A 53,961-nucleotide genomic window follows, 5' to 3' on the forward strand; every position below is an offset into this window, starting at 1 on the left:
TGTGCTGGCGACAATAGCAAGAGTGAACCACCTGATCCCTTCCCGAACTCAGAAGTGAAACCTCTTAGCGCTGATGGTAGTGTGGAGTTATCCATGTGAGAGTAAGTCATCGCCAGCTCATTAATTCAAATCCCCCTAACTTAACGGTTAGGGGGATTTTTTTATGCTGGAAGGTTAAATAATAAAGGAATCAATCGTCTAATTGAGGTTTATCGTACTTAAATAAAATGCCCTAAATAGTCATAATTATTATTTAAATTAAACTTTATATTTTTTATTCCTATTTTGAATTAATTTTTACTATCAGCTAAATACTATATTTATATCTAATTTAAGTTAGGCTTTTATTATTGATTTTTATTTTATTTTTTATAAGAAAATCGAGTATTAATAGTTGGTTTATTTATTTTTAATGCGAATTAAATCATTTATTTAGACTAATGTTGAATTTTTATATCACTATAAGTTGTGTGAATATAACACCAAATTACTTTGGTGAATGACTTCTGTTTGGGCTAAATTAGCACATTATAAAAACTGAAGGGCGCTAGTTAAAGTGCAATGAAATAATAGCTCATAGGAGGTGAATAATGTCAGCTAAAGCAGTTAATGTGAATGATATTATTGATCGTGCAAAATTTTCGGGTTTCCATTTTTAAGTTGTTGCTTGGTGTTTACTAATTATTTTATTTGATGGTTATGACTTGGCAATTAATGGTGTGGTATTGCCATTATTAATGGAAGACTGGGGCTTAAGTGCTGTACAGGCGGGTATGCTTGCAAGTACCGCTTTAGCAGGCATGATGTTTGGTGCAATGATATTCGGCTCTTTGGCGGATAAAATTGGCCTTAAAAAAGTCATTATGATCTGTATTGTGCTTTTTAGCGGGCTTACCTGTGCAGGTGGTTTTGCATCAAATCCAACGGAATTTGCGGTTTTACGTTTCCTTGCGGGACTTGGAATTGGTGGGGTAATGCCAAACCTTGTTGCGCTGACATCTGAATATGCACCACAAAAAATGCGTAGTACCTTAGTAACCACAATGTTTAGTGGTTATGCTGTGGGTGGTGTAATGGCTGCATTGTTAGGTGCGTGGTTTACTCCAAGTTTTGGTTGGCAAATTATGTTCTTTATTGCCGGTATTCCATTGTTGTTACTAGCCATTATTTGGAAGTTTTTGCCCGAGTCTTTGACTTTTATTGTGCAACAAAACCGTCAGGCGGAAGCACGTAAAATTGTTCGTCGTTTAGCACCAGCAGTAACGGTAAAAGAAGATACAACTTTTGAGTTGCATCAGGTTGATGTACCAGAGTCTGCAAATGTTATGAGCTTATTTAAGCGTGGCCGTGCGGTAAATACCTTGTTGTTTTGGCTGGCATTCTTCACCTGCCTACTGACTATGTATGCTTTAAGCAGTTGGTTGCCGAAGTTAATGATGGCAGCAGGTTACTCAATGGACAATAGCTTGATGTTTATGATGGTGATGAACATTGGTGCTGTGATTGGTATTCTGGGTGGAGGGATCTTGGCAGATCGTTTCCATTTGAAACCTGTACTCATGTGCTTGGGTATGATGGGTGCAGTTGTAATGAGCTTGATGGGCTTTCAATTGAATCAATTCCTTTTATATATTTTAGTATTCTTGGCGGGTGCTGCATCCATTGGTTCGCAAATGCTTCTTTATAGCTATGTCGCTCAGTACTATCCACTTGCTGTTCGTTCAACTGGGATTGGGTGGTCGTCTGCGATTGGTCGTATGGGTGCAATCATTGGACCAATTTTAATTGGTAGTTTGTTGGGAATGAATTTGCCTGCACACTTTAACTTTATTGCAGTGGTTTTACCTGTGTTGATTACTGCTATTGCGGTTGGACTGATTATGCATGAGGATGAATCTGAAAAGCTTAAGTCTGGTTCGCCAGCGGCGGCCAAGGCTTAAGGCAGAAATTGATAAAAGAAGCCTCCAGTTATTGGGGGCTTTTTTGCATTATTGCTGATCGCATGCGGGCAAAAGGCAATGCCAGGAATTCAGTTCTGTTAAAATTTGATCGAGAATGCATTACCATTGTATTAATGGAAAAATTTAATTTTTCTGGATTTTCGAGGTGAAAAATCTTAGCTGTGCTGGCACTGGCGGGGTGGCTCATCTGCAAGTAAATCATCATCAGCCTATTATTCCTAAATACCCTGATCTAAATGGTCAGGATGCTTTTTATATGCGGATTAAATTTTAAAAAGTATTGAAACTCAATCAAAAACTAATGAATTCAGGATCTGGATTAAATGAAGAATATAAGCATCTTAGTATTTTTAAATTTTCTTTGTTTCTCAAGTTCGGCATTTTGTTCCGTAGAGGACGGTTTAACAGCGTATTCTAAGAAAAATTATACATTGGCTGTTAAAGAGTTTGAAAAATCCTCAGATAGAGGAGATGTTCAAGCAATCCATTATTTAGCAAGCATGTACTATCAAGGATATGGCGTTAAAAAGAATTTAGCCAAATCTGCCGCGTTATTTACACAGTCTGCAAATCAAAATTATGCGCCTTCTCTTTCGAATTTAGCTGTTATGTATTCAAAAGGGGAAGGTGTTAAAAAGGATATGGAAAAATCTTGGGAATATCAGATTAAAGCTGCTCAAGTAGGCGATGCGCAGTCTCAATTTAATTTAGGGCAAATGTATAGAAAAGGGGAATATGTTCAACAAAGTTTTCCTAAAGCGCTCTTATGGTATTTGAAATCAGCTGAACAATTTCATACTCCTGCTTATAATGAGATTGGACTTCTATATGCGCAAGGCCTAGGTATAAAAAAAGATTTTATTATTGGGTATGCATGGATTTATTTAGCTGCAGAAAGTGGCAATTCTGAGGCAAAGCTGAATCTGAAAAATTTTGATCAGATATTAGATTCAGCGCAAAAGCAGCAAGGCCAAACAATTGCTAAGTCTATTCTTCTGCAATATAAGGAAAGCGAAAAGTAGATGGCTTTAATTCAATATGCGTGCCAGAAAGTCATCATTGTGTATTTTTGATTTTTCATCTTAATTTATTATGAGATATTTGCTATGAAACTCAACTCATTCTCCCCAATTCCTGAAAACGATGATGAACTGCATTTACCTGAACTGGTGTATTGGGCATCTTTAGGTGAACTTACTGAAGTGGAAAAAAGTCTCGCCAATGGTGTAGATGTGAACTCTACTGATGATGAGGGTTATAGTGCTCTCCAAGCGGCGGCTGAAAATGGCTATCTAGATGTGGTAAAACTACTGGTTGAAAAAGGTGCGAATGTCCATTACAGAGGTGAATATACTGCGCTTCAACTGGCTGAAATGGCAGAACAAGTAGAAATTATTGAATACTTAAAAAGTCTGTAACTTTTAAAAATGAATAAAAGAGCCTGCTCAATATCAGGCTCTTTTTTGGCATCTTAAATGGACGAATTGGATTCAAGTTCTTTCAATATCGCTTGAGTAAAAGCGGGAAGATCTTCTGGATTACGTGAACTGATGAGTGTCCAACCACCTACATTACATGTGTGAACGGCTTCATCGACCCATATAGCACCTGCATTTTCCAGATCGAGTCGTATACTTTGATGCGAAGTCAGATGTTTAGCTTGAATCTGTTCAGCATTAATCAAAACCCAAGGCGCATGACAAATCACAGCTATTGGTTTGGCTTGGTTGCTAAAACTTTGGATAATTTCGAGCGCTTTGGGGTGTTGGTGTAATAGATCGGCATTAACTGCACCGCCGGGGATAATCAGCAAACCGTAGTCGTCATAATGAACATGATCCAAATCGACGTCTGGAGGATAGCTTGCTGCCGATTCTGAGTCCATTTTGACAGTTCGAACATCGTGAGCTTCAATCGCGGCATGAATGCATTCTATGCCTTTGGACTGTAGAAAATGGAGAGGCTGAATTAGCTCATAATGCTCTACGCCTACATTTGAGGTTATAAACAATACTTTTTGAGTCATATAAACCCCCCTAAAAAATGTCTATGCTTTAGCCTAACAAAGCAGCATGATTCAGATGTTTTTATTTAACGGACTCTTGTAGGTAAGTGAAAGTAGCCGATGCAGTGTTTCGTGTAATTCTGGACTGTGTGAAGGTATTAATAATCCTTTTCAATAATTGATATGCATTAAGACATTCATAAAGTTCGAAATTGGATAGGAAATGAAAAACAATCTGCTCAAAAAATGTAGGTTTTTTGAATTTTCTATGCTATAAAAAATAAAACGGCACAAAAATTGCTTATAAAGCGTGCTTTAAAAATAGTTGTATTGACGAGTAGGGTTTTATGAAGTTATCGGTTGGATTGAAAGTTTCGAACTCTTTGTCGCTAACCCCCCAATTACAACAAGCTATTCGATTGCTTCAATTGTCGAGCCTTGAACTTGAACAGGAAATTCAGATTCAACTCGACAGCAACCCGCTCCTAGAAAAAGTAGAAGAACAGTCATCTATCGAAAGCTTATCCAGTGTGCAAGAGCAAGAACAGGATAAGAAAGATTTGACCAACGAACTCAACGCCGACCATTTACCCGATGATTTACCCGTCGATACCGACTGGGATGATGTCTATATGCATCAACCAACCAGTTTGGGCGCGGCAGAATTTGAAGAGCGAGAAGATAATCGCCAAGGTCATTTGGGCTTAAAAGAACATATGCTGGAGCAAATCAATCTGTTGCATTTTTCACAAGTAGATATGTTGATTGCTTATTGCATTATTGACTCGTTGGACGATAAAGGTTTTTTAGACAGTGATATTTCAGAAATAACGACTTCAGTTCAACATCTTTTAACAAGCATGGACTATGACGATGAAGTTGAAGATGACGAAGTGGTTGTGGTGCTCAAGCATATTCAGCGTTTAGACCCACTTGGCGTTGGGGCGCGGAATCTTGCAGAGTGCTTAATGGTACAGTTGGAAGCCTTGCCGATGCAGACCGCATGTCGAAATGATGCCATGAATCTGCTGAAAAACTATGAACTATTGATCAGCAATGAACTAGCGAAACTGATTAAACAAACGGGTTTAAATCAAGAGCAGCTCAAGTGCGCGGTTGATTTATTGAAAACGCTAAAAGCACATCCAGGACTTGAGTTTGAAGATAAAGACTCGGATTATCAAATTCCTGATGTCGTGGTAATGAAGAAAAACGAACAATGGCAAGTGGCTTTAAATCCTGATGTGATGCCAAAACTTCGTGTGAACTCGTTTTATGCCAATATGATTAAGCGCGCAGATCAAAGTGAAGATAATCAATACTTACGTAATCAAATGTTGGATGCGAAGAACTTTATTAAAAGTGTCGATGAACGCCATAAAACTTTACTGAAAGTGGCGACGTGTATCATTGAACATCAGCGTGCATTTTTAGAAATTGGTGCTGAAGGGATGAAGCCTTTGGTACTTCGAGATATTGCAGAAGAAGTTGAATTGCATGAGTCGACCGTCTCTCGGGTGACCACGAACAAATATATGCTGACGCCGCGCGGCTTGTTCGAGTTGAAATATTTCTTTTCAAGCCATGTGGGGACTACGTCAGGCGGTGAGGCATCTTCAACTGCAATTCGCGCCAAGATTAAAAAATTGATTGCTGAAGAGAATGCACGTAAGCCTTTGTCTGATAACGCAATTGCCAATCTGTTAAAGGACGATGGAATTGATGTAGCGCGTCGGACAGTGGCAAAGTATCGCGAATCGTTACATATTCCGTCATCTTCTGAACGAAAAGTCTTGATCTAAAATTTAAAATCTGACTATTCTAGAGGTTCATTATGACAACATAATGAACCTCTTTTTTCTTTAAGGAATGGCTAAAATGATTTGATGTTTCTATGCGCGCTGGTTGTTTTGCAGTCATTAAATCGTCTTGGCTTTTCCTCATTAATCCTAATGAAGGTGAGGGATAGATATATGCAAATAACAATTCGTGGACATCATTTGAGCATTACCCCAGCTATTGAAGATACCATTCGCTGCAAATTTACAGAAATGACCAAGCATATTGATCAGGTGAACAGTATGCAGGTGAAATTAACCAAGGATCATCAGGTCGATAAACATACTAAAAAAGGCAGTAGCAATCATATTGCAGAAGCAATTATCCGTTTACCAGGCATTGAATTTTTTGCTCAGGCTTCAGCAGATGATATGTATACGTCGATTAAAAAATTATCAGAAAAACTAAAAAGACAGCTCGATAAGCACCGTAAAATGCAGCAGGTTTACCAACCTATTGCCATTTAGTTTGTTTTTTATGCAAAAAGAGGTTTTTTAAAACCTCTTTTTTTATATATAAAGTGTGCGGGTTTATGATTTATTTTTCAGATTTATAGTAAAATGGCAGGTTTTTACACCGTTGGTCCTATAAGAGGTCTTTGTGATGAATAGTGAACAGCTCACTGAAATTTTAAAAGCTGCTTTTCCTGAAGCTGAAGTTGCAGTTAGTGGGCAAGGCGGAAAGTTTGACTTACGTATTGTCGACGACCAATTCGAAGGCAAACGTCCTGTTGCACGTCAGCAAGCTGTTTATGCACCATTAAATTCTTATATCGCAAGTGGCGAAGTGCATGCGGTGACTATTCGTGCAATGACTAAAGAAGAATGGCGTAAAGCAAGCTTATTCGGAGCTTAAAATTAGATGGATAAATTTTTAATTCAAGGTGGCACTAAGCTCGAAGGCGAAGTTCGTATTTCGGGTGCTAAAAATGCTGCCTTGCCGTTGCTTGCAGCAATGATTTTGCCTGAAACCCCAACCAAGCTCACCAACGTGCCGCATTTAAAAGATGTTAATACTTTGGTGCAGTTGATTGGTGGTCTAGGCATTACCATGACCTACGAAGGTGACACGGTTACTGCGGATACCTCAACGCTGGATAATCAGTTTGCACCGTATGAGCTGGTGAAAACCATGCGTGCATCTATTTTAGTGCTGGGCCCATTGGTGGCGCGCTATGGTAGTGCAAAAGTGTCTTTGCCGGGTGGATGTGCGATTGGCTCGCGCCCAGTCGATCAACATTTAAAAGCTTTAGAAGCTTTAGGTGCAGAGATTGAAGTTGAAGCGGGTTATGTACACGCTAAAGTTGATGGCCGTCTGAAAGGTGGTGAAGTCATTTTTGATATGGTGACCGTGGGTGGTACCGAAAATATCTTAATGGCTGCGGCATTGGCAGAAGGCGTGACTACGATTCGTAATGCGGCACGTGAACCTGAAATTACGGACCTTGCGAAAATGTTGATCGCGATGGGTGCAAAAATTGAAGGTTTAGATACTGATACCTTAGTGGTAACAGGTGTTGAAAAACTACATGGCTGTGAATACGCTGTGGTTGCTGACCGTATTGAAACAGGTTCGTATTTGGCTGCTGCGGCCATTACCGGTGGTCGTGTAAAAACTACACATACTGATCCAACGTTGATGGAATCGGTCTTAGAAAAGTTTGAAGAAATGGGCGCGGAAGTGACCCGTGGTGATGATTGGATCGAGCTTGATATGATGGGTAAACGCCCGAAAGCAGTGAGTTTCCAAACGCTTCCACATCCAGACTTCCCAACCGATATGCAAGCACAGATTATGGCGGTCAATGCCATTGGTCGTGGTTTTGCCACCATTTCTGAAACGATTTTTGAAAACCGTTTTATGCACGTACCTGAATTGTCACGTATGGGTGCCAATATTCAGGTCGAAGGTAATGATGCTGTCGTGACGGGTGTAGAGAAACTTTCTGCTGCACCTGTGATGGCAACAGATTTACGCGCTTCTTTCTCTCTGGTATTAGCTGCGCTTGCTGCGGATGGTGAGACGCTGATTGATCGTATCTATCATATTGATCGCGGTTATGAAGATGTCGAAGCGAAATTACAAGGTATAGGCGCCCAAATTAAGCGAGTAAGTTCATGAGCGATATGAGAAACGATGATCCAAATTTTGACGTAATGGGCAATTTTGATCATGGTTTAACATTGGCATTGAGTAAAGGTCGTATTTTAAAAGAAACCCTGCCTTTACTTGAAACGGCTGGAATTAACTTACTGGAAGATCCCGATAAATCACGTAAGTTAATTTTCCCAACCACCCATAAACAAGTCCGTATTTTAATTTTACGTGCTTCTGACGTACCCACCTATGTGGAAAATGGTGCGGCTGATATTGGTGTTGCGGGCAAAGACGTGCTTATGGAACATGGCGCGCAAAACGTTTATGAACCGCTCGATCTAAAAATCGCAGTATGTAAACTGATGACCGCGGGCAAAGTTGGCATGGAGCGTCCCAAAGGGCGTTTAAAAATTGCCACTAAATACGTAAACTTAACCCGTCAGTACTATGCAAGCTTAGGTGAGCAAGTCGATGTGATTAAGTTGTATGGTTCAATGGAACTTGCACCGTTGGTGGGTTTGGGTGATTACATTGTTGACGTGGTCGATACTGGGAATACTTTACGTGCCAATGGTTTAGAACCTTTGGAAGAAATTTGTAAAGTGTCTTCACGTTTGATCGTGAACAAGGCAAGTTTCAAACGTAAGCAAGCATTGTTAAACCCAATTCTTGCACAGTTAGAAACAGCAGTTGCTGAACGTGAAGCGTTAAAAAACAAATAAGTTGATCTTTTTTGTTTAAAGAAACCGCTATCGATGATGGCGGTTTTTTTGTGCCTGCTCATTTTTATATATTTTTATGGAATTGAAATACAATAGGATTGAATTTGAATCAACTGATTAAAATTGTTAAAAGTATAGACATCACAAGCAGAAATTCGGGATGTCTGCTGGGTGTCATGAAATTGCGCTTCACCTTGAACAATCACATGATGACCCGTTTGATGAATTGCTTGAATATGGAACTCATGCGCGACCGTCGTAAAATAATGCTCGATAGACTGGCAATGCTTGAGCACTTGATCAAAACCTGAACGCTGTTGTTCACCCACAATTTCCCATGTAATGGTTTCTGAAAAATGCTGTTGGATTCGACTAAATTGCCCCGTTGAAAAGTATGTGGCTATGTCCGTGAGGGTCATCTTGTTTTGCCTGTTTTTTAGTCATGTTTAATAATTCTAGTTTAAAAATCATGATCACATTCATTTACCGATGAAGTTAAAAGTAATTTTTCATTACACTCCGTGTTTAGCTGGAGGATTGTTGCCCACAAAATACAGGAAACAAGGTAAACTAAAGCTTCCCTTTATTTTCATTGTGGATAAATTGATGCGACGTTTATCGACTCAAGATCAGAACTTTAAACAAGTCTTTGCTGATTTGTTGGCTTTTGAAACCGTGAGTGACCCAGAACTTTTAAAAACCGTAGATCAAATCATCGCTGATGTTCGTCAGCATGGTAATGCTCATGTTCTTAAACTCACTCAACAGTTCGATCGACATCCCGCGCATCAATTCTCAGATTTAGAACTGACCCAAGAACAATTAAGAACCGCTTTTGAGGGTTTGAGTACCGAAGTCCGCGAGGCGTTAGAGCTTGCTGCAAACCGTATTCGTGAGTTTCACCAAGCGCAAAAACAGGAAGGTTGGACCTATGTGGATGCCTTGGGGAACACACTTGGGCAAAAAGTAACGCCTTTAGATCGCGTTGGTATTTATGTACCTGGTGGTTTGGCATCTTATCCGTCTTCTGTACTGATGAATGCTGTACCTGCGCATGTGGCGGGTGTACCTGAAATTATTATGGTGGTGCCTGCACCGAATGGTGAGTTGAATCCGTTGGTATTAGCATCAGCTTATTTGGCTGGTGTCAGCCGTGTCTTTACCATTGGTGGGGCACAAGCAGTTGCGGCTTTAGCCTATGGTACAGAAACGATTCCAGCGGTAGATAAGATTACGGGACCGGGCAACCGTTTTGTGGCTGCAGCGAAACGTGCAGTATTCGGACAAGTCGGTATCGACATGATTGCAGGGCCATCTGAAATTTTAGTTTATGCCGAAGGCGTGAATAACGCAGAATGGCTGGCAATGGATTTATTGTCTCAAGCTGAACATGATACTGTGGCGCAAGCGGTGTTTATTACACCGGATGAACAGTTGTTAAATGAAGTGGAACTGGCTATTGAAGCGCATTTGCAAGCTTTACCTAAGGCGGAGATTGCGCGTACATCGATTGCCAATCGTGGCGCATTAGTGCTTGTGAAAGACCGCGCTGAAGCAGTTGAGCTGATTAATCAAGTTGCCCCTGAGCATTTAGAGCTTTGCTTAGATGAAGCACAGGAAATGGCTGAAGATATTCGTCATGCAGGCGCAATCTTCATGGGGCGTTATACCCCAGAAGCGATTGGTGACTATTGTGCAGGGCCCAACCACGTTTTGCCAACTTCAGGTACCGCACGCTTTTCCTCGCCGCTGGGTGTATATGATTTCCAAAAACGTTCAAGTTTGATTATGTGCTCTGAGCAAGGTGTGAAAACTTTGGCGAAAACCGCGGATATCTTAGCGCAACAAGAAAACTTAGATGCGCATGCGCGTTCGGCACGTTATCGTTATCAATAATATAAATTTAGATCCCTCATGTGTTCAGTAATGAATGTTCCTCTCCCTATGGGGGAGGTTAGGAGAGAGGAAAATATTTAATTCAGTTTGGGACATCATAAACCTCTCCCAAACCCTCTCCTAGAAGGAGAGGGCTTACATACAAGTAAGTTGAGTGCATAAATGAGATAGTCAATGTCAAATATCACTACAGAACAAATGCGTTTTTGGAGTCCTGAAGTACGTGAATTAGAACCGTATGTGCCAGGTGAACAACCGAAAATTCAAAATTTATTGAAGCTCAATACCAACGAAAATCCATATCCACCCTCACCAAAAGTGGTGGAGGCTGTTCAAGCAGTCTTGGTAAACTCAGCAGATGTACTGCGTTTATATCCAGATCCAGATGCTTCTGCGTTAAAGCAGGCGATTGCGAAACAACAAAATGTTGCAGTTGATAATATCTTTGTCGGCAATGGTTCAGATGAAGTCTTAGCACATATTTTTAAAGCTTTTTTTGTGCAAGAACTGCCTTTACTTTACCCTGATATTACCTATAGCTTCTATCCTGTTTATAGCCAATTCTTTGGAGTCGAAACCAAAATTTTGCCACTCAATGATGACTTTGAAATTGTGGTGGATGACTATAAACAAGCCAATGGCGGCATAATTATCACCAATCCAAATGCGCCAACTAGTATAGATATTGGTTTGGCAGCAATTGAGGAAGTACTTCAAGCCAATCCAAATTCAGTGGTGGTGATTGATGAAGCTTATGTCGACTTTGGTGCTGAATCGGCAGTCAGTTTGGTGGAAAAATATGAGAACTTGGTGGTGTGCCAAACCACGTCTAAGTCTCGCTCACTGGCGGGTTTACGTGTTGGTTTTGCGATTGCTCAACCGCATTTGATTGCGGCACTTGAAGCGGTGAAGAATAGTTTTAACTCTTATCCGATGGACCGTTTTGCGATAGCTGCTGCGGTCGCTTCATTTGAAGATCAAGCTTATTTCGAAGCACAAAATCAAAAAGTAATTCAAAGCCGTGAACATTTGGTTGAACAATTGACCGCGCTGGGCTTTAACGTTTTACCATCGAGTGCCAACTTTATCTTTGCATCATTACCTAGCAAAGATGCAGGTGAATTAGCGGCTGAATTACGTGAACAAGGCATTATTGTGCGTTATTTCAATAAACCGCGTATTAACCAGTTTTTACGTATCACGGTTGGAACTGATGAACAAAATCAACGCTTAGTCGATACATTGAAAAATGATATTTTAAAATAAACTTTCAACAGTTGTGATCTTTGAAAAGTGAACCTTCACTGATGTGAAGGTTCACTTTTTTATTTTGGTGGTTATTCAGCGTCCGTTTGCACAAAAGTATTGAGTAAATTAAGCAGTGCTGAGACCTTGTCAAAGCATTCTTGGTATTCAGCTTCACACTCTGATGCAATGGTAATTCCACCGCCAGCCCAAAGTGAAACCTCATCTTGGAATTTTTGAATGGAACGAATCAGAATGTTCCAAGAACCAGTACCATCGAAATTAAAATAACCCATTGAGCCACAGTACGCTCCACGTGGTGCACCTTCGAGTTCTTCAATAATCTGCATTGCTCGAATTTTAGGTGCACCTGTAATAGACCCGCCAGGTAGAGCAGAGAGCAGCACATGAAAGGGATGAACTTCTGCTTTAAGTGTTGCTTCGACTTCGCTGACCATATGATGGACTTGCTTAAAGCTTTCAATATTAAACAGTTTAGGTGTTTTGACTGAGCCCGTTTCTGCGTAAACGCTCAAGTCATTACGCAGTAGATCGACAATCATCACATTTTCAGCTTGGTCTTTTTCCGAAGCCATTAAGCGTTGTTTAGATTGTTCATCTAAGACTGGATCTGCAAAGCGCGGCATGGTGCCTTTAATCGGCTTGGTAATGATTTTTCGATGAGCTTGAAAATCAATAAACAACTCGGGTGAACAACTTAAGAGTTCAAAATCATCGATACGGAGATACCCCGAGTAAGGTGCATCGGTCAATTGCCAAAATGCTTCGACTGCACTTAGGAGTCGACCATGTGCCTTGGCTGTGAACTCTTGTGTCAGATTGATTTGATAGCAATCCCCAGCTTTGATGTATTCCTGTACTTGCTGAAAGGCTTGTTTGTATTCGGTTTTAGTCCAGCGTGCTTGGCAGATCGATGCGAGTTGGAGTGGATGGCTTAAGGCCGATGGCTGGAATAAATACGATTCAATTTTGCGATAAATGTGTTCAGCTTGTGAATCACTACTGCAAAATAGCCAGCCTGCATCAGTCCATTGTAGATAACTGCTGTATAAACCTAAAAATAGGCTTGGCTGTGGCTTAATTTGAACAGGAACGTGTTGCTGGGCGGCATAATCATAACTGACGAATCCAATGAGTCCGCCACTAAAAGATGCTTCTTTTTGTTCTGAGTTTGGCTGAATATTACTGGAAATGTCTATTTCTTTGTCATCGTGGATGTAACAAAAATCCTGAGTGCGTTGAAAGAAAAAGTGCTGGTTTTTTTGAAAAACTTGATAACGCTCGGGTAAAAAAGCAATGACAGGTGCATCGACATTTTGTAAATAGACTAACTGTGTGAGCTCATTCAATGCCTGTAGTATATGAGATACAGAGAGGCTTGAATCACAAATTATCTTTTTAAATGATTGGCTTAGAGTCATGCTGACGCAAATAGGATTAAAAAATTCAGGCTATTTTACCTCATTGTACGTGTACGCATAGAGGAAATACCGTTTATCGGTAAGCTATGGATTGCGACCAACAGCAGTTGATCAAAAAATCACTCGCATATAACTTAGTTCAGGCAATGAAGTCACTCAAGGATAGATGTTAATACTGGGTCAAAATAAAAAAAGCAGTAGTTAACATCGAGTGATTGGTATCACAAAAATAAAGCTCTTAGGAGAGGAACAAGATGAAAATTATTACTAAACTTGCTTTAGTTTCTTCAATGGCAATCAGTGCAAATGCGATGGCAATGCAAGCAATGGATGACGCTTCGCTCAGTGCCGCTACAGGTCAAGATGGTCTAAATATCGGTATCGGTATTTCTAAAATCGAAATTGGTAAGGTTTTTGTTCATGATAATGATGGTTTAGCTGTTGCAAATGGCGGTACTGCCACGGCTGGTGCTATCGTTATTCAAGGTAATGGGAAAGATAATGCTGATGGTACAGCGCATGTAAATAAAGTTAACGGTATTGTCATTGGTGCAAACTATGATAATGCTGGGGCATATTTACTTCCTTCTCGTAACTTAGCTGACTTGAAAATTGACACAGATGCAAACGGTGGTAATGCATTTATTAACATTGCAGCTCAAGTTTCAGGTCTAGATATTAATATTGGTCAAATTGGTGTCGTGGCTTCAGCTGATATGCCTGCAACTGGTGCAACATCTATCCGTCGTGGTGGTACAGGTACGGTGAATCCGATTTTAAGTGGTTTATCACTGAAAACAGGTCCAATGTCTGCAAACATCCAACTAGGTGCTGCACCGCAAGGCGCAATGATCCAATTAAGCGCGACTATGGTTGGTGGTTTAGAAATTAAAGATCTCGGTATCTTAGATAACTCAACTAAAACAGCAACGCGTGCTGCAGGCGAAATCTTTGTTGAAAGCATTAAAGTTGCAGATGCAAATTCTCTAGATTTAACACTGAATCAAAAAATTAGTGTGATTGGTGAAGAGGGTGCGAATAAGGGCTATATTCGTATGATTAGCACAAGTGGCGCGCACGACACTTATGTTAAAGGTGTACATTTGGGTAGCCGTAATGCTGCATCCATTGGTGATGTAGAGGTTCAAGGTATGCAAACTTACTTTAGCCCAGCTGCTGGTGTATACATGCCAGGTGCTGTGATTACCATTTCTGGTCACTAAAATTAGACTTTAAGAAAGCGCGTGAATTCACGCGCTTTTTTTCTAAAATATATTCATAAAAAATGCAAAAAAGACTATTTTTTTTAGATAAAACACAGTATCTTCTTGAATGTATGGATATAGAGTATTAACTCTAAAAACAAAAAATGGGCGGGATGCCTATATTATTAAAAAAAGTAAAAAGCTATGTTAGAGATCGCATTGGGCTCAGCAATGATGTATTACTTTGCCACCGAAGCCTTTGATATTAAGAAAAAACCAGCGGAAGCGGTTTACTATACTGAAGTTTTAGACTCTCGAAATGCATCTTTTACCAGAATGCATCATGAACCTGTCCTAATTAACCCCGCTGTAGAAGACCAATTTCGAGGCATTGTGCGTCAAGCTTATGACTATAGTTGTGGTTCAGCAGCACTGACCACCTTAATCAATGGCTATGTCGGTGCTCAACTTACAGAACAACAAACCATGGATGGCTTGCTTCGCTATGGCGAATATGAGCGAATTATTGAGCGTCGTAGTTTTTCTTTATTGGACATGAAACGCTTTGTGACTGCACTTGGTTTAGAAAGTGGAGGCTACAAGGGGGAATTTGAAGATTTGGTTAAGCAAGGTCAACCTGCCATTGTTCCAATCTCCTATGCTGGTTTTAAACATTTTGTGGTGTATAAGGGCTATAAAGATGGACGGGTCTATGTTGCTGATCCTGCCTTAGGAAATATTAGTTTTGATGAACAACGTTTCAAGGATGTTTGGGAAAATAACACGTTGTTTTTAATTAATGTTCCGACTGAAATGCGTAAAAATATGTTGGCTTTACAGGAAGCCGATCTGCGACATGTAGATGATGCTACGGTCAATCGTTATGCACTCGTCGATATTCAATATCCGCAACACTATATGGAAAAAATAGCCGATCGTGCATCTACAATTCGCCTAGAGCGTAATAAAAATAAAGAGTCGGAATACTATGGACAGCCGACGTACAATTTTCTCAGGCTTTATTATAAAAACAAATAAAGTGTGAAAAAAATAAAACAAGAACAATGGTGTAGGTAAGGACAATGATGAAGACATGGATGAATAAAACACTGCTCGCAGTGAGTGTGCAGATGATTCTTGGGGTGGCCTATGCTGCGGAAGAACCGAGCTTAGGAGGATACGAAACAGTCGGTGAAACCATTGAGATAGAACAAGCTACTGAGCAAGCACAAGATCAAGTTGGGTCGGATCAACCTACAGTGCCTGCACCACAAGAAAAGTCAGTATCTGTAAACACTGGAAGTGTTGAGCAAGCAGCGTCTTCTGCGTTGCAACAGCAAGAGGGTGATGCAACTAAAGAGACCAACTTAGAAGAAGTTTTTACCTCAAATGAACGTCAGTATTCATTAATTAAACAAGGTGAGATTTCATCTTACTACGACATCGATTATACCTACTACCGAGATACTCAACTTGATTTAGAGATGGCACAAGGCCAGCTTTATCAACTACGAGTACAAGAAAATGCAACGCACAGTCTAACCAATACCTTTACGGCACAGTATGGTTTAAGAGATAACTTAACCTTAACAGCATCATTGCCTTTAGTTGCCAAAACAGACTTATTAAAAGACACATCTACAGCGGGTCTTGGGGACATTTCCTTTGGTGCACGTTGGGAACCGTTTCCACTCAAAGCTGGCCGTTTGCCTTTAATTTTATTTGGTAACGTATCTACTAAAACTGGGGATAGTCCTTATGAAATTAATGCCACTTCAGACTTAGCAACAGGCAAGGGGTATTATTCAGCAGGTGTTGGGGCAAGTACGCGTAAATATATTGATCCCGTGGTGCTGTTTGCATCGGTCTCTGCGAACTATGGTTTCAAAGAATCGGGCTTAGATCAGCGCCGTGGTAGCCGTGTGATTGAAGCGTTTGAACCAGGGATTAGTGGTGGTTTTGCCTTTGGCTTTGCTTACTCCTTTAATTATGATGTTTCAATGACAATGTCATATCAACAAAGTTTCAATACTGGGGCTGAATTTACTTATAGCTCGGGTGAAAGCTACTCTCCAGCAGATCAAACCAGTTCAACTTTTGCGATTTCTTTAGGTGTACGCGTCTCACCGGAAACGATTGTGAATGGGACGGTTGGCCTTGGTTTAACAGAAGATGCACCTGATGTGTCATTAGGGTTGTCTTTCCCGTTAGATATTCTTGGTTTTGGAAAAAAGCTTAAATAATAGGGGAGTCGTATGAAAAATATCCGACTTAGCCCTTTGGTGTCTGCCATATTATTAACGGGCTATTCTAGTGTTACCTTTGCTGCATTAGGGCAAAACTTATCAGTTGATATTCGCTCTTTGGCTATGGGCAATGCAGTCACTGCTGATCCACCTGGAATCAGTGCTATTCACTTTAACCCAGCAGCACTGACCAAAATTGAAGGCTTACAAACGGATGTGCAGGGTATTCTCGCTGATTTTAATATCGAGCGTGAGTTCTCTGTTCCCGCAGGTTATAACGTATTTGGCTATTCAGATGACCCAATTGTTTGTAATGATGGGCCTGAAGTGGATGCCGATATCTGTACCGACTTTAAAGGGCCCGTCCGCGGTGATGTTGAATACCCGAGCTTATATGTCCCTGGTTTAAAGAAAATGGTGGACTTGGGTAAAGGTATGCCCGTGGCTGCGCCGACTGCAGGTATAGCATATAATCCGCCTGGCTCTAAAATGACATTTGCAACTGCCATGTATGCGCCATTAATTGCAGGATTCGGTGCGGAAGATGGCAATCCCGGTAACTTTATGGGACAACAAGTTGCGCTAGAACGGATCACCTATTTATCACCGTCCATGGCCTACCAAATCAATGATCAGCTTTCCATTGGTGGTTCAATTGGGATGTCTTATCAAGCTTTGGCATTAAAAAATGATTTACGTTTCCCCAATGAGTTGATTGGGATGCTGCGTATGATTGATGATGTCGTTTGTACCCCGTTCAAAGAAAACTCTGATGTGATTACCGACATTCTCTTGCTGGGAATGTGTAATGCTGAAGAGGGAATGAATCCCTTTGGGCGTTTTGGCCAACTCGAACTTTCAGCAGAACAGTCTCTGAGTCCAAGCTATAACTTAGGTGTACTATGGGAGCCGACAGAAGATTTTAGTTTTGGTGTGGTCTACCAAAGTGCCGCAAAAATGCGGATGAAAGGTAAATATCACATAGACAATGCTAAAGCACCACAAGAACTCATTAAGGGGTTGATGTCCTCCCCAACAGGGCAGATTCTGGCTGCTGTTTTAGGTTTTCCAAGTTCTGTGCCAGCCAGTGAGTCGGGTCTGGTATCAATGGATTTAGAATATCCAGCACATTTCCAAGCAGGGATTAAATATAAACTTTTACCCGATTTACAAGTCAATGTTGATGTGGGATGGACCGACTATAAAGCATGGGACAAATTTAAATTTGAATTTGACCGTCAAGTTTCGGCGCTCAAAATTGCAAAATTGCTTTCAGCCAATATCTCCGATAGTAGTTTGGCTTTGCCTTTGGCATTTGAGTCACCATGGAACTACGGTATTGGGATTGAATATTCAGCAACAGATCGTTTAAAACTCCGTGCAGGCTATGAGCCACGGACCAGTGCGATACCTGATGATAAACGGAACACGATGGTGCCGATTAACAATGCACGCTTGTTTGGTTTGGGTGTTGGTTATCGTTTTGATGCAGATACTGATTTAGATCTATCGATTGGTTTTTTGCAAAGCCGAGATAAAATTCCTGCAAATTCTAGTAGCTTAGCGAACCAAACTGGGGTAAATAATATTTTATTAAACCCGTATGCCGGTTTAAATGTAAAAACAGATACAACCATTACGATTTTAGGGTTGAACTATAGAACACGGTGGTAAGCACATTGAATACAATAAAAAGGATTTTATTGCCCTCATCACTATGCTTATTGGGTTGGATTTCGAGTGCAAGTTTTGCGGGAGAGTTTTTTACGATTATTGGTCCAGATGGTAGACCGATGGTGGTACAAGGCAAAGCCAGTGAGTCCCCAGAAAAGCAAGTGAAACAGGGTCGTAAGCAGGAAGAAAAGGGAACGCGTGAAGTCTCTGAGGTCAGAGTAGCAGTACTAATGCCCGCTCAGGAATTTGCACCACAGCCGATACAGCCTGTAACCGAAATGAAGGCACATTTACCAGATACAAAGCCTGCGCCAAAAAAGAAACTTTCTGCTGAGAAGCAAGTCACTTCTTCTACAGTGATTCAGGCTGAGCGTCCATTAAGCAAAACTGAAAACAAGGTGCTGGTTCAACAAAAAGTGATTGAAACCACTCAGCAGATCCCGCAAGCCCCAGTGCGTCGTGCTCAAACCATTAAGCCTGCATCAACGCCTCAAAGCATAACGCATACGGATTCGGTAAGTGCAGAAAAACCAGATGCATCCTCAAACATGTTTAGTCAAATGGATGGAACTGATTACGTTCGCAACGAATATTTAGAAGACCGTGAATTTAACTTAGAAGGCAAACGCCGTTTTTATACCATGCCTGAAGGGGTGATTGATCATAAAACTGGAGCGACTCGCTTTCAGGTCATTGAGCGAGAAAAAGGAGTGAGTAAATCTGTCCTTAACGCTATGTTTAAACCAAAGCAAAAAGACAATTTAGCACCGATTGCCTTAGCATCGACTTATTACAGAATGTCACAACAAGACACGATCGCTAGCTTAGGACAAACTTGTTTTAAGGATAAAAAGCTGAAAAAAGCAAAAAGCTTACAAGCCAATCACGATATTAATGTTTGGCCGAAAAAGCCGATAAAAGAAAATTTTGAATTTGAAATCATCAAAGTGGACAGCAATATTCAAAATATTCAATTAAATTCGTATGCATCTACAAAAAATGATCCCACATTTTATTGGCCTTTTGCTGTGTTCTTAGACCAGAATGCTTGTGTGCTTGAAGGGGTAGGAGGGTTTAAAAATGATGAAAACTCACCCTCCATGCTATCGCATGAAATGATCGCAGGTATTTTACATGTACCTGAGCAAAGTCATTATTTATTGTTAACACCACTTTCTTCCGCTGTAGATGTCGAACATAAAGTTCTAACCAATCACGGTCAGTTAAAATTAATCGCAATTCGCTAAAAATAAATAGAGTATGAAAATGAAAAAACAAATTTTATGGCCATTTACCTTGTCGACATTGGTTGTTGCCTTAGCTGGTTGTGGTGGAGAAAGTGCCAATGTGAATCCAGAGCCGAATCAAGTGAATTCTGTCAACGGAAGCTGTTTGCTGAAAGATAAAAACTGTGTTGAGTTTGCCTTGGATTATCCAGTGGATGGGATTAACTTTGTCTGTAGTAGCGACCCCGATAATACGTATATGACTCTGATGGAGCCGAAAACCAATGCGGCAACAGGTCGGTGCTCTGAAGGGGACAAAATTCACTTCTTGTTGACTGGAAGTTCGGATAAACAAGTCGAACTCGGTACAGTTCCTTTGTCTGAAATTGGCAATGTGAGTACGGTTTCAGCCTCACTACCACGCCTTAGTATTTTAGATATGGCAAAAGGGTTAAATGGTGGAACGGCTGCAACCAGTTTGAGTCCAAACGATAAGACCGTAAAAATTGCGATGGCTTTGGCGAAAATTTTTCAAGCTTTAGGTCTAGAGCGTGGTGCTGGGGTGGTTGGGGATGTACAACCCTTTGGTATTTTAGCCTCTAAAAAAGCAGACTTATCACTCCTCTTGGCATCAATTAGTGCTGAAGATTATGCCTCAGGAGCGTATGTCGATAAAATCCGACCATGGATTGATGTCAGCCAAGTCAGCAATGAGGATGCTTTTAAAGTGGTCCAAACATTGGTGCTCATGAATAACTCTGCCACCTACCAAGCTGACTTCCCGATTTTTGCAAATGCCCTATCGGACAAGACAGGGATTGGTTTACCACAAGGCTTATATGGTTGTAATGCTACAGACTGTAAGACCAGTCCTGCTAATCTTCGTCATTTAATTGGAAGCTTTATTATTTTAACGGATCGACAAGGTTATACCTTTGGTTCAGGTGTACAGTGGCGTGGGCCATTAAAAGAACAATTAGGCAGTGATTTGGCAACCAGTGTGACGGTCGATTTACTGAAAAATATTGAACCTGCCAAAATGAATGCTTTAGCGCAAACGTCTTGGATTAATCCCTTGACCAAAAGTATTCAGCAACCGTTTAAGTTTAATCTGACAGATCCAAATTCGGATGATTTCACCATTACCCAAGGCAAACTGTTTAATGATTATTTGATTGCAGGGACGGAAAAATTTTATAAACAATTAACCAAGGATCCGAATGCTAGCCCATCATCCTATGGTTTATGGCAGCAAAACTATGGCACAGATACCTTCAAAGGTTCATTTGATGCCTTTAAAATTTTTCCAATTGGCTATTTAGATAATGATGTATTTAAGTCGAAGAGCAATGTAGCGGCTGGGCAGAAGTATATTTTTCCACTGTATGCCAACTTAATTTTTAAGGCAAAAAACTCTAGTGATAGCGTAGCCTTAGGTATTGCAATTGATGAGTCGGGAGATATTCGTACTGATATGCAGTCCGCTAGTAATAAAACGACGGCGTGTACACCGCTACTAACAACGGGTGCAACCTTAACGACAGATAACAATCAAGTACAGTACCGAATTGGAACACTGGGTGCGACAGATACTTCAAATAAAGCTGTAACCTTCCGTATCCTCTTGGCAAATCCTATCTTTGATAAAATTGATGGCGCAGTTATTGGTGCAAATACCAATATTGTGAGTGATGTGAATAGTGAAGGAAAACAGACCTCTACAGTAATTGGTGGGGCGCGCGTTAATCTTGGTAATTTATTGTCTGCCAATGTAAATGAAAGTGCTTATATTTCCCTCAGTGATTTTTCTGGTGCAGGGGTAAAGTGGACCAATATCTATAAAGCGTATTTGAATAACTACTATGAAAAAAATAGCATCGCCAATCGAGCAGCCGCGGACTTCCGTGAAGGCGAAGTTTCAATTGAAATTGCTGATTGCTATAAAGTGTTAGCAAAATAATATCGTTGTAAACACAAAAAAGCCCATCATCGATGGGCTTTTTTTGATATTAGGCAACATTAACCTGTATGATCTAAGCGTGTACCTAGGGTTTCGAGATGAAGATTAAATTGATTACTTTTACGGTCGGCAAAATAGTGACGTAAGGTATGTTCGACACTAGGGAAAGCCAGTTCTGACCAAGGAATTTCATCTTCTTCAAATAAACGACATTCGATGCTTTCTTCGCCAGCACCGAATTTCCCATCCACTAAGTTCGCTTTAAAGAGCGCATAAATTTGACCAATACGCGGAATATTGTACATGCAATATAGCTGTTCAATTTCAACTTCCGCTTCAGCTTCTTCACGGGTTTCTCGTGCAGCACCTTGTTCCATGGTTTCAAACAATTCCATGTAACCTGCTGGTAAAGTCCATAGCCCATAACGCGGTTCAATAGCGCGGCGGCATAACAATACTTTATTTTCCCAAAGTGCGAGTGCACCACAAATCACTTTAGGGTTCACATAATGAATAGAACTACAAGAGGTGCAAACACGACGCAGTTGATGGTCGCCAAGAGGGATTTGTTCTGTTGTTTTTTGTCCGCAATTGCTGCAAAAGTCCATATTCATCATCAATGATAAAGTTCAGACTCAGCATAACTTAAAAATTAAATTTTGGCATCATTTCTCTTTTTTCAGCATCAAATTCAGCTATGATGAAAAAAAGAATGATGGGGACGACGTTCAATGGATGAACATTCATTAACACGCATACTGCAGCAACAGTTACGGTTTTCAAGCAAAATTAAATCGGCAGATGCAGCTGTGTTAATCGCGATCACCAATGAAGCCGATCCCAAAGTTTTACTGACCCGCCGCTCTGTTTATTTATCTAATCATGCTGGCGAAGTGTCTTTTCCTGGCGGAAAAAGAGATCCGCAAGATACCAGTAATATCGTGGTTGCCTTGCGTGAAGCCTATGAAGAAACTGCATTGAATCCTTTTGACGTACAGCTGCTCGGTGATTTGCCAATGCAAAAGGCGCGTAATGGCATGTTGGTCAAACCTGTGGTCGGGCTGATTCCGCCTGAAGTTGAACTGGTTGCCCAGCCGACAGAAATTGATCGTATTTTCTTTGCGTCACTTAAACAGCTGATGGAAGTACCTGCGGTGCCTTATGAAGTTCGTTTTGCCCATCAATCTCTCTATTTTCCCAGTATGCGGGTGGAAAATGAAATTGTTTGGGGGCTGACAGCACGGATGTTGGTTGCATTATTTCAATATGGTTTGGGCTACCATAAAGAGTGGCCATTTTTAGTCAATTCACCGACTTTTCGGTTCCCAAAGTAAGTTGAGTATTTTAAGGAAAAAATATGTTGTACAAATTTAAAGGTCATTCCCCACAAGCAATGCATCAACCATGGAATGGTTGGATTGCGGAAAATGCCACAGTGATCGGTCAAGTCGAATTGGGGCAACAGGTTAGTATTTGGTTTGGGGTGGTCGTACGTGCAGACAATTGCAAAATTCGTTTAGGTGACTTTACCAATATTCAGGAAAATGCGGTTTTACATACCGATGCTGGGATTGAAATGAATATTGGCAATTATGTCACGATTGGGCATCAAGCCATGTTGCATGGTTGCACTGTGGGAGATAATAGTCTGATTGGGATTAATGCCGTAGTTTTAAACAATGCCGTGATTGGTAAAAATTGTATTATTGGCGCGAATGCGCTGATTCCTGAAGGGAAAGTCATTCCAGATAATTCTCTAGTTATGGGCTCACCGGGTAAAGTGGTCAAAACTTTGGATGAAACGGCTGAGGCTCGTTTGAAAATGAGTGCACTGCATTATGCAGAACACTTTAAACAATTTATCGATTTAGAGCCGGCACAGTTATAAGCTTATTTTTCCCATTCAGCCTAGATTTCTCTAGGCTTTTTTAGTTCTGTTCTGAGAACATCTCGCCTAGTGCTTTTGAGTGGAGTATCATAGCCACGTTTTTATAGATTAAATCATTAAGGTTGTGCATGAAAGTGCTGGCATTGGAATCTGCAAATGAGCAGTGTTCCGTCTCTATTGTAGATGAAAATCAAGAACTTTTTTTCCAATTGGATACGCGCGCAAAAGCACAAACGCAAACGATTCTCCCAATGATTGAACAAGGGTTTTTACAGTTGGATATTAAGACAGAAGATTTGTCTTGTATCGCTTTTAGCCGTGGTCCTGGTTCTTTTAGCGGCGTTCGTATTAATGCTGCTGTGACTCAAGCTTTGGCATGGTCGAATGATTTGCCTGTGGTTCCTGTTTCAACCTTACAAGCGCTCGCACAAGCCGCACATCGCGTGCATGGTCTAACCATAGTCACCGCAGTTTTAGACGCTCGTATGAGTGAAGTCTATATTGCAAGTTTTCAATTAGATGCAGATGGCATCATGCAAGCAGTTGATGAAGAGCAGCTTTTAAGCTATGCCGCGGCTACTGAATGTACACCGTTTATTTTAGTTGGTTCAGGCGCAACCTTAATTGACCCATCACAAATACAATACAAAGATTTAAGTGCAACCGCGCAAGATATTGCCACAATTGCGCGCAAGAATGCACAGCAACAACACTGGGTGAGTGCTGAACTTGCACTTCCAGTTTATTTACGTGATAACGCTTGGAAAAAAATCCCGGAACAGGGCAAAGCATAATTAGGGTTTTTTATGGATCTTTTACTGCTGCTCAAAGCGGCAATTATGGGTATTGTTGAAGGTATTACTGAATTCTTACCCATTTCGAGTACTGGACATTTAATTTTAGCTTCAGAACTCATGAATTTCTGGACCAAAGAAAAAAGTGATGTCTTTGTGATCGCTATTCAAATGGGGGCAATTGCAGCCGTCATTTATGAATATTGGGCACGTTTGTGGGGAGCAGCAACAGGGATTTTTAGTGGTGAACCCCAAGGTCGCCGTCTCGGGATTGGGCTAATTTTAGCGTCGATTCCTATTGTGCTGATTGGTCTGACATTTGGTCAAACGGTGAAAGAGCTTTTATTTAATGATATTGCCATTGCCATTGGTTTGATTGTGGGTGGTTTGATTATTATTTGGATTGAAAAGCATCCGCCACAAGAGCGCGTCCATGAAGTTGAAGACCTGAGTGTGAAAGATGCGATTTGGATTGGTCTGATTCAAGTATTGTCTTTAATTCCAGGGACATCACGTTCGGGGGCAACCATTATTGGCGCGATGTTCTTAGGTGTATCGCGTAAAGCGGCGACTGAGTTTTCATTCTTCTTGGGTATTCCTGTAATTATTGGTGCGGGTCTGTTAGATTTGTACCAAAGTGCGCATGTGTTTGACGGACAACAAGATTGGATCGTATTGGCAACAGGCATTATTGTTTCTTTTATCTCGGCTTTACTGTTGATTCGTGCTTTAGTCGCTTATGTGGCGAAGCGTGATTTCATGATTTTTGCATGGTATCGCATCGCTTCAGGCTTAGTGATTCTATTGTTTGTCTTTACGGGTTGGAAGTTATGGTAAGCCCAATGCGCTTATATGTGGAACAAGAGCATTTAGAAAAAGCACAGCACTATGTTGCTGTGCTTTTTTCTCGTGGTGTCGAGGTCAGCATCGAAGTCGCCGAAAAGTTAAATGCACGTTTCTTACGTTTTCATCCTGAACTGGGTTTGTGCGCCGATGCGGAAGGGCTTTGGCTTTGTGCCAATGGCATGAAAATGCAGCCGGATTGGAAAGCTGAAGTTCCACGTTTAAAGCGTGCGTCGTTAAAGTCCGAAATGATTGCTCGTGCTTGCCACTTGACTGAAAAACCTAAGCTCATTGATGCAACAGCAGGGCTTGGGCATGACTCACTGCTCATGGCATATTTGGGTGCCAATGTCACTTTGGTCGAACGCCATCCCATTTTATTCACCCTGTTAGAGTCAAGTAAGGAACAGGCTTTGCAGGATGCATTTTTAAATCCTGTGGTGACTCGAATTGACTTGGTTTTTTCAGATTCCGCACAGTATTTGCAGCAACAAGCAGAGCAGGGCAATACGGTTGATGTGGTTTATCTAGATCCGATGTTTCCACAACGTGATCAAAATCAGCAAGTGGTGAAAAAACAGGCGCAAGTAAAAAAGCAAATGCAGCTTTTACATATGTTACTGCCTGAAGATGGTGAAATGGATTTGGGTGATCATCTGCTTGGCTTGGCGCAAAAAGTGGCAAAACGGGTGGTGGTCAAACGTCCTCGCTTGGCCGTATTTTTGGCAAATCAAGAAACCACCCATCAGTGGCTGGGTGATGCATGCCGTTTTGATGCCTATTTTCAGCATGAACGCTTAGACTGAAGTGGAAGATTGCTTCAAAAGTATGCAAAGATTTGTTATATAGTTAAAAACATCATTGATAAAATGCTGATCAAGCATAAACTTAGTGTGTCCCTACGCAAGTCACAATTTAATTAGAATCTTATGATCGACTTCAAACCCTCCATCAACTTTTGGCATGATTTTAAAAGCAACCAAACTGCGGGGATGTGGTTGTTTCTAGGTTCACGACGTTCTTTGCAAATTGTCCATCCTTCGATTATGCAGCTCATCTTCTGGGGGATTTTAGGTGGCTCAGCCAATACTTTATTTAGCTGGTTGAGCGCAGGAGAGATCGGTGACTTTAACCCACAAGGTTTGGTCAGTTACGCACTTTGGCCTTTCATTGCCCTGATTGTCGGGATTTTTCTGTCTCAACGGGTGAATAATCCGCGTTTGATGTTGGTACCAGCACTGCTCTGGTTGGTGTTGGATACGCATATCGCGTTATTACAAAGTTTTATCCAATATTTGGGCATGATTGATGTCCTGCCGTATTTCTTCTACGACTACTTGCCGAATGTATTCATGGTATTGTTTGTTTGGCAGAGTTTGGCGGTGGTGTGGGTGTTTTCGCGTGAGCTGAAATGGCCTTGGTGGGAGCGTGCCCTGATTGTCTTGGCCACGCTGTTTACCCTTGTGGTTTGGCAAATGTCAGTGACCAGTCAGCCGATTTGGAAAGTAGAAGAAACACCACCAACCTTTGCAGAAGATGCTTTCTATGCACAAAGTCGCTTACTCAATAAAGCACTTGAGTCTGTGCAATATGGCGAATTTGCCCAGTCACATTGGTATTTCCTTGGGGTGGCGGGAGCGAGTTATCAAGATGTATTCCGTTCGGAAGTCGAGCGAATAAAAGAACAGTTCGATACGCGTTTTGGTACGTTGGGCCGTTCGATGATGTTGGTAAATAACCCTGCTACACGAACAGAAATTCCGATTGCCTCTAAACACAGTATTGAAATGGCGCTGCGTCGTATGGGACAGCAGATGAACCGTGAAAGTGATGTGTTATTTTTATATATGACCTCGCATGGTTTACCGAACCAGTTCGAAATGGAAAATGCACCTTTAGACTTAACTCAGGTCGACCCGAAATGGTTACGTGAAACCTTAGATGCATCGGGTATTCGCTGGCGTGTGATTGTTATTTCATCGTGTTTCTCTGGGAGTTTTGTACCAGCACTGCAAAATGACAATACTTTGATCATTACCGCTTCGGCGGCAGACCGCCAGTCTTTTGGGTGTACCAATGAAGCCGATTATACTTATTTTGGTCGGGCGTTTTTTGATCAAGCAATGCGTGAACAAAACAGTATAGAAACTGCTTTTAGCCAAGCACAAAAAACTGTAAGCCAATGGGAAACAGCACAAGGCTTTGAGCCCTCTGAACCGCAGTGGTCGATGGGTAAAAATATGGAGCTGATGCTTCCACAACTTGAACAGCGCTTGTTTCCACCTAAAGCTGTTGCAACCCCTTAATTTGGATCTAAAAAGGAACCCTGATGGAATTAGTACAATCTAACCGTAGTTTTGATGGTGAACAGCGTATTTATCGATTTAATTCCATCAACCTTCAAGGCGAGAGCAAGTTTGGTATTTATTTACCCGCTCAAGCGTTAGCAGGGCAAGCGTGTCCAACATTATTTTATTTGGCAGGTTTAACCTGTACCGAAGAAACCTTTGCTATTAAAGCGCACGCACAACGTTTAGCAGCTCAGCTAGGTCTGATTTTGGTAACACCTGATACTTCACCTCGCGGTGAACAGGTTGCGCAAGGTGATCATTGGGATATTGGGCAAGGGGCAGGTTTTTATATTAATGCCACTCAAGCGCCGTGGGCCGAGCATTTCCAGATGGAAAGCTATGTCGCTGAAGAGTTGTATGATTTAGTGATTCAGCAATTTGCTGTACAAGCAGAGCGTATTGGGATTTTCGGGCACAGCATGGGCGGGCATGGTGCTTTAACCTTGGCCTTGAAATATCCTGAGAAATTTAAGTCTGTGTCTGCATTTGCTCCGATTTGCGCACCAAGCCAATGTCCTTGGGGCGAAAAAGCGTTTTCAAACTATTTAGGTTCAGATCAAGCTGAGTGGTTGAAACACGATGCAACCGCTTTGGTGCAAACAAAAAAAGCCCATTTTGCCGATATTTTAATTGATCAGGGTTTGAGTGATCAGTTTTATAGCCAGCTCAATCCTGCATTATTTCAGCAAGCCTGTCAGGCTGCGGGCCAGCCACTGACGCTTCGCGAACATGCAGGCTATGACCATGGTTATTACTTTATTCAAAGTTTTATTGATGATCACCTGCAGTTTCATGCCGTACAGCTCGAAGCTTAAATCTTGATTTGTCATATTTATTCTTGATTTTTGACTAGAAATCATCCAGCACTGGCATTAACATGGTTGGGTGATTGATTTTTTGTTCTTGAAAAATAAAACAGTAAAATAATAGATAGGGTATACATGCAAAATTCAGAGGCATCTTTGCCACCTGTAGAGGCTTCTTTTGAAGCAAGCTGGCCACCTCCACCAGCCGTTCCCACGGATGAGCCAAACGCCTATTTGGGACAGACCTTTCGTTTCCAGTTCCGTGGTAATGCCCGAGAGTACTTTGGCATTTGGATTGTGAATATCTTATTGACCATTGTTACCTTCAGTTTATATGCGCCTTGGGCGAAGGTTAGACGCTTACGCTATTTTTATGGCAATACGGTGTTTTATCGCCGCAAGTTTGATTTTACGGGTGTACCTACACGCATCCTGATTGGTCGAATTATTGCTTTGGGCGTGTACTTTGGCGCTTCAGCTTTGGCTCAAGTATCTTGGCAAGCTTCTTTAATTGGTTTCCTCATCATATTTCTACTTGTGCCGTGGTTGGTACGTTCTACTATTCGCTTTCGTGCAAGAAACAGTAAATTTGGTAATAGCCGCTTTTATTTTACAGGCACAACCAAAGAAGCCTATATCTTGGCGCTGAAAGGCATTTTGATTTACATTTTTACCCTCGGGATCTTTTTCCCAGTGCTGTTTTGGTATTTTAAAAAATACACGCTGGATAATTTACAACTCGGGCAGTTACGTTTTGAGCTACATGCCGATTGGCCTGACTATATGCGTGCCATGTATGTGCCCGTATTTTTGTTTATTGGAATTGTCTTTGTTTTAGGGTTATTTGTTGCCTTCACCCTTCAAGTTGGGAGCAGTTCTCTAACCCAGTTTGGGATCATCGTGGCGGTAATTTATATGATTGCTGCTTTTATGATTTGGCCGTTGATGATGGCTCGTATTTTTATTACCACATGGAATAAAGCCACGTTGGGGCGTAGTCCTTTCCAAACTGACTGTGGTCAGATGCATTATGCATGGATCGTGATGACCAACTGGATTTTAAAAATCCTCTCGCTCGGTTTGTTATCGGCATGGGCTGCGGTGCGTTTGTATCAGTATCAAATTGAGTCATTAACTTTAACCCTAAAAAATGATCCAGATCGTATGTACAATTTGGCTCAAGATGACCCGAATGCCATTGCTGAAGAGCTGAGTGATATTTTTGACATCGATATTTCGCTGTAACGAGGCTTAAATGCAGGAACAAAACATCACCTTTTATGATGGGCAGATTTCTAAGCCTTATCCAGCCACGATTGCACCGATAGATCGCGAAACGGTGTTGATCTGTTATAACCAGCAGCAGCGTCGTTATTACTATGCCGATATGCAGTTGATTGGGGCATTGGGGCAGATTCAACCTGTGATTGAGTTGAAAGATGATGCTCGGATTGAATTTCCACAAGCGTTGCCTGACTGGTTTGAGCTGAACAAAAAGCATGTACAGCATTCGATTTGGAAATTAGAGCGCTCACCAAGCCTCATCTTATTTAGTGTGGTGTTTGTTGCCGCTTTTATCTTTGCCATTTTAAGATGGGGTATTCCAAGCGCAGCACATTATGTCGCGATGCAACTGCCTGCCGATACCATCTATAAACTCGGCGATGAAGCGCAAGAACAAGTGTTTAAGCTGACGGGACCTTCGACTATCCCTCTTGCACGTCAAAAACAAATTATACAAAGCTATCAAGACCTTGTTGCCAATGGACAACCTGCGAAAGTGCTGTTTCGTGCAGGCGGACAAATTGGAACGAATGCTTTAGCGCTGCCAAACAACACCATTATTCTGACCGATGAATTGGTTAATTTAGCCAAAGATGATCATGAAATTATTGGCGTTTTAGCACATGAGCAAGGGCACTTGGTCGAGCGACATAGCCTACAGCAAGCCTTATCCAGTTTAGGTTTTAGTGTGCTGTTGATTGCTGTGACGGGGGACAGTTCAGCCTTATTTACAACTTTGCCCGTGGCTTTGGTTGGTGCCAGTTATTCACGCAATTTTGAAAGTGATGCAGACTTGTATGCCATGCAAGTGCTGGATAAAAACCATATCTCCAGCTTACATTTGGCAAACTTTTTAGCGCGTATGGAAGATGATGCACGTGCCGGAGAAGAAGAAAAGCAACCGCAAGGGAAGTCTGAAGAAGAGGAGGAAGGTGGCATTGGTTCATTTTTCCAAAGTCACCCTGCGACCCAAGAGCGTATTGCGGCTATTCGCCAATTTAACCAACAGCAACGGTTATCAAACTAATTCATTCAGCCGCTGACTTAAACTTGTGTCCATGTTGCCGTGAGTGGCGTTTGTCCCATACGGATCAGGTGGTCTAAGACTACGTGCTCTAAGTGACTCAGTTTCTCTTCACTCGCCTCAATGCTGACATGTAAATGTTCGGCTTGAGGGCTTAACAGGACTCGTGCCTCAGGCATGATAATGGTAAAACTACTGGGTTCTTGTTCAATTTCAAACTTATGTTTCCAGTGATTTACCAGTCGTTTTGCAATTCGAGCTGCATCTGTCGTGACAATATCCGCAGTACTTTTCATATTTACCTTGTCGATTGATCTCTTACCATAACAGTTTCAAGTCAAATGAAAAGTTGAATGTTGCAACGCTACGTTGCAAATTTAGAAAGCTTTACGCTTTCTTTTTTCACAAGTCCCAGTTCAAAAGCTGAATTTGCTATAATGCTTTTATTCCCTTTTGTATAAGCCAGGTACACGCATGTCCAAGCCTTATTTAATTGCACCATCTATTCTCTCTGCTGACTTTGCCCGTTTAGGTGAAGACGTTGAACATGTACTTGCAGCAGGTGCAGACGTGGTTCACTTCGATGTGATGGATAACCACTATGTGCCAAACCTGACTTTTGGTGCGGGTATCTGTAAGGCACTCAAGAACTACGGCATCCAAGCCCCAATTGATGTGCATTTGATGGTAAAACCTGTTGATCGCATGATTGGTGACTTCCTAGAAGCCGGCGCGGACATCATTACCTTTCACCCAGAAGCCTCTGACCATATTGACCGTTCTTTACAGTTGATTAAATCAGGCGGTGCAAAAGCGGGTCTAGTATTTAACCCAGCAACGCCGTTACATTATTTAGATTATGTGCTCGATAAAGTCGATCAAATTTTGTTGATGAGTGTCAACCCAGGTTTCGGTGGTCAAAAATTTATTCCGATGACTTTAGACAAACTGCGTGAAGCACGCAAAATTATTGATGCTTCAGGGCGTGATATACGCTTAGAAGTGGATGGTGGTGTGACGCCTGCAAATATTCGCGAGATTGCAGAAGCGGGTGCAGATATGTTTGTTGCGGGTTCAGCTATTTTCGGAAAACCAGATTATAAAGCTGTGATTGATGATATGCGTGCAGAGCTTGCAAAAGTGGGTGCGGTAAAGGTTTAAGCTCATAGGTATAAATGCTATACAGACTGTGGATAACTTTATGGATAAACTGGTGGATATCTATGTTGATAACGATATGGATAACTTGATTAATATTCAAACGTTTACACAGCAATGGTTTAGTATTTAGATGTTAAATGTATAAAAAGGACTCATTTGAGTCCTTTTTTATGGTGTGAAAGCCTGATTGTTACTGATGCTTTATTCATCTGTACTTAAAAATAGCGCTGTTTAAAAAATAACTTTATTGTTTAAGTGTGCGTAGTGGCTAAACTGTCGCAGTAATTGAATTTAAATTTATAATCTTGTGTATAAGCCATTCTTTGCTTATCCTGTTGATTGGGATCAGCAACAAAAGGTCAGGCATTTACATGCACAGAGCGTTTTGTTGCGTTGAAATATCATTCTTCACTGACTAAATAGGATTGATTGTGCGTTCATTGCTCAAGACACATTCTTGGTTTGTCTTACTCATTACCTTGGTAATGGGGTGGAGTGGTATTGCCCAAGCTTCGGCAGCGCCGATGTATCAAATGATGCAGCTGAGTATGCAGGCTGCAACCAGTGAGCAAAGTTCTGCGCATGCAACAGGCAGGCAAAGCATGCTCGACTGTCATCAAACGAAATCATCGAGTCCAGTCTCTGGACATCAAATGCATATAGCTCAGACCGACATAACAGCGAAGAGCAATTGTCATGCCTTGGATATGCTGCAAAATAAGCAAGTTCAGTGTCAGGAGTGTGCACAGTATCACTGCCAAACGACGCTGACGCTTTTAGACGTTGAACCGCTTGCAGTGGTTCAGCTTGAAGCCGCTTTAGTACAATCATCCCCCCATTTTCGTTATCAAGCTCAACATCTAGTGGGCTATTGGCAAGAAATTCTACGTCCTCCTAAAGCCTAATCCTGATTTTTAAAACTTTATTTTTAAAATTATTAGGATTTAGTCATGTCTATTCAATTTAAACAAAGCCTCGTCCTTGGGGCATGTCTGATGTCATCTTCTTGGAGCTTTGCCGCAGTCAAAGAATACCAATTGGTGATTGATGAAAGTCCCGTCAATTTAACCGGCAAGTCGCTCAAGCGGATTAGTGTCAACGGACAGTTTCCAGCTCCCTTGCTTGAATTTGAGGAGGGCGATGATGCGGTCATTCGGGTTAAAAACAACTTAAAAAAACAGGATTCATCGATCCACTGGCATGGTTTGCTTTTGCCCGGGCTAATGGATGGTGTGCCAGGTTTTAACGGGTTTAATGGTATTCAGCCGAAGAGCGAATTTGTCTATAAGTTCAAAGTGCGTCAAAGTGGCACCTATTGGTACCATGCGCATTCTAAAGGACAGGAACAAGATGGGCTGTATGGCGCATTGGTTATTTATCCCAAAGACAAAAAGCCTTTAGCTCAGCATGAAAAAGCCGAGCGTGATTATGTGGTGATGCTATCGGACTTCCATGAGCAGACCAGCGAGCAAATTCAGAAAAACTTAAAAATCTCTGCTGAGTATTATCAAAACCAACGTGAAACCGTTGCTGACGTGTGGAAACAAGTACAGCGCGATGGCTTAAAAGCCGCGTGGCAAGACCGTTCCATGTGGAACCAAATGCGCATGCTAAAAACGGATCTGTCGGATGTTACGGGTTATACCTTTCTGATCAATGGTAAAACGCCTGAGCAGAACTGGACAGGTATGTTTAAGCCGAATGAGAAGGTTCGGTTGCGTTTTATCAATGCTTCAGCCATGTCATTTTTTGATATCCGTATTCCTCACTTAAAAATGACCGTGGTCAGTGCAGATGGTCAACCCGTCAAACCCGTTCCTGTGGATGAGTTTCGGATTGGAACTGCTGAAACTTATGATGTGATTGTGGAGCCGAAAGCAGGGCATTATCAAATTGAAGCAGAGTCTATTGATCGTTCAGGCTACGCCATTGGGACTTTACACAATGAGTTGACCCCAATGGCACAGAGCATAGATATGCCTGCGCCACGTCCACGCTCATTGTTGACCATGGAAGATATGGGACACGGCTCAGAACATTCAGGTATGGATCATTCACAGATGAACCATGAAACAATGCCTGAAATGGATCACTCAAAGATGAATCATGAAGTGATGCCTGAAATGGATCATTCGAAGATGAATCATGAAACGATGCCTGCAATGGATCATTCAAAGATGAATCATGCGGCGATGGCTGGTATGGATCATTCAAAGATGAATCATGAGACCATGTCTGAGATGGATCATACACAGATGGGTCATGCGAAACAGAATACGACAGCAAGTTCGGTACAGAAAGCTGTTACACCAGTGTATGGTTGGGCGAATGCCTCTACCCCTAAAGGTGATAAGGCATTGCAATATAGCGATCTGAAATCCTTAGAGCCTCAAAAAGATACCCGTGAGGCAACGAGCGAATTGGTGATTCGTTTGGGTGGAACCATGGAGCGCTATTTGTGGACCATCAACGGGAAAAAATTTAGCGACGCTGAACCGTTGAAAGTGAAGTACGGCGAGCGTATTCGGATCAAATTTATCAATGACAGTATGATGGCGCATCCGATGCATTTGCACGGTATGTTTATGCAACTGGAAAATGGACAAGCCGCCGTTGATATGCCGAATAAGCACACTTTGATTGTGCCACCGGGCAAAACAGTGACTGCTTTACTGACCGCAGATGAGTTAGGCGAATGGGCCATTCACTGTCATCTGCTGTATCACATGAGCTCAGGCATGATGAATAAACTGATTGTGGCCAATGTGAGTGATAGTCAAGTGTCCAGCACCCCAATTCAAGAGCAAAAAACAGCTGCTCAAGCTGAACCAAAAGGAGATGAACATGCGCATCACTAATCTTTTTTCAGGTTTTACTTTAGCTGTTAGTGTCTTATTGAGTTCGTTTGCTATGGCTGCCGAATCTCATGCACAGCATGAAAAACAAAAAGCCAAATCTACAAGCCAAGTTCAGTCCAAAGATATGGCACATGAGCATCATCAGCATAGTGCCGATGAGCATACTCAGATGCTGAAACAGAAAAATGCGGTTGGTCTGCCTTCATCGGAGAAGCAAGCTCAGACTCAACCAAGCAAACAGTCGAAGGCTCAGAAAGGAGATCATCATGTACACCATTAATCTTTTTTCTAAATGCATAGTGAGCAGTTCTTTCGTGTTGATGAGTGCTGCGGCTATGGCGCATGAAGGGCATCATATGCCTGCTGAAGCAAATGCAAATATGTCCATGACAACTGAGTCCGTGATGTCACAACATACACAGCATCAGGCGATGACTACTCCAACTCAAGCTGTTCCACAGTCTAGCGCACACCATGTGCAACAGATGAATCATGATTCAACAGCACATACGCATGATCACCGCAAAGAGCACGGTGCGCAAATTTATGCGGTCACCACTGTCGATAACAAATGGTTACTGAATGAAGATGGCGATGGAGGTTTAAAGTCTGAGTTTGAAACCCGTATCGGGACAGATGAAAATAAGTTGTTTATCAAAGTACATGCAGATAAGCAGGAATCGCATAAGGCTGAGTATGATACCAAAGTGCTATATAGCCGTATGATTTCAGACTTTTGGGATGTACAGGCGGGTGCACGTTACCGAGCTGAAAAAGTGGAGCGTGAACAGCAGGGATGGGATACGGAAGAAAAAGTGGATGGGGTGCTTGGCTTACATGGTTTAGCGCCGTATTTCTTTGAAACCGATGCCTACATATATGCTGGTGCAGACAACTATGCTGCGTTTAGTTTAGAAACCGAGCGGGACTTGTTACTGACCCAAAAGCTAATTTTTAAACCTTATTTAGATATGAATATTATTTTCAGTGATGACTCTAAATATGCCAAAAAATCAGGCCTTAGTAATGCAGCTGTCGGTCTTGAGACGCGTTATGAAATCAGCAAAAAAGTCATGCCTTATGTGGACATTGCCTATGAATATAGCAAAGGCAATGAAGCGACGGCTTGGCAGGCTGAAAGTGACGAAGAGAAAGGTTGGCAGTATGGAATGGGTATTCGCTTTAAGTTTTAAGTCGGACGTTTAGGTTTAAAGTGAATATCTAAGATTGCACTAAGGTTGTGCTGAAAGAGTGACCTGCTGGTTCAGATCACTCTTTTTTGCACTTTAATGATTTCTAAGTGTGAAAATAATTCATTTTGGTGCACTCTTTGCTATAATTTGAGGCATATTTAGGAGGAACGACCTCCCTCATATTGAGAAAATTCGTCAGGACGGCCTGACTCTAGTGAAGAGGAGTCAGTGGCATGGCTTGGGTTTTTCTTATCTTTGCGGGTCTGTTTGAAATCGTTTGGGCATATTCAATGAAGCTGTCCGAAGGGTTTAGCAAACTCACACCCAGCATCATTACCATTGTGTTCATGATTTTAAGTTTTGGTTTACTGGCCTATGCAATGCGAACATTGCCGCTAGGGACTGCATATACCATTTGGACTGGGATTGGTGCGATTGGATCTTTCTTGGTGGGGATTTTTATTTTAGGTGAACCCGCAACTGCTATGCGGATGTTTGCTGCGGTGCTGATTGTATCGGGCCTGATTTTGATGAAACTCTCATCAAGCTAAATTCATTCAAATATGTAGAGCTTCAAGCGATCCTTCGTTTGAAGCTTTGTTGTTTCTGCTCTGAATAAAAGGTGTATTGCGTATGGCATGGGTGATTTTAATTGTCGCAGGTTTACTCGAAGTGGTTTGGGCCTATGCGATGAAAGTATCGGATGGTTTTACCAAGCTGACACCAAGTATTTTAACCCTCATATTTATGGTGGCCAGTTTTGTGCTGCTGTCTTATGCCATGAAGACCTTACCTTTGGGCACTGCCTATACCGTTTGGACAGGGATTGGCGCGATTGGTTCATTTTTGGTTGGTATTTTGATTTTAGGTGAACCTGCCAATGCCATGCGGATGCTCGCAGCGGTTTTAATCATTTCTGGGCTTGTATTGATGAAACTTTCATCGTCATAATGTTGCATACATAGACAATTTTTGTGGTGAACCATGCGCTTATTTTTTAAATATATGCCATCTCCTGTCGGGGTATTGAGACTGGTGGCACATGATCAAGCCTTGGTTGCCGTATTGTGGGAAAATGAAAACCCAAAACGGGTACGTTTAGCTGAGCTGATCGAACAGAATCAGCATCCGATTTTGCTGGAAACAGAGAAACAGTTGAGCGAATATTTTGCGGCAAAACGTCAAAGTTTTGATTTGCCTTTGGATTTTTCGGGGACAGATTTTCAGAAGCAAGTTTGGCAGGCGTTATTACAAATTCCGTTTGGTGAAACCCGAAGCTATAAAGATATTGCGCTACAGATTGGCAATGTCAAAGCCGTTCGTGCAGTGGGTGCAGCCAATGGCAAAAATCCAATTTCAATCATTGCGCCGTGTCATCGGGTTGTGGGGGCGAATGGAAAATTGGTCGGCTTTGCAGGCGGTTTGGACAATAAAGATATTTTATTGAAACTTGAGAAAAATGCGAATTAAGCATGTGTTTCGGATTTTTTACGCTCGTATTTTAGTTTAATAATTTAAAAATCAGTATCTTATGTTTTAATCTGTATTCTTTTAAAGAATCGTGTCTCTAACTCAAATAACGATGAATAATATGATGAGTCAAATTGTGGGGAATGTGTTTTCAGAACTGTGGTGGATGCTACTGATCTTGTTTGGGATCGGCCTTTTAAAAGCGTTTAAGCCTTATCTGAAAGGAAAATTCGGTGAGTTCGCAGTTCAAGCGCATGTGAAATTATATTTGGATGAGCGTTATATTTTAATTAACGATGTGACTTTGCCTGATGAGCAGGGAGGGACAACTCAAATAGACCATATTCTATTGAGTCCCTTTGGTGTTTTTGTGATTGAAACCAAAAACTATAAGGGCTGGATTTTTGGTGGTGAACGTCAAAAGATGTGGACGCAGAAAATTTATAAAAAGAGTTTTAAATTTCAAAATCCGCTGCATCAAAATTATAAACACGTCAAAGTGCTGCAAAGTGTGTTGCAAGATATTGTCGATGTAGATTATATCCATTCTACTGTGGTGTTCATGCCTGAATGCGAGTTTAAAACTGCGATGCCCAGTACGGTATTTAAAGGTAAAGCATGGGTCGATTATATTAAGACCTTTGACACACTGGTGATTCCAGCGATGAAACTGAAAAGGATTCAGCTTCGGATTGAAAAAGAAGTGTTAGAAAAGTCATGGAAAACCAACCGTGAGCATGTGGCACATTTAAAACAACGCCATCAAGATAGTTAAATACTCCATTTCATAGCTGACTGATTCATTTTGTGCCGAAAATAAAATCTAGAATTTAAAAAAAGCCGGTCCATTTCTTCATGGACTGGCTTTTATCTTTGCAGTTTTTTTCTAACTTAAAAACGCTTTGGAATTTTTTGACCGCCTTCAACAGGTGTTTCTGCCTGTTTTAATACACCAAAGAGCCATGTTTCGGCATGATGTACTGCGACTTTAACACTGTCACCTTGCGCCAAACGACCCGCAATAAAACTCGCCAGCGAACAACCTGAACCGTGATATTCACCAGCTAAACGCGGGCAGCGAGTTTCAGAAATGAGCTCGCCATTCACAAACAGGGCATTACGAATATAGTCTGGTGTGTCTTCATGACCACCTTTGACCAGTACCGCTTTGGCACCCATTTCAAACAGTTTTTGCGTTGCGGTAGCTAAGTCATCGAGACCTGTTAACGCTCGTAGTTCAACTGTATTTGGGGTAATAATGTCCGCCAATGGGATCAGCTCAACAAAGGCTTTGACCAAGGTGGCTTGATCACCCAGAGAACCTCCACTGTTCGCTACTAAAACAGGGTCGAGCACATACTTGTACTCAGGATGTTCACGTAGAAACTCAGCCAGTGCTGCAATATTATCTGTGGTGCCTAACATGCCAGATTTTACGGCTCTAATCGGTAAATCACCGACAACAGCGTGTGCCTGAGCTAACAGCAATTCTTTTGATGTTGCTTCAAAACCAAACACTTGTTGCGAGTTTTGAACAGTGAGTGCTGTACACGCAATGGCTGCATGCGCACCACTTTGACCAATCGCTTCGATATCGGCCTGTAAACCAGCACCACCTGAAGGGTCTAAACCAGAAAAGCACAGTACGGTTGCGCGCACAGAAATATCCTTGTTGCGAAAATTTGCGATAGTATAGGCAACTTTAGCAGAACTCTCGATAGTATTTTATTTAAAGCCCAAGAAGGATCAGCTGTGATTAAACATATTTTGCTAGATTTAGATGGAACCTTAACAGATCCGAAAGTTGGCATTACCACCAGTGCGCGTTATGGCTTAAACAAAGTCGGACACCCCATTGCTGAAGATCTAAACATTGACTGGATTATTGGGCCACCACTAAAAGCGTCTTTGGCAAAACTTTTAAATGTTGCAGTGGATGATGTTTTGGCAGAGCAAGCTTTATTGGGCTATCGTGAGCGTTTTGCGGTGAAAGGTTTATATGAAAACCATTTATTTGCCGATGTTGAACCGACCTTAAAAAAACTGACTGAGCAGGGCTATCACTTGTATTTGGCGACAGCAAAACCAGAAGTCTATGCCCGTCAAATCTTAGAGCATTTCAATTTACTGCAATACTTTGTGCACCCTTATGGCAGTGAGCTGAACGGTGAGCGGACCAATAAGGGAGATTTGATCGCTTATATTTTAGAAAAAGAGCAGTTAAAAGCAGAAGAATGTCTGATGGTTGGTGATCGTGAGCATGACATTTTGGGTGCACGTCGTAACGGTATTGAAACCATTGCGGTGGAATACGGTTATGGTTCTGATCAAGAGTTGACGGAAGCCGCACCTAAAGCACGAATTAAAACCTTTGCTGATATCTTGGACTTTATTTAATTCAGACAGAATTTAATTCGGACAGGGTTTAAATAACGCCTTTTTCGATTGCGCACGACTTTTCTACATTTAAATAGTCGTGCGCAGTGATTAAAAAATTAAAGTCCCAACATACGCCTAATTTCATTCGCTAACAGTGCAGGATTGGCCTGCTGATGGGGAATGCTAAGGCTGTTGAAGCCATCACCGCGAAATTTACGATCCACTTCCAAAAGCACATGGGTCTGATGTTGCTCTGCCACAAAGGACACTTCAACTTCGTTGATGCTGTTGAACAATTGCGTAGGTTTAAATTCAAGTTCTTGATAACAACCAATGCTCGAGTGGAAGCCGTTACCACGTAGTTGACCTTTTTCAACATCGACGGTCATCAACTGAAAACCGCATTGCTTGAATAAACGCCTGCATAGCCGGTGTCGGTAAAATCTGTAAATAGTCTTTATTCAGTTGCATCGAGCCCCCAGTCCACATCGAGATGCGTATGTAACCACACTCGGGTTTTATTGAGGCGGCAAGGCACATCTGTAATTGGCGTTTCAAAGGGCAGTTGAATCGAAAAAGGAAATGCATGTGACTGATGAGCTTGTAACTCAAAAGCCCCGCTAATGTGCCATTCGGCAATACTTAACGCACTATTGTATTCAGCATCGTCTGACTCAACTTCAGCTGTGGTCATGAGCTTTAAATAAATACCGTTGATAATTTTATTAGACGCGGCACCTTTAAAAATAACCTCACCCTGAATGGCTTGACCCGCTTGTGGCGCGGTGGTGTGTAGACGAGTATCCACTTGAATGCCTTGTAAGCCAAGACTAGACATGAGTTTGTTAAACATGGTGCAGAACTTCCAATAGGGAATCGATAAGTTTTAAACATTTAAAGTGAATGCATTTTTAAAATGCATATTTTTAATAAGCTGTTAGCGAATGTCCAAATAAAAACTTTCTTTGACTTCTTCCATCACAATATAACTGTGCGATGATGCTGAAGAGGGCAGTTTTTTTAGTAAATCGCCCAATAGGCGTCGGTAGGCACTCATTTCTTTTAAACGGGCTTTGACCAAATAATCGAATTCACCTGAAATCAGATGGCATTCTAAAACCTCAGGAATTTCGACCAAGTCACGTGCCACTTGATCAAACACATCGCCAGACTTAGCTGATAGCTTAATTTCTAAAAATACCAATAAGTTTCGATCGACCAGTTGTGGATTGAGGCGTGCGTAGTAACCCATGATAATACCGTCCCGCTCTAAGCGTTTGACACGTTCTGAACAGGGTGTGGTTGAGAGGTTGACGCGAGAGGCCAATTCACTAATCGCAATTCGTCCATCGCGCTGCAAAATGTCTAAAATCTGCTGATCAATCCGATCTAATTTAAGCATTATAAATTTCCTATGTTTAGAATTTTAGCGCGACAAAAATGGCGATTTACCTAGATTATAATGTTAAAAACAGTGAAAAAAACTATTAACCTAAAAATATACTAGTGAAATAAACTAGTGTGTGTAAGGGATCAGTCATGCGTGTAATTGTCTTAGGTAGTGGTGTCATCGGTGTTGCAAGTGCGTATTACCTTGCACAACAAGGCGCAAGCGTTACGGTTTTAGACCGTCAAACTGGTCCTGCTGAAGAAACTAGCTTTGGTAACGCAGGGCAAATCTCTCCAGGTTATTCTACACCGTGGGCTGCACCCGGTATTCCGTTTAAAGCCGTAAAGTGGATGTTCCAACACCATGCACCTTTAGCGATTAACATCGATGGTAGCATGTGGCAGTTGAACTGGATGGCGCAAATGTTGAAAAACTGCAATCCACAAAGCTATGCTATTAACAAAGAACGTATGACGCGTGTTGCTGAATACAGCCGTGACTGCTTACGTGAACTGCGTAAAGAAACAGGCATTCACTATGAAAACCGCGCGAAAGGAACTTTGCAGGTTTTCCGTAATGAAGCCCAATTGGATGCCGTACAACGTGACATCCAAGTGTTAAAAGAATGTGGCGTCGACTACGAACTATTATTAAAAGATGACTTAGCCAAAGTCGAGCCAGCTTTAGCCTATGCCAAAGACAAACTGGTGGGTGGTTTACATTTACCGAATGATGAAACAGGTGACTGTTACCTATTTACCAATGCTTTGGCAAACCTTGCGAAAGACATGGGCGTAGAATTTAAATTTAACCAAAATGTTGAAAAACTAGTGGTTGAAGGAGATGAAATCAAAGGCGTAGTGGTTGATGGTCAAGTGCTTACAGCAGACCGTTATGTGCTTGCTTTTGGTAGTTATTCACGTGATTTCTTAAAACCATTGAATTTGAATTTGCCTGTGTATCCTGTCAAAGGCTACTCACTGACGATCCCAATTGTAGATCCTGCATTTGCACCGCAGTCTACGGTTCTTGATGAAACTTATAAAATTGCTATTACGCGTTTTGACCAACGTATCCGTGTGGGTGGTATGGCTGAACTGAGTGGTTTCAACCACGGTTTAAACCAAGACCGCCGTGCGACCTTGGAAATGGTGACTCAAGACTTATTCCCAGGTGGAAATTTAGCTGAAGCAAGTTTCTGGACGGGTTTACGTCCAATGACACCAGACTCTACGCCGATTATTGGTGCGACTCGTTTTAAAAACTTATTCTTGAATACAGGACATGGCACCCTGGGTTGGACCATGGCATGTGGTTCAGGCAAGCTTATTAGTGACTTGGTGATGAATCATCAACCAGACATCAGTACTGAAGGTCTATCGATTCAACGTTACCCTTCAGCAGCCTAATTCGTTTTAGGTCATATTGATTCAAGGAAGAAGAAAATGCCACGTCCAATTACTGCAGTGATTCATAGCCAATCACTGCAGCATAATTTAAATGTTGCTCGCACTAAAATGCCGAATAGCCAAGTCTATGCGGTGGTCAAAGCCAATGCCTATGGTCATGGCATTGAACGTGTCTATCAAGCGTTCAAATCTGCTGATGGTTTTGCGTTGCTCGATTTGGCAGAGGCGAAACGTATCCGTGCTTTGGGCTGGACAGGTCCAGTTCTGTTACTCGAAGGTATTTTTTCAGAGCAAGATCTATTTGACTGCCATGAGTTGGATCTAAGCTTTAGTATTCATAGTGAATATCAACTCGAATGGTTAGCGCGTTTTCCTTTAGAGGCGCAGTTCGATGTTTATTTAAAAATGAACAGCGGTATGAACCGTCTAGGTTTCCGTCCTGAACAATACCGTCAAGTGTGGCAGCAGCTTTCCAGTTTGCCTCAAGTTCAACGCTTGACCCATATGATGCATTTTTCGGATGCCGATGGTGAGCGTTTCGGACGTGAAGGCATTGCGCATCAATGTCAGTTATTTGATGCCATCACCCATGATCTACCGGGTGCACGTTCAGTCAGTAACAGTGCAGCCATTCTCCGCCATGAACAGTTGCAGTCGGATGTGATCCGTAGCGGCATCATGCTCTATGGTAGTTCTCCAGATTATCCAAGCCATTCGATTCAGGACTGGGACTTGCAACCAGCCATGAGTTTGCGCAGCGAGTTGATTGCCATTCAGCAATTAAAAGCAGGCGATAGCGTCGGTTATGGCTCAAAGTTCATTGCTGAAAGCGACATGCGTGTGGGTATTGTGGCTTGTGGTTATGCCGATGGTTATCAACGGATTACCGCAACAGGTACGCCTATTTTAGTTGATGGACAACGCAGCCGCTTGGTCGGGCGTGTCAGCATGGACATGTTGGCGGTCGATTTATCTCACCTTCCAAATGCCCAATTCGGCAGTGAAGTGGTGCTGTGGGGTACATCGAAACAGGATGCTGTACTCAGCATTGATGAAGTCGCAGCAGGTTCAGGCACGATTGGCTATGAGCTGATGTGTGCTGTCACTGCACGTGTCAATTTTATCCAAGATTAAATTTTATTTTTATACAGTTTCATACAAGGAAAGACCTATGTCACATTCAGACATTCAAAAATTCAACACCAACGAAGTCATGAGTGCAGTCACTGTGTTTAATCAAGTGGTGTATTTGTCAGGGCAAGTGCCAAAAAATACCGACAATGATGTCGCAGGTCAGACCCGTGAAATTTTAGCAACAATTGATGAGCTTTTAGCTTTGGCAAATACAGATAAATCACGTTTGTTATCTGCTCAGCTTTACATCAAAAATCTCTCTGATTTTTCAACAGTCAATACGATTTGGATTGATTGGATGAAGGGTTGTGTAGCGCCTTCACGTGCCACGATTCAGGCTGATTTGGTTAATCCAAATTGGTTGATCGAAATTGCAGTGACGGCTGCACAAAACTAATTTTTTAAACTCTCCCCGTGTATATCAGCGCTTGGGTTTCAACCGAAGTGCTGATGAGCGTATAAATGCCGCCCGTTAGGATAACGAGCACTGTATGAACATGGTTTATACGCAAAAGGACTTTAACAGGATGTTAAATTATGACGACTACCCCACAAGCTGACGGTGCAAATGCATCATCGCATGAATTACAACGGAAATTATCCAACCGCCACCTGCAATTGATTGCCATTGGTGGCGCGATTGGTACGGGCCTGTTCATGGGTTCGGGCAAAACCATCTCTCTTGCTGGTCCTTCTATCCTAATCATTTATATGATTATCGGGACCATGTTCTTCTTCCTAATGCGTGCATTGGGCGAAATTTTATTGTCAAATTTGCACTATAAGTCGTTTATCGACATGGCTCATGATCTGATTGGGCCGGGTGCGGGTTACTATATCGGTTGGTCCTATTGGCTCGGTTGGGTCTTGGTTGGTATTGCGGACTTGGCAGCCATTATTAACTATCTCGGCTTTTGGCTCCCGCCAGACATGGCCTTTACTCCCATGGGGCAGGCTTTAATCAGTGTCGGCTGTGTGCTGTTTGTCCTTGGGTTAAATTTGCTGACCGTGAAACTCTTTGGTGAAATTGAATTTTGGTTTGCTTTAATCAAAATTTTAGCCATTTTAGGGCTGATCGTGATAGGCGGCTTTATGGTATTCAGCCATTTTCACTCACCGGATGGCACGGCTTCCAGCTTTACCAATGTCTGGTCGCATGGCGGCATGTTTCCTAAAGGTGGTAGTGGCTTTCTAGCAGGTTTTCAAATTGCACTCTTTGCCTTTGTCGGTGTAGAGCTAATTGGAACCATGGCTGCTGAAACCAAAGATCCTGAAAAGAACTTACCTAAAGCAGTGAATGCGATTCCAACCCGTATCATTTTGTTCTATGTCTTGTCATTATTTGTGGTGATGTCGGTGACGCCGTGGAATCAAATTCCTGCGGATCAAAGTCCGTTCGTTTCACTATTTTTACATGCAGGTATTCCGACTTCAGCCATCATTATGAACTTGGTGGTGCTGTCTTCAGTGATGTCTTCAATGAATAGTGGTGTGTTCTCTACATCACGTATGCTGTTTGGTTTGGCAAGAGAAGGGCAAGCACCACAGAGCCTAGCGCGTCTGTCAAAACGTGCAGTACCAGCAAAAGGCTTATTCTTCTCATGTGCTTTTATCATGGCAGGTGCTGCGCTGCAGTACTTTGTACCAAACACGGTTGAAGCCTTTACATTAGCCAGCTCATTGTGTGTGATTCTGTTCATCAGTATCTGGAGCATTATTATGGTGTGCTATATCCGCTATCGTAAATTGCGTCCTGAGCTACATGCAAAATCGACCTTTAAAATGCCAGGCGGTGTTTGGATGTCTTATGTGGTCTTAATCTTCTTGTTCTTTACGTTGATTATTTTGAGTTTAGAGGCGGATACTCTTCGTGCACTCATGATCAGTCCACTATGGGTGATTATTTTAGCCGTGACGTATCAACTGCTGTACAAACTACGTATGAAAAAACGTCTGTTAGGGCAGCAATTGGATAACTAAGTAACATTTATTCTGTACTCGTGATATTTGAAAGAAAGCCCTGCAAAAGTAGGGCTTTCTTTTTGCTTGAGCTGAATCAATGGGTTCTAATTCAGTGTTAGATCATTGTATGATTTTATATATAAAAGCTGTCTAAATCAGGCGATTTCACTTTTAATGAGGCACTTTAAAATTTTAACAATGATTTATGCGTAATTATAAAATCGACATCCTACGTGGCGTGTCCATCCTATTGGTGCTGATTCATCATTTCAATATTCCGTATAAATTACACGATACCTTTCTCGGCATCCCCATTGGGGGCGAGAGCTTAAGTACCTTGCTTGCACGAAACGGCAACTATGGTGTGACCATGTTTTTTGTCATTTCAGGTTTTTTGATTACCCAGCATACCTTACAGCGTAGTGGATCTTTGGCGCAGATTAAGCTGAAAGATTTTTATATCCGTCGTATTGCCCGAATCATACCGTGTCTGGTGTTATTGGTTGCGATGGTCAGTGTGCTCGGAAGTTTAGGGTTGCAACCCTTTCTCAATCAGTCACCCAATGGCAAAGAGGTGTCCTATGCTGTGACTATTCTTTCAGCTTTGAGTTTCTGGATGAATCTATTGATTATTGAATACGGCTGGGTGAACTATGCCTTGGGCGTATTGTGGTCTTTATCGGTTGAAGAGGTTTTCTATTTGGCATTTCCTGTCCTGTGTTTAGCACTGGGTCGAGGCAAAGGCTTTATTGTTTTTCTACTCGCTGTCATCGCGTATGCACCGTATTTTCGTGCCCTCCATTTTGGCGAGGAAAGTGGTGCTTATCTGTATCATTATTTTTCTAGTTTCGATGGAATTGCCATTGGCTGCCTCACCGCAATGTATACGCAGCATTTCAAAGGTGCCATTTACAATCAAAAAATGATTGTTGCAGTAACAGCGTTGCTGATGACCGCTTTATATTTTTATGCACCCATCAAAGAGGTGAGTACATGGGGTATCAGCGTATTTGCGTTACTTACGGCGTTACTCATATTTTGCTTTTCTCAAGAGCCGAAAGTTAAACCTGCCTCATACACGGCACGGAGTTTGGTTTGGATTGGGCAGCGTAGTTATGAAATGTATTTGTTTCACTTAATTGTTCTCGGCTTAATGAAAGTGGTGTATTTCCCAAAAGACACTTTAGCGGCTGAAAAGCTGATGTTGTTGCCTGTTTATTTTATCGCGGTGTTTATTTTGAGTTGGGCGATTGAGAAATATTATTCAACCCCGCTCAATTTAAAAATTCGTCAATCTTGGATACGTTCGTAATACTGATCTTGAACTGTGCTGTTGATTTTGTACAGACATTAAAAAGCCCCGAATCAATCGGGGCTTTTTAAGTGTGGGATTTTAAAATGTCGGTTTAACCACGACTAAAATCACCACAGCAAATAAAATGAGGGTCGGCATTTCATTAAAGAAGCGCCAAAATTTGTGTGACTTGTAGTGCGCATGACCAATCAATTTCTTACGGTAATAACCGCAGACAAAGTGATAAATCACTAACAGTCCAACCAAACCAACTTTGAGGTAGAACCACAGGGCTTCATGGTAGTGGCGCGTTGCATCACCCCAATCGACCAAGAAGTGTGCCGTGATCAGAGTTGCAATCATCGACGGCCACATAATGCCACGGTACAACTTGCGTTCCATGACTTCAAAACGTTGATGACTGACGGCATCATCACTCATGGCATGGTAAACATAGAGCCGTGGTAAGTAGAACAATGCAGCGAACCAACACACCACGGCAATAATATGTAATGCTTTTACCCACAAGAAAGCATCAGAAGGAGCATCCATCAAGTCACCCTAAAATGGGCGGCTTAGCCTTCCCACTTTTTGAAAATGAGACATGCATTTACGCCGCCAAAACCGAAACTGTTACTCATCACAGTATTCAATTTTGCGTCACGTTTTTCAAGCACGATATCAAATGGTTTTGCGCCTTCATCCAGTTCAGTCACGTTGATGTTTGGTGCAATAAAGTCATTTTGCATCATTAGCACAGAGTAGATCGCTTCTTGTACACCAGCAGCACCCAAGCTATGACCTGTCATTGACTTGGTTGAGCTGAGTGGAGGAACTTGACCTTCGCCAAATGCACGTTCCATTGCTTTTAATTCAGTGATGTCACCAGCAGGCGTCGACGTACCATGCGTATTCACATAGTCAATTTTGTCTACGCCGTGTTGTTTTGCTTCTTCAAGTGCCATCAGTACACAACGTGTCGCACCTTCACCAGATGGCGCAACCATGTCTGCACCATCAGAGTTTGCAGCATAGCCCACGACTTCAGCCAAAATGTTGGCACCACGTGCTTGCGCATGTTCTAAAGACTCAAGCACTACAAAACCGCCACCGCCAGCAATCACGAAACCATCACGGTCTGCTGAATAAGGGCGAGACGCTGTTTCTGGTGTGTCATTGTATTTTGAGCACAGTGCACCCATCGCATCAAATAACAAGCTTTGAGACCAGTGATCTTCTTCACCACCACCTGCAAGCATTAAGTCTTGTTTGCCGAGTTGAATTAGGTTGTAGGCATAACCAATTGCATCAGCAGACGTTGCGCATGCGCTGGTAATGGTGTGTGCAACACCTTGCATTTTAAAAGCAACACCAACGTTTGCTGTAATTGTGTTCGACATATTGCGTGGTACGAAGAACGGACCAACTTTACGTGCGCCTTTGGTGTCTAACAATTCTTTCATTTCAACTACAGATGCAGTTGAGCCACCACCTGAACCGCCCGCGATACCATAGCGTGGGTTGCCACCAATTTGCTCTGCTGTTAAGCCTGCATTTTCAACCGCAGCAACCGCAGCATTGTATGCATACATGGCACAAACACCCATAAAGCGTTTTAGCTTACGGTCGATACCATCAAAGTCTTGTTCAGCAGCAGCGCTGATATGACTTTTAAAATTGAGTTCAGCATAGGTTGGGTTAAAACGTGTCCCAGAAATCCCGTTTTGTAATGCATGAGTAACTTCTTCCAAAGTATTACCGATACATGAGTTGATACCCATGCCAGTGATTACTACACGTTTCATTTAAAGATCCCTTATATGGTGGTTTTGCAGAGTTGCGCTTAAAGATGAATCAACAATTTATTTCTAAGCCAATTGCAACTCTTATGTTTTCAATGCAGATCATAATAGCAGAAAGAATTTTTAATTCTTATGGCAAATCCTATGCCAATTTGACTTGTCTTAAAATCAGGAGCAGAGCATTTCAACTTTACTAAAAGACACATATTCTTATTGAGATAAATGCGTACTACACCTAGTATTTAGCTAGAAATGAAAGATTATAAAGTACGGGGTACGGAATGGCGGATTCAAACAATAAACAGCGCAGTGGTTTCTTTTCAAATGCCTTCGGAGTGGCTAAAAAGCTCAGCCATACAGGTTTAAACATATTAAACCAAGTGAGCCCAGATACGGCCTCAGCACTGACCAATGCTACAACTGGTGATAGTGCGAGTACAAAAACAAAATCGAAAAATAAGCGTTATGAACACCCGCAGCAAGTCTTAAGAGACCATCTGCCGACAGTATCACGTCATTTATTAGGACGTCATTATGTCAACGCAAATCGAGTGGCACATTTTGTGTCGCCACAACTTTCCGATAAAGCCGCAGATTATTTTTTTAGCCAGCTCAATCAATTTAGCTCGAGTATGAGCTCGGTCGATGCCGTTTTAGATGAAGCGGGCGTGCGTGATTTAGAAATGTTGACCCAAGATGTCGACCGTTCAAAACGGATTAGTCAGGCACTGTCCGAACAAAATAAAATTATTGCTATCTTGCAAGGTGCACTGACTGGAGCAACGGGCTTTGTGGGCTCAACCGTAGATGTACCCGCTTCCTTGGTGATGTCGTTACGTATGATTTATCAGGTGGGGCGTTCTTATGGCTTTGACTTAACTAAAGAATCTGATCAAGACATCGTCCAGTTTATTTTTAAACAGATTGATCTTGGGCTGATTGCGGAAAAACAAACTTTGTTGATGGCGATAAAAGCCATTTCAAGTACCTTGCAAACCCATGATGTCTCTCAGTTACAACAGCTTTTAGGTTCAAGCAATGATATTGAAGCCTTAAAGAAATGGTTGACCAATGCCGATGGTCAGCTGAAATGGGGGCAGTCGATTGTTAACCTATCGCTACTGAATAAGTTAGCAAAACTCACACCAATTGCCAGTGCAGGGGTGAGTGCAGCTTATAGTTGGCGCCTTGTTGATGATGTACACCAAAAAGCACAACTGGTTTTTTCACAAGCCCGTCAATATATCATTCAACAAAAAGATACTAGCCTGAGTGCTTTAACTGCATATGAACGCTCACTTGAGCTTTTGGTGAAAGCCTCGCCACGACTGCTGTCACAGCGCAGTACATCAGAGACCGATAGTTCAGATTTGAAGATTGGGGCTGAAGTAGAGTTAAAAGGTCATCAAAGTATTACCAAGGTTAAAATCCAGAAAAAGTCTGACAAAGTTACAGAGCCTGTCGCAACCGAAGAACGTGTTCAACAAGGGCTGGAACAACTCGCAGATCAAATGATTGAACCCCATGATGCTGTTGCACCGCAGCAACCAGCCCTACAAATGGAAGAGGATCTTGCAGATTTATATCCAGTGGATGAGGTTGAGGAGACCACACAGAACAATAATGAGTCTTTTACGGAAAATGAACCCAATATGGCTTCAAAAGTCACAGCAAAACCCGCTGTAGAGCCGACTGAAAAAAAGGTTACAAAAAGACGAAATGCGCCAAGTAAAAAATAAACCCTTTAAAATAGATAGAAATTTGTAAAAGCCCTGATTTGGTCAACATTACATGTAGTTTGAAATGTTGACCATTTTTACGTCTTAGCTTACAATTGCATGCCCTCAAAAAGTCGTCTTTTTTTGGGTTTTTTATTAACGGGAGAATTGCCAAATGGCAACAACAAATCAGTTGATCCGTAAGGGTCGTACGACTTTAGTTGAAAAATCTAAAGTTCCTGCGTTGAAGGCTTGTCCACAACGTCGTGGTGTTTGTACACGTGTTTACACAACTACACCTAAAAAACCTAACTCAGCAATGCGTAAAGTTTGCCGTGTGCGTTTAACTTCTGGCTTTGAAGTTTCTAGCTACATCGGTGGTGAAGGCCACAACCTACAAGAGCACAGTGTTGTTCTTATCCGTGGTGGTCGTGTTAAAGACTTACCAGGTGTACGTTACCATACCGTTCGTGGTTCTTTAGACTGTGCTGGTGTGAAAGATCGTAACCAGTCTCGTTCTAAATACGGTACTAAACGTCCTAAGAAATAATCTTTCGAGATTAACCTCTTAGTTCGCTAGAACTGCAATCCTTTATCGTCTCGCTTGTCTGATTTCTGCATTAATTTTGTGAAATTCAAGCGACGTGTAGTAAGGCCAGCGAAAGCACATGACACTTTGTGCTACGGCTGGATTAACCTGAAGTGTCATATATATAGGTAGTTTAAAATGCCAAGACGTCGCGTAGTTGCTGCTCGTGAAATCCTTCCGGATCCTAAGTTCAGCAGCCAAACAATCGCTAAATTCATGAACCACGTAATGCAAGATGGTAAAAAATCTATTGCTGAAAGTATCGTTTACGGTGCTTTAGACCGCGTTCAAGAAAAAAACAAAGTAGACCCAGTTGAATTTTTCGAGACTACTCTTGAAAAAGTTCGTCCTATGGTTGAAGTAAAAGCACGCCGTGTTGGTGGTGCTACTTATCAAGTACCTATGGAAGTACGCCCATCCCGTCGTACTGCTCTAGCTATGCGTTGGTTAGTAGATGCTGCTGCTAAGCGTTCTGAAAAAACTATGGCTTTACGTCTTGCTGGTGAGTTGCTTGATGCAGCTGAAGGTAAAGGCGCAGCGGTTAAAAAACGTGATGACGTGCATCGTATGGCTGAAGCCAACAAAGCATTCTCTCACTACCGCTTCTAAGCGACTAAAACAGCCCCTATTCAGGAGGGTGATAGCTTGGCTTACGCCAAACTGTCATCGAATCGCTTTAAGCTGTTCGTCAGCTTAAAGCGCCTGTTTTAAACAACAAAATTTAGGAATGCAAGAAATCATGGCTCGTCAAACCCCAATTTCTCGTTATCGTAACATTGGTATTTCTGCGCACATTGATGCGGGTAAAACCACAACTACAGAACGTATTTTGTTCTACACAGGTGTATCTCACAAAATTGGTGAAGTACACGACGGTGCAGCAACAATGGACTGGATGGAGCAAGAGCAAGAACGTGGTATTACCATTACTTCTGCTGCTACGACTACATTCTGGTCAGGTATGTCTAAACAGTTCCCTGAACACCGTATCAACGTAATTGATACACCGGGACACGTTGACTTCACAATTGAAGTTGAACGTTCTATGCGTGTTCTTGATGGTGCGTGTATGGTTTACTGTGCTGTAGGTGGTGTACAACCTCAGTCTGAAACTGTATGGCGTCAAGCGAACAAATACCAAGTGCCTCGTTTAGCATTCGTGAACAAGATGGACCGTACTGGTGCAAACTTCTTCCGTGTTGTTGAACAAATGAAGACACGTTTAGGTGCAGCTCCTGTACCTGTAGTAATCCCTGTTGGCGCTGAAGAAAACTTCCAAGGCGTAATCGACTTGATCGAAATGAAAGCGATCATTTGGGATGAAGCTTCACAAGGTATGCAGTTCGAATACGGTGAAATCCCGGCTGAACTTCTAGCTACTGCTGAAGAATGGCGTACAAACATGGTTGAAGCTGCTGCTGAAGCTTCTGAAGAGCTAATGGACAAATACCTAGAAGAAGGCGAACTATCTAAAGAAGATATCGTTGCTGGTCTACGTGTTCAAACTTTGGCTTGTCAAATTCAACCAATGCTTTGTGGTACAGCGTTCAAAAACAAAGGTGTTCAACGTATGTTGGACGCAGTAATTGAATTCTTACCGTCGCCTACAGAAGTTAAAGCGATTGAAGGTGTTCTTGACGACAAAGCTGAAACTAAAGCGATTCGTGAAGCATCTGACGAAGCTCCGTTCTCTGCGCTTGCGTTCAAAATCATGAACGACAAATTCGTAGGTAACTTAACTTTCGTACGTGTTTACTCTGGTGTTCTTAAACAAGGTGATTCTGTTTATAACCCAGTTAAATCTAAACGTGAACGTATCGGCCGTATCGTGCAAATGCACGCGAACGATCGTCAAGACGTTGAAGAAATTCGTGCGGGTGATATCGCTGCGTGTGTAGGTCTTAAAGACGTTACTACGGGTGATACACTTTGTGATGAGAAAAATGTCATCACACTTGAGCGTATGGAATTCCCAGAGCCAGTAATTGCATTGGCTGTTGAACCAAAAACTAAAGCTGACCAAGAAAAAATGTCAATTGCTTTAGGTCGTTTGGCTAAGGAAGATCCATCATTCCGCGTTCGTACTGACGAAGAGTCAGGTCAAACAATTATTGCTGGTATGGGTGAACTTCACCTTGACATCATTGTTGACCGTATGAAGCGTGAATTCGGTGTTGAAGCAAACATTGGTAAACCAATGGTTTCTTACCGTGAAACGATCAAGAAGACAGTTGAACAAGAAGGTAAATTCGTACGTCAAACTGGTGGTAAAGGTAAATTTGGTCACGTATACGTACGTTTAGAGCCAATGGATCCTGAATCAGAAAAAGATTACGAATTCGTTGAAGAAGTTGTTGGTGGTGTAGTTCCTAAAGAATTCTTCGGTGCTGTGGATAAAGGTATCCAAGAGCGTATGAAGAATGGTGTCCTTGCTGGTTACCCAGTTGTTGGCATCAAAGCTACATTGTTTGACGGTTCTTACCACGATGTCGATTCGGACGAATTATCGTTCAAAATGGCAGGTTCTTACGCATTCCGTGACGGTTTCATGAAAGCAGATCCTATCTTGCTTGAACCGATCATGAAAGTTGAAGTAGAAACTCCAGAAGACTACATGGGCGATATCATGGGTGACTTAAACCGTCGTCGTGGTATGGTTCAAGGTATGGATGACTTGCCTGGCGGTACTAAAGCAATTAAAGCTGAAGTTCCACTTGCAGAGATGTTTGGTTACGCGACTCAAATGCGTTCTATGTCTCAAGGCCGTGCAACATACTCTATGGAATTTGCTAAATATGCTGAAACTCCACGTAACGTGGCTGAAGGCATCATTTCTAAATTTCAGTCTGGCGGTAAAAAAGGTGACGACGAGTAATCTTTCGATTACTATAAGCCCAAACTAATTCATAGTTAAAAACCAAGTGCTCATGCAGTGATCCTGCATGAGTAGTTTAAAAAGGAAGATCTCATGGCTAAGGCTAAGTTTGAACGTAATAAGCCACACGTTAACGTGGGCACAATCGGTCACGTTGACCATGGTAAAACAACTTTAACAGCTGCAATTGCAACTGTATGTGCGAAGAAATTCGGTGGC

53 protein-coding genes, 1 rRNA gene and 2 pseudogenes are annotated in these 53,961 nt (G+C 41.9%); 46 read left to right on the plus strand and 10 right to left on the minus strand.

The genetic code is table 11. The annotated features are described in order from the left end of the window. Window positions 1–3: 3 nt before the first annotated feature. The 4 genes and pseudogenes from rrf to MF4642_RS11010 all read left to right on the plus strand — a co-directional run bounded on the left by rrf (window position 4) and on the right by MF4642_RS11010 (window position 3,379). Window positions 4–118: ribosomal RNA gene (rrf, locus tag MF4642_RS10995) — 5S ribosomal RNA — on the plus strand. A 472-nt stretch (window positions 119–590) separates the two neighbouring features. Next, a pseudogene (locus MF4642_RS11000) lies at window positions 591–1,940 on the plus strand (aromatic acid/H+ symport family MFS transporter). A gap of 344 nt (window positions 1,941–2,284) precedes the next feature. After that, window positions 2,285–2,983 carry a tetratricopeptide repeat protein gene (locus MF4642_RS11005; RefSeq protein WP_078426241.1) on the plus strand — a complete coding sequence of 233 codons (699 nt, stop codon included), beginning with the start codon at window positions 2,285–2,287 and terminating at the stop codon, window positions 2,981–2,983. An 84-nt stretch (window positions 2,984–3,067) separates the two neighbouring features. After that, window positions 3,068–3,379, plus strand: coding sequence for an ankyrin repeat domain-containing protein (locus MF4642_RS11010; protein ID WP_078426242.1), 312 nt, complete (start codon window positions 3,068–3,070; stop codon window positions 3,377–3,379). A gap of 53 nt (window positions 3,380–3,432) precedes the next feature. On the opposite strand, the gene MF4642_RS11015 is transcribed toward MF4642_RS11010, so the two are convergent. Beyond that, entirely contained in the window at window positions 3,433–3,987 is a 555-nt protein-coding gene (locus tag MF4642_RS11015) for a DJ-1/PfpI family protein (protein WP_078426243.1), read from the minus strand. A gap of 326 nt (window positions 3,988–4,313) precedes the next feature. Between MF4642_RS11015 and MF4642_RS11020 the strand changes: the two genes are divergently transcribed. From MF4642_RS11020 to hisG, 5 genes are all read left to right on the plus strand, one after another. Further along, window positions 4,314–5,768, plus strand: a complete 1,455-nt coding sequence (locus tag MF4642_RS11020; protein ID WP_078426244.1) for an RNA polymerase factor sigma-54 — start codon at window positions 4,314–4,316, stop codon at window positions 5,766–5,768. A 171-nt stretch (window positions 5,769–5,939) separates the two neighbouring features. Then, the gene (hpf, locus tag MF4642_RS11025; protein WP_078426245.1) at window positions 5,940–6,272 is read left to right on the plus strand and encodes a ribosome hibernation-promoting factor, HPF/YfiA family; all 333 of its coding nucleotides are present in this window, start codon (window positions 5,940–5,942) and stop codon (window positions 6,270–6,272) included. A gap of 136 nt (window positions 6,273–6,408) precedes the next feature. Next, complete coding sequence (ibaG, locus tag MF4642_RS11030; protein ID WP_004695019.1) at window positions 6,409–6,660, plus strand: BolA family iron metabolism protein IbaG; 252 nt, start codon at window positions 6,409–6,411, stop codon at window positions 6,658–6,660. A gap of 6 nt (window positions 6,661–6,666) precedes the next feature. Then, on the plus strand, window positions 6,667–7,926 hold the full coding sequence (gene murA, locus MF4642_RS11035) for a UDP-N-acetylglucosamine 1-carboxyvinyltransferase (protein ID WP_005400214.1): 1,260 nt from the start codon (window positions 6,667–6,669) through the stop codon (window positions 7,924–7,926). Next, the gene (gene hisG / locus MF4642_RS11040) at window positions 7,923–8,624 is read left to right on the plus strand and encodes an ATP phosphoribosyltransferase (protein WP_004984172.1); all 702 of its coding nucleotides are present in this window, start codon (window positions 7,923–7,925) and stop codon (window positions 8,622–8,624) included. The genes murA and hisG overlap by 4 nt, the downstream gene beginning before the upstream one ends. 74 nt (window positions 8,625–8,698) lie before the next feature. On the opposite strand, the gene MF4642_RS11045 is transcribed toward hisG, so the two are convergent. Next, the gene (locus MF4642_RS11045; protein WP_078426246.1) at window positions 8,699–9,043 is read right to left on the minus strand and encodes a nuclear transport factor 2 family protein; all 345 of its coding nucleotides are present in this window, start codon (window positions 9,041–9,043) and stop codon (window positions 8,699–8,701) included. Window positions 9,044–9,218: 175 nt separating this feature from the next. Here MF4642_RS11045 and hisD point away from each other — a divergent pair, with 175 nt between their 5' ends. Beyond that, entirely contained in the window at window positions 9,219–10,520 is a 1,302-nt protein-coding gene (gene hisD / locus MF4642_RS11050; RefSeq protein ID WP_162494660.1) for a histidinol dehydrogenase, read from the plus strand. Between the two features lie 174 nt (window positions 10,521–10,694). After that, window positions 10,695–11,786, plus strand: coding sequence for a histidinol-phosphate transaminase (gene hisC / locus MF4642_RS11055; protein ID WP_078426248.1), 1,092 nt, complete (start codon window positions 10,695–10,697; stop codon window positions 11,784–11,786). Window positions 11,787–11,857: 71 nt separating this feature from the next. On the opposite strand, the gene MF4642_RS11060 is transcribed toward hisC, so the two are convergent. Next, entirely contained in the window at window positions 11,858–13,207 is a 1,350-nt protein-coding gene (locus tag MF4642_RS11060) for an anthranilate synthase component I family protein (RefSeq protein WP_005400209.1), read from the minus strand. Between the two features lie 254 nt (window positions 13,208–13,461). Here MF4642_RS11060 and MF4642_RS11065 point away from each other — a divergent pair, with 254 nt between their 5' ends. The 6 genes from MF4642_RS11065 (at window position 13,462) to MF4642_RS11090 (ending at window position 21,518) form a co-directional block, all read left to right on the plus strand. Continuing rightward, on the plus strand, window positions 13,462–14,430 hold the full coding sequence (locus MF4642_RS11065; RefSeq protein ID WP_078426249.1) for a DUF6160 family protein: 969 nt from the start codon (window positions 13,462–13,464) through the stop codon (window positions 14,428–14,430). A gap of 186 nt (window positions 14,431–14,616) precedes the next feature. Further along, complete coding sequence (locus tag MF4642_RS11070; protein WP_004695004.1) at window positions 14,617–15,450, plus strand: C39 family peptidase; 834 nt, start codon at window positions 14,617–14,619, stop codon at window positions 15,448–15,450. 47 nt (window positions 15,451–15,497) lie between these two features. After that, window positions 15,498–16,655: a hypothetical protein gene (locus MF4642_RS11075; RefSeq protein ID WP_413772808.1), complete on the plus strand. Its 1,158-nt coding sequence runs from the start codon at window positions 15,498–15,500 to the stop codon at window positions 16,653–16,655. Between the two features lie 12 nt (window positions 16,656–16,667). After that, on the plus strand, window positions 16,668–18,332 hold the full coding sequence (locus tag MF4642_RS11080; protein WP_004984191.1) for an OmpP1/FadL family transporter: 1,665 nt from the start codon (window positions 16,668–16,670) through the stop codon (window positions 18,330–18,332). 29 nt (window positions 18,333–18,361) lie between these two features. Next, the gene (gene filE / locus MF4642_RS11085) at window positions 18,362–19,579 is read left to right on the plus strand and encodes a putative pilus assembly protein FilE (RefSeq protein WP_078426251.1); all 1,218 of its coding nucleotides are present in this window, start codon (window positions 18,362–18,364) and stop codon (window positions 19,577–19,579) included. 19 nt (window positions 19,580–19,598) lie between these two features. Next, entirely contained in the window at window positions 19,599–21,518 is a 1,920-nt protein-coding gene (locus MF4642_RS11090; protein WP_078426252.1) for a flagellar protein FilF, read from the plus strand. A 59-nt stretch (window positions 21,519–21,577) separates the two neighbouring features. Here the strand turns inward: MF4642_RS11090 and MF4642_RS11095 are convergent, their stop codons facing one another. Then, window positions 21,578–22,126, minus strand: a complete 549-nt coding sequence (locus MF4642_RS11095; protein WP_078426253.1) for an NUDIX hydrolase — start codon at window positions 22,124–22,126, stop codon at window positions 21,578–21,580. 123 nt (window positions 22,127–22,249) lie between these two features. Here MF4642_RS11095 and MF4642_RS11100 point away from each other — a divergent pair, with 123 nt between their 5' ends. From MF4642_RS11100 to MF4642_RS11140, 9 genes are all read left to right on the plus strand, one after another. Continuing rightward, window positions 22,250–22,852 carry an NUDIX hydrolase gene (locus MF4642_RS11100; RefSeq protein WP_078426254.1) on the plus strand — a complete coding sequence of 201 codons (603 nt, stop codon included), beginning with the start codon at window positions 22,250–22,252 and terminating at the stop codon, window positions 22,850–22,852. Window positions 22,853–22,875: 23 nt separating this feature from the next. Further along, window positions 22,876–23,406 carry a gamma carbonic anhydrase family protein gene (locus MF4642_RS11105; protein WP_005400205.1) on the plus strand — a complete coding sequence of 177 codons (531 nt, stop codon included), beginning with the start codon at window positions 22,876–22,878 and terminating at the stop codon, window positions 23,404–23,406. A gap of 128 nt (window positions 23,407–23,534) precedes the next feature. Further along, a complete protein-coding gene (tsaB, locus tag MF4642_RS11110) occupies window positions 23,535–24,200 on the plus strand; it encodes a tRNA (adenosine(37)-N6)-threonylcarbamoyltransferase complex dimerization subunit type 1 TsaB (protein ID WP_078426255.1) in 666 nt (221 codons plus the stop codon). Window positions 24,201–24,212: 12 nt separating this feature from the next. Next, the gene (locus MF4642_RS11115; RefSeq protein ID WP_078426256.1) at window positions 24,213–25,037 is read left to right on the plus strand and encodes an undecaprenyl-diphosphate phosphatase; all 825 of its coding nucleotides are present in this window, start codon (window positions 24,213–24,215) and stop codon (window positions 25,035–25,037) included. After that, window positions 25,031–25,849, plus strand: a complete 819-nt coding sequence (locus MF4642_RS11120; RefSeq protein WP_078426257.1) for a class I SAM-dependent methyltransferase — start codon at window positions 25,031–25,033, stop codon at window positions 25,847–25,849. Before MF4642_RS11115 ends, MF4642_RS11120 begins: the two co-directional genes overlap by 7 nt. A gap of 123 nt (window positions 25,850–25,972) precedes the next feature. Then, entirely contained in the window at window positions 25,973–27,349 is a 1,377-nt protein-coding gene (locus tag MF4642_RS11125; protein ID WP_078426258.1) for a C13 family peptidase, read from the plus strand. A gap of 23 nt (window positions 27,350–27,372) precedes the next feature. Further along, window positions 27,373–28,209 (plus strand): S-formylglutathione hydrolase, encoded by an 837-nt coding sequence (gene fghA, locus MF4642_RS11130; RefSeq protein WP_078426259.1) that lies wholly within the window; start codon window positions 27,373–27,375, stop codon window positions 28,207–28,209. Between the two features lie 126 nt (window positions 28,210–28,335). After that, the gene (locus tag MF4642_RS11135) at window positions 28,336–29,445 is read left to right on the plus strand and encodes a YjgN family protein (protein WP_058869005.1); all 1,110 of its coding nucleotides are present in this window, start codon (window positions 28,336–28,338) and stop codon (window positions 29,443–29,445) included. 10 nt (window positions 29,446–29,455) lie between these two features. Next, complete coding sequence (locus MF4642_RS11140; RefSeq protein ID WP_078426260.1) at window positions 29,456–30,511, plus strand: M48 family metallopeptidase; 1,056 nt, start codon at window positions 29,456–29,458, stop codon at window positions 30,509–30,511. A 17-nt stretch (window positions 30,512–30,528) separates the two neighbouring features. On the opposite strand, the gene MF4642_RS11145 is transcribed toward MF4642_RS11140, so the two are convergent. Then, window positions 30,529–30,804 (minus strand): DUF2218 domain-containing protein, encoded by a 276-nt coding sequence (locus tag MF4642_RS11145; protein ID WP_004984216.1) that lies wholly within the window; start codon window positions 30,802–30,804, stop codon window positions 30,529–30,531. A 178-nt stretch (window positions 30,805–30,982) separates the two neighbouring features. On the opposite strand from MF4642_RS11145, the gene rpe reads away from it, so the two are divergent. The 9 genes from rpe to MF4642_RS11190 all read left to right on the plus strand — a co-directional run bounded on the left by rpe (window position 30,983) and on the right by MF4642_RS11190 (window position 37,965). Beyond that, window positions 30,983–31,669, plus strand: a complete 687-nt coding sequence (gene rpe, locus MF4642_RS11150) for a ribulose-phosphate 3-epimerase (protein ID WP_078426261.1) — start codon at window positions 30,983–30,985, stop codon at window positions 31,667–31,669. 431 nt (window positions 31,670–32,100) lie between these two features. After that, a complete protein-coding gene (locus MF4642_RS11155) occupies window positions 32,101–32,574 on the plus strand; it encodes a hypothetical protein (RefSeq protein ID WP_078426262.1) in 474 nt (157 codons plus the stop codon). A gap of 45 nt (window positions 32,575–32,619) precedes the next feature. Beyond that, window positions 32,620–34,527 carry a multicopper oxidase domain-containing protein gene (locus tag MF4642_RS11160; RefSeq protein WP_078426263.1) on the plus strand — a complete coding sequence of 636 codons (1,908 nt, stop codon included), beginning with the start codon at window positions 32,620–32,622 and terminating at the stop codon, window positions 34,525–34,527. After that, on the plus strand, window positions 34,514–34,807 hold the full coding sequence (locus MF4642_RS11165; RefSeq protein WP_078426264.1) for a hypothetical protein: 294 nt from the start codon (window positions 34,514–34,516) through the stop codon (window positions 34,805–34,807). The genes MF4642_RS11160 and MF4642_RS11165 overlap by 14 nt, the downstream gene beginning before the upstream one ends. After that, window positions 34,794–35,720, plus strand: coding sequence for a copper resistance protein B (locus tag MF4642_RS11170; RefSeq protein WP_078426265.1), 927 nt, complete (start codon window positions 34,794–34,796; stop codon window positions 35,718–35,720). The genes MF4642_RS11165 and MF4642_RS11170 overlap by 14 nt, the downstream gene beginning before the upstream one ends. 233 nt (window positions 35,721–35,953) lie before the next feature. Next, window positions 35,954–36,271, plus strand: a complete 318-nt coding sequence (gene sugE, locus MF4642_RS11175) for a quaternary ammonium compound efflux SMR transporter SugE (RefSeq protein ID WP_005400191.1) — start codon at window positions 35,954–35,956, stop codon at window positions 36,269–36,271. An 82-nt stretch (window positions 36,272–36,353) separates the two neighbouring features. Next, the gene (sugE, locus tag MF4642_RS11180) at window positions 36,354–36,671 is read left to right on the plus strand and encodes a quaternary ammonium compound efflux SMR transporter SugE (protein ID WP_078426266.1); all 318 of its coding nucleotides are present in this window, start codon (window positions 36,354–36,356) and stop codon (window positions 36,669–36,671) included. Window positions 36,672–36,704: 33 nt separating this feature from the next. Next, complete coding sequence (locus MF4642_RS11185; protein ID WP_078426267.1) at window positions 36,705–37,190, plus strand: methylated-DNA--[protein]-cysteine S-methyltransferase; 486 nt, start codon at window positions 36,705–36,707, stop codon at window positions 37,188–37,190. A 121-nt stretch (window positions 37,191–37,311) separates the two neighbouring features. Continuing rightward, window positions 37,312–37,965, plus strand: a complete 654-nt coding sequence (locus MF4642_RS11190) for a nuclease-related domain-containing protein (protein WP_227518542.1) — start codon at window positions 37,312–37,314, stop codon at window positions 37,963–37,965. A 116-nt stretch (window positions 37,966–38,081) separates the two neighbouring features. Here the strand turns inward: MF4642_RS11190 and MF4642_RS11195 are convergent, their stop codons facing one another. Then, the gene (locus MF4642_RS11195; RefSeq protein WP_078426269.1) at window positions 38,082–38,849 is read right to left on the minus strand and encodes a hydroxymethylpyrimidine/phosphomethylpyrimidine kinase; all 768 of its coding nucleotides are present in this window, start codon (window positions 38,847–38,849) and stop codon (window positions 38,082–38,084) included. A 93-nt stretch (window positions 38,850–38,942) separates the two neighbouring features. On the opposite strand from MF4642_RS11195, the gene MF4642_RS11200 reads away from it, so the two are divergent. Beyond that, window positions 38,943–39,587, plus strand: coding sequence for an HAD-IA family hydrolase (locus MF4642_RS11200; protein ID WP_078426270.1), 645 nt, complete (start codon window positions 38,943–38,945; stop codon window positions 39,585–39,587). A gap of 98 nt (window positions 39,588–39,685) precedes the next feature. On the opposite strand, the pseudogene MF4642_RS11205 reads toward MF4642_RS11200, so the two are convergent. Further along, window positions 39,686–40,422 (minus strand): annotated as a pseudogene (locus MF4642_RS11205) (sporulation protein). Window positions 40,423–40,506: 84 nt separating this feature from the next. Further along, window positions 40,507–40,971 (minus strand): Lrp/AsnC ligand binding domain-containing protein, encoded by a 465-nt coding sequence (locus MF4642_RS11210; RefSeq protein WP_078426271.1) that lies wholly within the window; start codon window positions 40,969–40,971, stop codon window positions 40,507–40,509. A 137-nt stretch (window positions 40,972–41,108) separates the two neighbouring features. Between MF4642_RS11210 and MF4642_RS11215 the strand changes: the two genes are divergently transcribed. The 5 genes from MF4642_RS11215 (at window position 41,109) to MF4642_RS11235 (ending at window position 46,776) form a co-directional block, all read left to right on the plus strand. After that, entirely contained in the window at window positions 41,109–42,368 is a 1,260-nt protein-coding gene (locus tag MF4642_RS11215; RefSeq protein WP_078426272.1) for a D-amino acid dehydrogenase, read from the plus strand. Between the two features lie 36 nt (window positions 42,369–42,404). Continuing rightward, window positions 42,405–43,502: an alanine racemase gene (gene alr / locus MF4642_RS11220; RefSeq protein WP_078426273.1), complete on the plus strand. Its 1,098-nt coding sequence runs from the start codon at window positions 42,405–42,407 to the stop codon at window positions 43,500–43,502. 37 nt (window positions 43,503–43,539) lie between these two features. Further along, window positions 43,540–43,899: a RidA family protein gene (locus tag MF4642_RS11225; RefSeq protein WP_078426274.1), complete on the plus strand. Its 360-nt coding sequence runs from the start codon at window positions 43,540–43,542 to the stop codon at window positions 43,897–43,899. A gap of 140 nt (window positions 43,900–44,039) precedes the next feature. After that, window positions 44,040–45,482 carry an amino acid permease gene (locus MF4642_RS11230; RefSeq protein ID WP_078426275.1) on the plus strand — a complete coding sequence of 481 codons (1,443 nt, stop codon included), beginning with the start codon at window positions 44,040–44,042 and terminating at the stop codon, window positions 45,480–45,482. A 187-nt stretch (window positions 45,483–45,669) separates the two neighbouring features. After that, window positions 45,670–46,776, plus strand: coding sequence for an acyltransferase family protein (locus MF4642_RS11235; RefSeq protein WP_078426276.1), 1,107 nt, complete (start codon window positions 45,670–45,672; stop codon window positions 46,774–46,776). An 81-nt stretch (window positions 46,777–46,857) separates the two neighbouring features. On the opposite strand, the gene MF4642_RS11240 is transcribed toward MF4642_RS11235, so the two are convergent. Together MF4642_RS11240 and MF4642_RS11245 are read right to left on the minus strand one after the other, a co-directional pair. After that, window positions 46,858–47,310, minus strand: coding sequence for a CopD family protein (locus MF4642_RS11240; RefSeq protein ID WP_005011820.1), 453 nt, complete (start codon window positions 47,308–47,310; stop codon window positions 46,858–46,860). A 23-nt stretch (window positions 47,311–47,333) separates the two neighbouring features. Continuing rightward, a complete protein-coding gene (locus tag MF4642_RS11245) occupies window positions 47,334–48,563 on the minus strand; it encodes a beta-ketoacyl synthase N-terminal-like domain-containing protein (RefSeq protein WP_004694933.1) in 1,230 nt (409 codons plus the stop codon). Window positions 48,564–48,841: 278 nt separating this feature from the next. Here MF4642_RS11245 and MF4642_RS11250 point away from each other — a divergent pair, with 278 nt between their 5' ends. From MF4642_RS11250 to MF4642_RS11270, 5 genes are all read left to right on the plus strand, one after another. After that, the gene (locus tag MF4642_RS11250; RefSeq protein WP_078389943.1) at window positions 48,842–50,299 is read left to right on the plus strand and encodes an EcsC family protein; all 1,458 of its coding nucleotides are present in this window, start codon (window positions 48,842–48,844) and stop codon (window positions 50,297–50,299) included. A 154-nt stretch (window positions 50,300–50,453) separates the two neighbouring features. Next, window positions 50,454–50,828: a 30S ribosomal protein S12 gene (rpsL, locus tag MF4642_RS11255; RefSeq protein WP_002050319.1), complete on the plus strand. Its 375-nt coding sequence runs from the start codon at window positions 50,454–50,456 to the stop codon at window positions 50,826–50,828. Window positions 50,829–51,005: 177 nt separating this feature from the next. Continuing rightward, window positions 51,006–51,476: a 30S ribosomal protein S7 gene (rpsG, locus tag MF4642_RS11260; RefSeq protein ID WP_004694929.1), complete on the plus strand. Its 471-nt coding sequence runs from the start codon at window positions 51,006–51,008 to the stop codon at window positions 51,474–51,476. 130 nt (window positions 51,477–51,606) lie between these two features. Next, on the plus strand, window positions 51,607–53,742 hold the full coding sequence (gene fusA / locus MF4642_RS11265) for an elongation factor G (RefSeq protein ID WP_005400176.1): 2,136 nt from the start codon (window positions 51,607–51,609) through the stop codon (window positions 53,740–53,742). Between the two features lie 93 nt (window positions 53,743–53,835). Further along, window positions 53,836–53,961: GTP-binding protein (locus MF4642_RS11270; protein WP_227518531.1), on the plus strand; the 126-nt coding region annotated here is incomplete at its 3' end.

The organism is Acinetobacter sp. MF4642 (genome assembly GCF_002018925.1).
GTDB classification, from domain to species: domain Bacteria; phylum Pseudomonadota; class Gammaproteobacteria; order Pseudomonadales; family Moraxellaceae; genus Acinetobacter; species Acinetobacter johnsonii.

Bases quoted from the DNA above. Each gene is read 5' to 3' on its own strand.
- hpf (WP_078426245.1), top strand. From the start codon at position 5,940: ATGCAAATAACAATTCGTGGACATCATTTGAGCATTACCCCAGCTATT.
- murA (WP_005400214.1), top strand. From the start codon at position 6,667: ATGGATAAATTTTTAATTCAAGGTGGCACTAAGCTCGAAGGCGAAGTT.
- MF4642_RS11145 (WP_004984216.1), bottom strand. From the start codon at position 30,804: ATGAAAAGTACTGCGGATATTGTCACGACAGATGCAGCTCGAATTGCA.
- alr (WP_078426273.1), top strand. From the start codon at position 42,405: ATGCCACGTCCAATTACTGCAGTGATTCATAGCCAATCACTGCAGCAT.
- sugE (WP_078426266.1), top strand. From the start codon at position 36,354: ATGGCATGGGTGATTTTAATTGTCGCAGGTTTACTCGAAGTGGTTTGG.
- MF4642_RS11115 (WP_078426256.1), top strand. From the start codon at position 24,213: ATGGATCTTTTACTGCTGCTCAAAGCGGCAATTATGGGTATTGTTGAA.
- fghA (WP_078426259.1), top strand. From the start codon at position 27,373: ATGGAATTAGTACAATCTAACCGTAGTTTTGATGGTGAACAGCGTATT.
- MF4642_RS11120 (WP_078426257.1), top strand. From the start codon at position 25,031: ATGGTAAGCCCAATGCGCTTATATGTGGAACAAGAGCATTTAGAAAAA.
- MF4642_RS11020 (WP_078426244.1), top strand. From the start codon at position 4,314: ATGAAGTTATCGGTTGGATTGAAAGTTTCGAACTCTTTGTCGCTAACC.
- MF4642_RS11245 (WP_004694933.1), bottom strand. From the start codon at position 48,563: ATGAAACGTGTAGTAATCACTGGCATGGGTATCAACTCATGTATCGGT.
- MF4642_RS11160 (WP_078426263.1), top strand. From the start codon at position 32,620: ATGTCTATTCAATTTAAACAAAGCCTCGTCCTTGGGGCATGTCTGATG.
- MF4642_RS11060 (WP_005400209.1), bottom strand. From the start codon at position 13,207: ATGACTCTAAGCCAATCATTTAAAAAGATAATTTGTGATTCAAGCCTC.
- MF4642_RS11095 (WP_078426253.1), bottom strand. From the start codon at position 22,126: ATGGACTTTTGCAGCAATTGCGGACAAAAAACAACAGAACAAATCCCT.
- sugE (WP_005400191.1), top strand. From the start codon at position 35,954: ATGGCTTGGGTTTTTCTTATCTTTGCGGGTCTGTTTGAAATCGTTTGG.
- rpsL (WP_002050319.1), top strand. From the start codon at position 50,454: ATGGCAACAACAAATCAGTTGATCCGTAAGGGTCGTACGACTTTAGTT.
- ibaG (WP_004695019.1), top strand. From the start codon at position 6,409: ATGAATAGTGAACAGCTCACTGAAATTTTAAAAGCTGCTTTTCCTGAA.
- MF4642_RS11250 (WP_078389943.1), top strand. From the start codon at position 48,842: ATGGCGGATTCAAACAATAAACAGCGCAGTGGTTTCTTTTCAAATGCC.
- MF4642_RS11005 (WP_078426241.1), top strand. From the start codon at position 2,285: ATGAAGAATATAAGCATCTTAGTATTTTTAAATTTTCTTTGTTTCTCA.
- MF4642_RS11235 (WP_078426276.1), top strand. From the start codon at position 45,670: ATGCGTAATTATAAAATCGACATCCTACGTGGCGTGTCCATCCTATTG.
- MF4642_RS11105 (WP_005400205.1), top strand. From the start codon at position 22,876: ATGTTGTACAAATTTAAAGGTCATTCCCCACAAGCAATGCATCAACCA.
- MF4642_RS11225 (WP_078426274.1), top strand. From the start codon at position 43,540: ATGTCACATTCAGACATTCAAAAATTCAACACCAACGAAGTCATGAGT.
- MF4642_RS11230 (WP_078426275.1), top strand. From the start codon at position 44,040: ATGACGACTACCCCACAAGCTGACGGTGCAAATGCATCATCGCATGAA.
- MF4642_RS11080 (WP_004984191.1), top strand. From the start codon at position 16,668: ATGAAAAATATCCGACTTAGCCCTTTGGTGTCTGCCATATTATTAACG.
- MF4642_RS11015 (WP_078426243.1), bottom strand. From the start codon at position 3,987: ATGACTCAAAAAGTATTGTTTATAACCTCAAATGTAGGCGTAGAGCAT.
- tsaB (WP_078426255.1), top strand. From the start codon at position 23,535: ATGAAAGTGCTGGCATTGGAATCTGCAAATGAGCAGTGTTCCGTCTCT.
- rpe (WP_078426261.1), top strand. From the start codon at position 30,983: ATGTCCAAGCCTTATTTAATTGCACCATCTATTCTCTCTGCTGACTTT.
- MF4642_RS11210 (WP_078426271.1), bottom strand. From the start codon at position 40,971: ATGCTTAAATTAGATCGGATTGATCAGCAGATTTTAGACATTTTGCAG.
- MF4642_RS11240 (WP_005011820.1), bottom strand. From the start codon at position 47,310: ATGGATGCTCCTTCTGATGCTTTCTTGTGGGTAAAAGCATTACATATT.
- hisC (WP_078426248.1), top strand. From the start codon at position 10,695: ATGTCAAATATCACTACAGAACAAATGCGTTTTTGGAGTCCTGAAGTA.
- MF4642_RS11065 (WP_078426249.1), top strand. From the start codon at position 13,462: ATGAAAATTATTACTAAACTTGCTTTAGTTTCTTCAATGGCAATCAGT.
- fusA (WP_005400176.1), top strand. From the start codon at position 51,607: ATGGCTCGTCAAACCCCAATTTCTCGTTATCGTAACATTGGTATTTCT.
- rpsG (WP_004694929.1), top strand. From the start codon at position 51,006: ATGCCAAGACGTCGCGTAGTTGCTGCTCGTGAAATCCTTCCGGATCCT.
- MF4642_RS11075 (WP_413772808.1), top strand. From the start codon at position 15,498: ATGAAGACATGGATGAATAAAACACTGCTCGCAGTGAGTGTGCAGATG.
- MF4642_RS11010 (WP_078426242.1), top strand. From the start codon at position 3,068: ATGAAACTCAACTCATTCTCCCCAATTCCTGAAAACGATGATGAACTG.
- MF4642_RS11165 (WP_078426264.1), top strand. From the start codon at position 34,514: ATGCGCATCACTAATCTTTTTTCAGGTTTTACTTTAGCTGTTAGTGTC.
- MF4642_RS11135 (WP_058869005.1), top strand. From the start codon at position 28,336: ATGCAAAATTCAGAGGCATCTTTGCCACCTGTAGAGGCTTCTTTTGAA.
- hisG (WP_004984172.1), top strand. From the start codon at position 7,923: ATGAGCGATATGAGAAACGATGATCCAAATTTTGACGTAATGGGCAAT.
- MF4642_RS11125 (WP_078426258.1), top strand. From the start codon at position 25,973: ATGATCGACTTCAAACCCTCCATCAACTTTTGGCATGATTTTAAAAGC.
- MF4642_RS11090 (WP_078426252.1), top strand. From the start codon at position 19,599: ATGAAAAAACAAATTTTATGGCCATTTACCTTGTCGACATTGGTTGTT.
- MF4642_RS11045 (WP_078426246.1), bottom strand. From the start codon at position 9,043: ATGACCCTCACGGACATAGCCACATACTTTTCAACGGGGCAATTTAGT.
- MF4642_RS11215 (WP_078426272.1), top strand. From the start codon at position 41,109: ATGCGTGTAATTGTCTTAGGTAGTGGTGTCATCGGTGTTGCAAGTGCG.
- MF4642_RS11140 (WP_078426260.1), top strand. From the start codon at position 29,456: ATGCAGGAACAAAACATCACCTTTTATGATGGGCAGATTTCTAAGCCT.
- MF4642_RS11185 (WP_078426267.1), top strand. From the start codon at position 36,705: ATGCGCTTATTTTTTAAATATATGCCATCTCCTGTCGGGGTATTGAGA.
- MF4642_RS11170 (WP_078426265.1), top strand. From the start codon at position 34,794: ATGTACACCATTAATCTTTTTTCTAAATGCATAGTGAGCAGTTCTTTC.
- MF4642_RS11190 (WP_227518542.1), top strand. From the start codon at position 37,312: ATGATGAGTCAAATTGTGGGGAATGTGTTTTCAGAACTGTGGTGGATG.
- MF4642_RS11100 (WP_078426254.1), top strand. From the start codon at position 22,250: ATGGATGAACATTCATTAACACGCATACTGCAGCAACAGTTACGGTTT.
- MF4642_RS11070 (WP_004695004.1), top strand. From the start codon at position 14,617: ATGTTAGAGATCGCATTGGGCTCAGCAATGATGTATTACTTTGCCACC.